The following is a 57,671-nucleotide window of genomic DNA, read 5'->3' as shown; positions in this document are numbered from 1 at the left end:
CTGCTTTAAATACCCAATCATCAATATCTGATGAGATTGAACAAAATACATTAGAGTCGGATAAAGTAACTTCTAATCTTGTTGAATCTGATGATTCTCAATCTGTAGAGCCAGAAACCGAAGAACAAATAATTGAGATTGAAAATGAGGTAAAAGCAGAGCCTGAAAAAGAGATAGAAACGGAAATAGAAGTAACGCCTGCACCAGCAATATCACCACTACCCGCTAAAACCAAAAGTAAATTAGGGTTGTTTATTATTATTTTTGTCATTCTGCTAACTTTAGCTGGGATTGGTGTTGGAGTATGGTATTTCTTATTCTCTCAAGGTAAAAATCCTTTAACGTCTTTAACTCAAAGTAATAGTCAATGTAATGTTGCTAATGTTACAACCGATGATTTATCTTTTATTCAGCAATGTTTACAGAGTAAACCTGATACTGACACCGTAATTGATATCATAAATCAGGCCAAACAAGCTAATAAATGTAATATCGCACAGCGTTTATATGCAAATCAATCTTTATTGAATGCCAAAGTGGCTCTACTTTATGCGAAAGAATACGATATGAAGTTTTATCAAGATAACCAGTGTTTTAAGGCTGATAAAGAAACGGCAATTTATTGGTATGAAACGTCATTAAATAATGATCCAAATAATGAGTTGGCTAAAGAACGGTTAGCAGAATTACAAAAATAATTAAGGTGCAGGTATGAAAAAAACAGTAATTTCAACATTGATTTTCGGATTTAGCCTGACTTGCTTACCTTTGGTTAGTTCGGCTTTAGAACCATTAAAGCAAGCCGGTAAAACAACACTTTATCAGCGAGTCTTGAGTACACCAACTTGTGAGTTGAAAAAAAATATTAATGATGCTACTGGTCAATCAGTACCTGCTTTTTCTCGTTATTATGTGTACGAACGTAAAAACGAAAATAATCAAGAATGGTTAAATGTCGGACCTGATTCATATGGTAAAACTGTTGGTTGGATTAATAATTCCTGTGCTGTTGCTTGGAATATGCAATTGACTTTAGTTTTTACTAATCCTGTTGAACGTGATCCTTTATTATTTTTTAAAGATAAAGCTTCTTTATCAACAATTGTTGATGCTGATAAACCGGAAACATTAATAACACCTATTCGTGATGCATTAAAAGAGAATAAAGTCGCACCACAAGTGGTGGCTCAAGAACCTAAAGAATTTATTGATTTTAAAAGTAATTTTTATTTATTACCTATCTTACAGGGTGAAGAGGTAATGAATGGTCAAGGTTTTTATGAAAGAATTTTAGAGGTTGCTTCGGTTAGTAAACAAGAAACAGTCGTTAAAAATAATAACAAATCTACGAATTCATCTTCTGATGATAACAGTAATCAAGTTGCACCGTTTAAGGCTGCTATTGTATTTGTTATTGATTCAACTATTTCAATGGATCCTTATATTTCTAGGACCAAAGAAGCGGTGGAAAGAGTTTATCAACATATTGAAAAAGAACATTTACAAGATCAAGTTAAATTTGGTTTGATTTCGTTTCGTTCAAGTTTAAAAGTCTCAGATAAATTAGAGTTTGTTAGTAAAGTTTTTGCAGATCCAAATAAAGTAAAAAATAAAGATGATTTTAAAGCGTTGAGTGCTTCACTCAAACAGGCATCAGTATCCACTGCTTATTTTGCCGAAGACTCTTATGCTGGTGTATCGCAAGCATTGAATGATATTAATTGGAATAGTTTTGGCGCTCGATATATGATTTTGATTACTGATGCCAGCGCTATTCCTGGTGATGATAAACTTTCAAGCACCGGTATGGATGCTGCCCAATTGCGACTTGAAGCACAACATAAAGGGGTTGCAATTTATGCCTTACATTTAAAAACAAAAAGTGGTGAAAAGGATCATCAAGTTGCCGCAGCTCAATATTCTGACTTAACTTATAACGATTTTATTCATAAATCATTATATTATCCAGTAAATGCTGGTGATGTTAATGAGTTTGGAAAGAAAGTAGATTCATTAGCACAAGCTTTATCAGAGCAAGTTAAATTAGCTTATAAAGGTGAATCATCAGTTGGTAATGCGCTTAATGCTAAAGATGATGATAACTCTAATATGCTAAAAGATGCTTTACTATTGAGTAAGGCGATGCAATTAGCTTATCTAGGTGATACTAAAGGAACTAAAGCGCCAACTGTTTTCAAAGCATGGATTGCTGATAAAGATTTTATTAAACCGACAATTCCAACTGCGGAACCGCGAATTTTGTTAACTAAATCACAATTAAGTGATTTGAGTGATATTGTGACTAAGATTGCTAATGCAGCTAATGATGGATTAATTTCAGCCGATGATATGTTTTCACAATTACGTTCTGTTGCTGCGGCAATGGGACAAGATCCAAATAAATTAAAATCAGACTCAGTCACTAAGATTGCTGATTTAGGTTTACTTGGTGAATATTTAGATAATATTCCCTATAAAAGTGATGTAACAGGTCTTGACCAAGAAACATGGAAAAGTATGAGTGGAATTGAACAAGAAAAGTTTATTCGTAATCTAAATAGCAAAGTCCGTTATTATCAAAAATGTAATGCTGATGTTGATCGTTGGATTTCACTATCTGAAGGTAGTGATCCACGTGAAAATGTCTATCCTGTACCATTAGAAATGTTGCCATAAAATGTTAACTATTCATAACTTGGTAATTTCTAGGCCGATAGGCAAATCTTTTTTTAAAGTTTGCCTACCAGAACTTTCGGTTCAAGCCGGTCAGGTTGTTGTCATTAAAGGTGATAGTGGCTGTGGTAAGAGTACTTTACTCGAAATGATCGGTATGATCTTACAGCCTGATGAAATCAGCCATTATCATCTTATGATTGATAATCAAAATTACGATATTGCTGATGTGATTCAACGCAATGATGTGAATGAATTAGCGACTATACGAGCAAAATATTTGGGATTTATGTTACAAACAGGTGGATTATTACCGTTTTTAAATATTAAAGATAATATTTTATTATCAGCGAAGTTATTACAAAAAAATATTGATACTACCAGATTTGATTACTTAATTGATAAATTGAATATTGGTCATTTGTTAAATAAATATCCTAAACAGTTATCAATAGGTGAAAGACAACGAGCATCTTTCATACGCTCGATTATTCATAAACCTGCGTTACTGTTAGCCGACGAACCAACTTCTGCACTTGATCCTTATAATGCTAATTTACTATTTGATTTAATTATAGAGCAAGCTCAACAAGATAATATTGCCGCGATGATTGTCACTCATGATTGGCAACGCATTGAAAGTAAAGGGTTGTTCACGTTATCGGCAAAATTAACTTCAACCCAGTCATCAGAATTTCTACCGTTATAGAGTAAGGTATAAGAGATGGATAAAGTAACAGCAAAATGGGGATTCATTACTCGATTATCATTGGCAGATTTATGCTATGACAAGAAAGTATCATTTTGTATAATTGCCGCGGTAATATCGGTTATTACCCCTTTGTTACTATTGTTTAGTTTAAAATATGGAGTTGTTGCTCAACTGCGCCATCAGTTACTTAATGATCCACAAAATTTAGAGATAAAAATTGTCGGTAATTTACAACTTAATCAGCAAATGTTTGATTGGATTGCAAAGCAACCTGAAACGGCGTTTGTTATTCCGCTTACTCGTTCTTTGAATACTCAAGCTGATTTGCTTAATGATTCAAGTCATTTTGTTAATAATGCTGAAATTATTCCAACCGCAAAAGGTGATCCAATAACTCAAGATATGCCTTTGATTGATAAAAAAGACCAAATTTTATTGAGTTCTTTAGCTGCTGAGAAAATGCAAATAAAAATTGGTAATCGAATAAAGATGGTCATCACCAGACAACTAGATGGTAAATTGGAAAAAGGGATAACTGAATTAGAGGTTATTGGCATTATTCCTGAAGTTTATTATAGTCGAGCTGCTGGTTTTATCAGTTTAGACCTTTTGATTGAAATGGAACATTTCTATGATGGTTATCAAAGTGAAACTTTTCCAACAGGAACTGGTTTAGTTAATTTTACCTATCCGGATTCATTTGCAAGAGCCCGAATTTATGCTGATTCACTTGATGATGTTGCTCCTTTAGCATTTAAATTACGTGAAAAAAATATAGAGACGAGAACTCAGGCTAGTGCGATTGAAAATATGCAAGCCATTGACCGAGTATTAGGTTTTATTTTTAGTGTGATTGCTATTACGGCAATTTTTGGTTGTATATTATCTTTTAGTGGTTCATTTTTATCTAATATAGAGCGAAAACGTAAAGATATTGCTTTCATGAGGCTTATAGGATTTAAATCTAAGCAAGTTATGTTCTATTTACTGATGCAGGCAATGACGTTAAGCTGCTTAGCTTTTATCGTATCATGTTTGCTATTTTTATTAGGAAATTGTGCATTTAATCTCGTTTTAGGTAAAAATTTAGTTTCACAACCAATTGTTAGTCAATTACAATTTTATCATTTTATTATCGCATTTATATTAACACTATTGATATCATTCATTGTTGTTGCGATAGGAGGACGAGGTGCCATTAGTATTCAACCAGCAGAAAGCCTACGTGAAGCGTAAGTTTAATCCTATTTTTTGGGTAATTGCTTTCAGTTTTATTCCTAGTATTGGATATGCTCAGCCTTGGGATAGTAAATTTTATAATCCTAAACCTGACAATGATGATGTTATTCTACCTATGCCATGTGAAGGTAGTCTGGTAATGAAAAAAGTCTTTACACCAACACGTAAACCATTAGATGATATTAAAATTATTTTAGGTAATAACCAAAAAGAACTTGGTTTCGCTGAGTATGCAACACCTAATTATATCTCAGGTAGTTTTTCTGATGGAGGTGCCGAAAGATATTATCTTATTGGCAAATATGAAATTACCGCTCTTCAATATCAATCTGTTATGAATGATAATTGCCCAACAGCTAAAACGAATCTTGCTTTTCCTATTACTGACATCAGTTGGTTTGATGCCGTGGCTTTTACGGATAAATATAATCGTTGGTTAATTGAACAAACAAAAAATAGATCAAATGATGTTCCAAAAGGTTATTTTCGTTTACCAACGAATACTGAATGGGAATACGCTGCAAGAGGTGGTGCTAAAGTTACTGAGTCAGAATTTCGTGAATCAAAATTTCCTATGGGGAATAGTTTAGAAAATTATGCTTGGTTTTCTGGTGCAAAATCAGCCAATGGTAAATTACAACTTATTGGTCGGTTAGAAGCCAATCCGCTTGGTCTTTATGATATTTTGGGTAATGCGAGTGAAATGATGTTTGATTCATTTAGAATGAATAAACTTGATCGTTATCATGGTCAGCAAGGAGGTATTACTGTTCGTGGAGGAAGTTATTTAACGCCTGAAGCATCAATAACTACTTCGTTAAAAATAGAAAAACCTTACTATGATGTTCAAAGTGCTTATAAAAGCAAAGATGTCGGATTTCGTTTAGTTTATACAACTGAAGTTATACAGTCGAATGAGCTAGTAAAAGAACTCGACAAAGAATGGAATGAACTGGGTAACCAAGCGGGTCTTTCAAAAGATGATAATGTGGTTAGTGAGTTAGAAAAAATTACCAAGCAAGTTGATGATGAAAAAACTAAAAAAGAATTAAATCAACTTAATGCTCTTTTACGTAGTGCCAATCAAGCTCGTGATGAACAAAGAGATCGCTCTATTCAATCAGCATTACAATTGGGTGCTTTTTTATGTGCTAATGTTTCCGATTTAAATGCTAAATTTGAATATAATAATAATTTATATGAAACAATGATTAATGAGGTATGTGATCCAAATGAAATAGAGACATTGAATGAAGATAATATGTGTTCCAAAGTGAAACTAAATGATTTAAATAATGTCCTAAATGAGTCTAAAAATGCACGTGATTTTATATTAAAATACTATTCAGATACTATTGTAAATACTGCAACAAATTATGATAAGGATATTATTAATAATCAATCTAAACCTACGCAATTTATACTTGAAAATAGTGGTAAAGCTAATATGAGCGATTACTTAAAACTCTATTTCAAACATATTAATAAATATATTGAATCAGGGAAGATCGACCGAACAAATTGGCTTGAGACGTGTAATGAAATAAAAGGAAAGTAATAATGAATAAATTAATAGTAACAATAACTTTGTGTATCTCCTTGATTCTATCAGGTTGTCAAGCATCAGGTGGTGCAAGTTCAAAAGATGTTGATCCAGCTTTAAGCAAAAGTAATAGCGCCAAATTTTTTAGTAAATCAGCATGGCAGTCTTGTGCTATAGGTGCCGGAATCGGTGGTATTGGTTGTGTTTTATTGGGTGGTAAAACCGGGGCATGCCTTGCTTCAGCCGCTGTTGGTTGTGGGGTAATGATGGGGGCCAATTATTATCTTGATACTAAACGAGCTGAATATGCTGATGCTGAAATGCGACTTGATGTTTATATTCAAGATGTTCAGCAAAATACCTATGAAGTCCAAGCTATAACTGAAAGTGCGAGAGCTGTTTTAGATAAAAACTTGGCAACATTAAAATCGTTAAATAAACAAATTAATTCTCAATCAGTCACTAAAACACAGGCCCAAAAAGATCTGACTCAAATAGACGCTAACATTGCTTATTTGAAAGATAAATTATCACGCATGAAAAAAGTTGAAAATGATTGGGTTTCAATTTCTTCACAAGAACGACAATCAGGTGTAAATGTGTCAAAACTTGATAAAGAAATTAATCAGTTACATAAACAAATTGCGGTACTTGAAAAACAAATTAATCTTGTTACTCAACAACGTTCAGCTGTAAGGGTAAGCTAATTATGAAAAAGATATCTATTATATTTTTACTTAGTCCATTGTTACTTATAACGGGGTGTTCGACAACGCCAGAACAATGTGACCCAACTAATACTAACATTGGTATTATGGATAAAATTAGTTGCAATTATTCAGGTAACTATCAAGCTCGTATTGATAAAAAAGAACAGATATTAGCGGACGAAAAACGAGCTAATGCACAGTTCCGAGAAATTTATGCAACCATTGAGAAACAGAAAAACTCAACGTCACTGAGTGTAAAACAAAAACAAGCTCAGTTGCAAAAATTAAAAACTGAATTAACCAAGCTCACCAAAGAAGTCAAAGATAAAGCAAAAAATCGTGATGATTTACAAGCACAAGTTAATGATATTGAGCAACAGTTGAAGAAAGTTAACAATTCCAATTCATCTGAACTTGAAAAACAAGTTGAATTAGATAAGTTAAATAAAAAACTTCAACAGTTACAAAAAGCTTTAAATTTAGGTAAATAATTTAGCCATGCAACGTATAACAAGAGTTATATTTGATCAGAGTGAATCGGATAAGATTTCTTTGTTAAAAGAATATAATTCTTTGTTAGTATTGCTAAAGGATAATTTAACTGAGCGAACATTTTCAATTTTAGCCCAGCCAAAGTTAATTAATAATAATCAATATATTGGTTGGTATAGTAATTTAGAAGGGCAACCTATTTTACTCAATGATATTGAAAATGAAGAACATAAAAAACAGATAGAAAAAACGCTGAATACACGAATTAATGACCTTGAACTCGTAATCAAATCAATGTCATTGACAAGAGAGGAACAAGCTTTAATATCTGCATGGTTACCGAGAATAAAAAACTCAGGAAATACCATTTATGTAATTAATGATGAACCTGTTATTGTTAATTCATTTAAAGCTCCGATTTTACCTGAACCTACCGCAATACCACCAACATCAAAATCATTTTGGCGTTGGTGGTATTTCTTATTGCTTGTACTGTTTTTAATTATATTAATTGGTCTTGTTTGGTACTTTTTTTGTCCTTATGGCAAAGAAAAAGTATCAGATACGCTACCAATAATTTCGCAAAATACTGAAAAAAAAGAAGTTGAATCAACTCCTGTAGTTGAACAACCCAATGCTTTAGAACCAAAAACAGAACCTGTAACGGAAGTTAAGAATTGTATAACTAAAGAAGAATTAACTAACAATAAGTCTGCTTCTAAAATGGTGATGATATTTGATAATTCAGCCTCAATGACTTTAACCTTGATGGAATCACAAGAAAGCATCGATAAATATTTAAAAAGTGATTTCTATTCGATGACAGAAAAAGAAGCCGAAGCTTATGAAAGAAAAATGACCAGATTACCTAATCGTTTATCAAGTAGTAAAGAAGTGGCATTAACCAGTATTGATAAAATACAACAAAATATAGATGTTTCACTTGTAACGCTAACAAGTTGTCCGGCTGCACAAACTACATCATTCTATTCTTATGAAGATAGAGAAAAATTAAAAAGTAAAATTAAACGGTTGCAGCCATTAGAATATAATAGTGCCACACCATTATATAGCGGTGTTAAACAGGCCAGTAAAATGCTTGATGGCATTAATCGTGATGATTATATATTAATTATTAGTGATGGTGAGGATAATTGTACTAAAAGTAATATATGTACTCTTGCTAATGAAATAGCTACAGAACAACCTCGTTTAAAAATTAATATTGTTGATATTGCTGGACAGCATAAAATAGATTGTGTAGCAAAAAGCACTGGCGGTAATGTTTATATAGCTCAAAATCCAACCGAGCTTATCAATCAAATGAGTAATGCCGTTTCAGATATGAATATTAGTAAACCTATTTGTAAATAAAATATATTAGTTAACCAATGGGCTTTTATACTAATTTTTTAGTAATAAGGAATAAGTTTAGAGATGCAAAGAATAACTCGTATTGCTTTTGATCATAATAATGTAGACAAGATGCAGTCACTGGAACAGTATAATTCTTTACTTTCGATACTTAAACCTCATTTGACAGCAAGAACATTTTCAATTTTTGCTTCACCAAAATTAATAGAAAATAACCAATATATTGCTTGGTATACAAACCTTGAAGGTCAACCTATATCACTTAATGATATAAATGACGCCTCGCAAAAAGCAGTAATTGAAGATGCTTTACATACTCGAATCAATGATATTGAAACAACTGTAAAATTAATTCCTTTAAATAATCAACAAAGAAATTTAGTTTCTTCATGGTTAGCAAGAATTAAAAGTCCAAATAATCAAATTTATGTGATCAATAATGAACCAGTTATTATTGATACTTTTGAGCCAATTGTATTTCCTGAACCTCCTATTGTTGCGCCAAAAGGTTTTTGGCGATGGTGGTATACCTTAATATTGGTTTTATTTTTATTATTAATTTTAGGTTTGTTATGGTTCTTTTTTAATCCTTTTAAAAAGACTAGCAAGGTGGAACCAATCGTCGAACCAGCGATTACACAACCAATTGAACCGAAAAAAACTGAACTAACCGTTGAATTTGCAAAACAACCAGAACTTGTCATTAAACCTAAACCTGAATTGAAACCAGAACCACAGGTTTCAGAGCCACAACCTGTAGTTGTACCTGACCCAACACCAGAGTCGGTTAGCAAATCAGAACCTAAACCAGCGCCAAAAGTAAAAAATCCACCAAATTGTATTACTAAGGAAGAATTGGTAAAAAATTCTAATCCATCCAAAATGGCGTTGATCTTTGATAATTCTTTATCAATGACGGTAACATTAGCAGAGCCTCCTTCACAAGTTCAGCAATATTTTAATTATCTAACCCATGGCTACCCTAGCTATATGCCTGCATCAGAAAGAATTGCGTATGAAAAACGGATGTCTCGACTACCGACTCGTTTATCAACCAGTAAAAAAGTGGCATTGACTAGTATCGATAAAATTCAACAAAATATTAATATAGCATTAGTGGCATTAAATAGTTGTCCTGCAGCTGATACAACGCCATTTTATAATTATTCGGGCAGAGGCGCTTTAAAAAGTAAAATTAATCGATTAACACCAAGTGCAGCTGGTGGCGGAGGTACACCGCTTTATAGCGGGTTACAAAAAGCCAGCCAGATGCTTGATGGTGTAAAACGAGATGATTATATCCTTATAATTAGTGATGGTGATGATAATTGCTCAAGGAATAATATTTGCACACTAGCTAATTATATTGCAGCTCAGAAACCTCGACTAAAGATAAATATCGTTGATATAGCGGGTGAACATAAAATAGATTGTGTAGCTAATGCTACTCGAGGTAAAGTTTATATTGCACAAAGTCCTAAAGATATGATTAGACAGATGAATAAAGCGGTATCTGATTTAAAAATTAATCGTCCTGTTTGCCAGTAAACAGATAAATAAAATTGATAATGCCGAATGATTTGAACTAGATTTTAATCAATAGTTATCTTTAATAAAAATAACTATTAAAAATGGTAAAAAAACCAGACAGGATGTCTGGTTTTTTATTGATTAAATAATTGTTATTAGAAGTCTAAGTTAGCTGCTTTTAATGCATTTTCCTCAATAAATAGTCGGCGAGGTTCGACTTCATCGCCCATCAATGTGGTAAACAATTGATCTGCTTCAATTGCATCTTTAATGGTTACTTGCAACATACGACGACTGGTTGGATCCATGGTTGTTTCCCATAGTTGTTCGGGGTTCATTTCTCCTAAACCTTTATAACGTTGGATAGTTAATCCACGGCGAGATTCTCGAATTAACCAATCAACAGCCTCTTCGAATGAGCTTACTGGTTGTTTTCGTTCGCCTCGTTGTATAAATGCACTTTCCTCCAGTAAATCTTTCAATTGTGAGCCTAAATGGCAAATATTTCGGTATTCATTACTATGAATAAATACTTGATCTAAAGCATAACTGGTATCAACTCCATGTGTTCTTACTTTGATTACAGGTATATATAACTCTGCTTTTTCATTGTAATCGGCACTATAATGGTAGCTACTGCCATGTTGTTCTTTATTTGATAATTTTTCAACAATTGATTTTGCCCACTGTTCAGCTTTTTGTTGGTCTTTTAAAATATCTTCATCTAATACTTCTTGATAGACTAATTCTGATAGCAACGCTCGAGGATAGCGACGTTCCATTTTAGTAATTAGTTTTTCAACTTTTTGGTATTCAGCAATTAATTTTTCTAAAGCTTCACCGGCTAAAGCTGGGGCATGATCATTAACATGTAGTGATGCATCTTCCAAAGCTAGAGCAATTTGGAATTGAGTCATTGCATCATCATCTTTAATATATTGTTCTTGTTTGCCTTTTTTAACTTTATAAAGTGGTGGTTGTGCGATATAAACATAACCTCGTTCAATAATTTCAGGCATCTGACGGTAGAAGAAGGTTAACAATAAAGTTCTAATATGTGAACCATCCACATCCGCATCGGTCATGATGATAATGCTGTGATAACGCATTTTATCTGGATTATATTCATCACGACCAATACCACAACCTAAAGCAGTAATTAAAGTTGCAACTTCTTGAGACGAAAGCATTTTGTCAAAACGGGCTTTTTCAACATTAAGGATTTTACCTTTTAACGGTAAAATTGCTTGATTTCTACGGTTACGTCCCTGTTTTGCAGAACCACCCGCAGAGTCCCCTTCCACTAAGTAAAGTTCTGATAATGCAGGATCTTTTTCCTGACAGTCAGCTAGTTTACCAGGTAAGCCACCTAAATCTAATGCACCCTTACGGCGTGTCATTTCGCGCGCTTTTCGTGCTGCTTCGCGAGCTCTAGCGGCATCAATAATTTTGCCAACCACAATTTTGGCATCCGATGGATTTTCCAGTAAATACTCAGCTAATTTTTCACCCATCACTGATTCAACTGCTGATTTTACTTCAGACGAAACCAATTTATCTTTGGTTTGTGATGAAAATTTAGGATCTGGCACTTTTACTGATACTACTGCAATTAGTCCTTCACGTGCATCATCACCAGTGGCACTGATTTTAGCTTTTTTGCTATATCCTTCAGCTTCCATGTAGTTATTTAATGTACGCGTCATCGCTCCACGGAAGCCAGCCAAGTGGGTACCGCCATCACGTTGAGGAATATTATTGGTAAAACAATAGATATTTTCTTGATAGCCGTCGTTCCATTGTAAAGCAACTTCGACACCAATATTGTCTTTCTCAGTACTAAAATAAAAAATCTTTGGATGGATTGGATTTTTATTTTTATTTAAATATTCAACAAAAGCTTGAATACCACCTTCATAATGGTAGTGTTCACTTTTACCCGTTCGTTCATCTGTAAGTTTTATTGAAACACCAGAATTTAAAAATGATAATTCACGTAATCTTTTAGCTAAATGATCGTAGACAAACTCAATATTAGAAAAAGTTTCTGGGCTTGGCCAGAAGCGAACATAAGTACCAGATTCAGTTGTTTCACCAATAACTTTAAGTGGTTCTTCTGGCACGCCTAAATGATAAGTCTGTTTATGGATTTTACCTTCACGGTAAATAACTAATTCTAATTTATCCGATAATGCATTTACAACCGAGACACCAACACCATGCAAGCCACCAGATACTTTATATGAATTATCATCAAATTTACCACCAGCATGTAAAACGGTCATAATAACTTCTGCTGCAGAAATACCTTCTTCTTCATGGATGCCGGTAGGAATTCCTCGGCCATCATCTCGTACTGAAACAGAATTATCTGGATGAATAGTAACTTCGATATGGTGACAATAACCCGCTAATGCTTCATCAATGGCATTATCTACCACTTCAAAAACCATATGATGAAGGCCTGTACCATCATCAGTATCACCAATATACATTCCTGGACGTTTTCGAACCGCATCAAGTCCTTTAAGTACTTTAATGCTTGAAGAATCATAAGAGTTAGACATGGATTTCTCGACTTGTTTAATTATTTATATCATTCTATATATTTAAGAAATTATACCAGATTTTATGTGAAAAATCTTATCATTTTCATCGATCATATGGGTAATTTGTTCTTGATTAACCGCAGTAATAAAAACTTGAGATTTAGCTGATTTTAACCGCTTAGCTAATAGATTACGTTTATTTTGATCCAGTTCAGAAGTAAAGTCATCTATTAAATAAATACAAGATAGCCCAGTTTTCTCTGAAAAATATTCACCTTGTGATAAACGTAATGCACACATGAGTAATTTTAATTGTCCACGAGATAGCAAATCTTCTACTGGAATGTTATCTATACGTAATTTTATATCGGCTTTATGTGGGCCTAATGAAGTGTAATTAATGAATTTATCTCTCTCAAATTGTTTATATAAAATATCAGAATAATTCATCCCATATTCCCAACCTTGATAATATTGGCAATTTAGTTGGTACTCAGGTAAAAAATTCCGACAAGTTTCTATAATTTGCGGAAATATATTTTGACTATAATCTGCTCTAATTTGACTGATTTTTTCGGCAATTGGTATTAGTTCTTTATCCCAAGGTAATAATTGATTATAGTTAGAAGATTGTTTTAATAACGCATTTCTTTGTTTAAATAATCGTTTTAAATTGTTCCATAGTGATACAAATTCTGGGTAATGGTGAAAACATCCCCAGTCTATAAACGCTCGACGATATTTGGGACCACCAGTAAGTAAATCAAATCCTTCTGGAGTAATAAGTTGAATAGGTAATAGCTTAGCTAAGTCAGTTAATCGAAATCCCTCATCACCATCGATTTTTATCGTATTATCATTATTTCGTGTTTTTGATAATCCTATTGTGCGAATTTGTTGAGATGACTCTATTTGGCTAAATAAAACTAACTCAGGCTTTTCATGTTGTATGATTCTATTCGATTGAATATGTCTAAATGCTCGGCCATGGCCAAGCATATAAATAGCCTCAAGTAGACTGGTTTTTCCACTACCATTATCACCAACTATATAATTGAAATGATTTGATAATGATAATTCAGCATAATCAATGTTTCGAAAATTGTGGATTTTGATTTGTGAAAGAGTCATGTTGGTAAAATTTCCGGCCGAAGCCGGAAGTTTGATAGATAGTTACTATAAGCGCATTGGCATAACAACATAAGTAGCTGATTGATTATTGATATCTTCAATTTGCACACTAGATGTTGCATCTGTTAATAATAATTGTACGCTATCACATTTTAGTGTGTTTAATATATCTAATAAATAAGTCACATTAAAGCCAATTTCAAGCTCTTGTGATTCATATTTTACATCAATCACCTCTTCCGCTTCTTCTTGTTCAGGATTATTTGCTGTGATTTTTATTTGGTTGTTATGTACATATAATCTTATACCACGGAATTTTTCGTTTGAAAGAATTGCCACTCGTGATAATGCATTTCTAAGCTCTTCGCATGATACTTCAAGTGGTTTGTCCGGATTACGAGGCATCACTCGTTTATAATCAGGAAATCTTCCATCAATAAGTTTTGAAGTAAAGGTAAAATCACCAAGATTAACACGTAAATTATTATTGCCAATCTGCATATTTACTAACTCATCATTGTCACTAACCAGTTTAGCTAGTTCTATTACCCCTTTTCTAGGTAAAATAACTGAACAAGATTCCGCGATATTTTGACCTACGGGTTGAGCACACACAGCTAAACGATGACCATCTGTCGCAACGGTTTTTAATAATCCATCTTCGATCTCAAATAACATACCATTTAAATAATATCTTACATCTTGATTCGCCATTGAAAATTGGACTGCATCAATAAGTCGTTTGATTGTCTTTTGTGGTATGGATAGATCAACATCACTTTGCCAATTTTCTAAATTAGGAAAATCTGTCGCAGGTAATGTGGCTAGGGAAAATTTGCTACGTCCAGACTGAATAATTAATCGGTTATCGTCAACGCTTATCGAAATTTGGGCATTACTTGGTAGATTTCGGCAAATATCGAGGAACTTTCTTGCGGGAACAGTTGTTGCCCCTGGCTCACAAGGTTCGGTTAAAGGAAGATGAGATATCATCTCAATCTCTAAATCGGTTCCGGTCATTGATAATGTATTATCAATAACTTGTAATAATAAATTACCTAAAATAGGTAAAGTAGGGCGACTGCTTAACGGTGCGCTAACAAGCTGTAAGGGCTTAATAAGTTTTTCACGATCTATAATAAATTTCATAGTGTTAATTCTTTTTTAAGTTGATAATGTTCTAATTAAATTGGAATAATCCTCTTTAATATCATTGCTTTCTTCTTTCAATTCTGCAATTTTTCGGCAAGCATGTAATACAGTTGTGTGATCCCTACCGCCGAAACCATCTCCAATCTCTGGAAGGCTCTTATTCGTCAACTCTTTTGCTAAAGCCATAGCGACCTGTCTTGGTCTTGCAACTGAACGAGAGCGACGTTTTGATAATAAATCAGAAACTTTGATTTTATAATATTCAGCAACCGTTTTTTGAATATTTTCAATAGTAATCAATTTTTCTTGCAAGGCAAGTAAATCTTTCAAAGCATCTTTTACAAAATCAATAGTGATAGATTTACCTGTAAAATTGGCATTGGCTATCACACGATTCAATGCTCCTTCTAATTCACGCACGTTGGAACGCAAACGTTTAGCAATGAAAAATGCTACCTCTTCAGGTAGTTTTATATTATTTTCTTCCGCTTTTTTCATTAGAATCGCAACTCGAGTTTCAAGCTCAGGTGGCTCGATAGCAATGGTTAACCCCCAACCAAATCTCGATTTTAAACGATCCTCAACACCATTAATTTCTTTAGGATAACGATCAGAAGTTAAGATTATTTGTTGATTACCTTCCAATAATGAGTTGAAGGTATGAAAAAATTCTTCTTGAGATCGTTCTTTATTAGCAAAAAATTGGATATCATCAATAAGTAGTGCGTCAACCGAACGATAATAATTTTTGAATTCTTCAATAGCATTATTTTGTAGTGCTTTTACCATATCTTGCACAAAGCGTTCTGAGTGCATATAAACCACTTTGGCATTGGCTTTGCCGGCTATAATTTCATTACCAACTGCATGTAATAAATGGGTTTTACCTAACCCAGTTGATCCATATAAAAATAATGGGTTATAAGCTTTTCCTGGGTTTTCAGCGACTTGTTTTGCGGCAGCTACAGCAAGTTGGTTAGATTTACCTTCAACAAAACTATTAAATGTATGTTTATGATTAATTCCTGAATAATATGTGTGGTTACTATTGCTTTCTTTGGTTGTTTTCCAAGCTGGGGCAATATCAGGCTTAGATTGATTAACTTCAGATTTTTTTTCTACTGACAGAGTGGAGCCGACTTCAAGATATAATTTTAAAGAATCATTACCTAAAAGTGTATTTAATAGCTGTGAAATAGTCGTTAAATATTTATTTTTGACCCAATCTAATACAAATCTATTGGGCGCATAAATATAAAGTTTATTCTCAATCATTTCTGCTTGCAACGGGCGAATCCATAAGTTGAACTCTGTTGTTGGAAGGGCCTCTTGTAATTGAGAAAGACAATCTTGCCAAATTGCAGTAGGCACGGCTACTCCTTTAACTAGGATACTAACAATATTGCGATAATTATAATCTTTTTTGTGGATAATTTATAGCTTAAAAACAAGATATAATTTATTAATTAACAAAGGGTATAAATAAAAAACCCAGCTTGAAGCTGGGTTTTAACAGATATCATTAATCAACAATTATTATTTTGTTTGATCAATTACTTGAACTTCTTGAACGTTACGTGCTTTAACTTCAATTTCAACACGACGATCTGGTGCTAAACATGCTTTTAAGTCAGCGCCACGAAGTGCATTACATTTAGTACCAGTAACTGGTTGTGATTTACCCATACCACGTGAAGTGATAATTTCAGCTGGTACACCTTTTTGTACTAAGTAGTTTAATACAGTGCGAGCACGACGTTCTGATAGTTTTTGGTTGTAGTTATCAGAACCAATACGGTCAGTGTGACCAATTACTACGATAGCACTTTCAGATGGGTTAATTTTAACAAGAGTTGCTAATAAGTTATCAAGTGCTTGGCGACCTTCTGCTTTTAAGTCAGCTTTTGCATAAGCAAATAACACATCTTCATTTAACACATAACGGTTTACTTCAGTTTTGATTTCAACTGGAGCTGCAACCGCTGGTGAACCTAAACGATAAGTGATACCTAAGCTAACAGTACCTGCGTCTGGAGATGCATCAGTTTTAGTATGAATATGTTGAACATATTGATACTCTAAACGAGTTGAGAAGTCTTCGTTAAGACGATAATCAAGACCTAATGCGTAAACAGGTGATAAATCTGTTTTTGTACCGCCTTTACCATAAAGATCTTTAGTCAAACCATCATTTTTCCATTTAGCGATAGTTACCATTGCACCTGCACGGCCATAGATATCTAAATCGTCAGAGATGAATGATAATGGATAACTTAATTTACCAGTTAAAGAAACGCCTTGAGCAGAAACTTTACTTTTTCCTAAATCGTATCCTTTACCTGCATAATGAAAAGATCTTTTGTATTTAGCTGAACCTAACCAATCATAACCTAATTCAAATGCTAAATATGGATTAGCTTGGAAACCTAAGAATGCACCACCTGCAACATTACTTCTATTAGAAGTTTTGATATCGAATGCATCACTAATACGAACTTTTTTTGCATCTAATTTATAAAGTTCTGACCAACCTAATTTAGCACCTGTATAAAAAGTGTTGTCTTCATATGCTGCATTAGCGGCAGTAGCGGTTAAACTTGCAACTGCAATTGCTAGAGCTAGAGTCGTTTTTTTCATTTTTTGCCTCAACTTATTTGTTATAGACGTTGTTTAATTTGATTTTATTGTTTAAATTTACTTCTTATAAATAGATATTACTAATAATTATGTTACACATAATCTAGCTTTAATTATAGCACATAAATTGCGCAAAGCTAGATAGAATAATCCTACATTTTAAAAATTAAATAACTTTAATTGGCATTAACCAATTTTATTAACTGTAATATATAAATCATTTATAGAGTTAGATAAAGTATTGGCCATAATGTAAAAATCCGCTTCAAGTCGTTTATCAAACTCATCAGAACCAATATCTTCATTTTCGTCCATTATAATAGAATCAAATTTTACTTTTTTCAATGTAAAGTCTGGCTTTATAATAAAATTGATACCACGTTCATCAATAATTTTAAGTTTGGTTACCCATTTACCAGAATCTAAATGAACTAACATTTCGTCGCTAGTAATATCTTGGTTTTTACAGTTAATAATTCCATTACCTTCCAGTGGATCTTTTAATTCAGCTTCATCACCTAGTATAAAAGGAGGGAAATTTAACTTTTCTTTAACCCAAGTAGTCATTATCTTTTCAAGTGGTTTCTCAATTGATAATGGGGTTAATGCTAAAGATCCAAGCTCTTTACGTAAAATTGCTAAAATATCTTCAGCTAGTTTAAAACTACTACAATCAATAATAATTCTTCTATTTTCAGTATCGATCCATAACCAATAATGGTTATATTTACTAAATGCTCTAGGCATTAAATCGATCATCACTTCATCTTTTAATGTCGCTTTCTCATTTTTACTGAGTTTTCGACTTAATGCTTTCTCTTGTTTATCAATTTTATCAATTAGTGCTTGTTTAATTACCGGCGCTGGTAATATTTTAGTTTCTTTTTTAATCCGTAACAGTAAATGTCCTTGCATATCTATAATGAAATCATCTAAGTTATTATCATTATAAGGCGAAACCCATCCCATCTTAGTGGTATCTAAATTACCGCACGGCGAAAATGAAGCCGATTTAAGCGCTTGTTCAATAGTTTGTTTATCAAGTAAATTGTCATTATTAAGTTGGTAAATAATTGCGTTTTTAAACCAAAGCATAGTGTTATATTTCCAAAAATTTGCTTTATGAAGTTTATTTTATCATAACGATTTATAATAAAATTTCATAGACGATGATATATTATCGCCTTAGTAATAAGATTTGATAAGAAATTCTTTAAAATTTATAAGATACACCCATATAAATAGATGTTACCGTACTATCATCAACCATTGGGCTATCGGCTGCATCGCCTGTTAGTTTATCAATATGGACTCCACCAAAGGTTGCAATATTATCTGTTAACGAATATTGAGCCGCAATTTCAAAGTAAGGTGTAAAAGAGCTATCAGCATTGAAATAACCTAAGCCTGAACGTGCAGATTCTTTGTGCGAAATCCCATAATAATAGTCATTATGTTTATTATTTGCCCAATTTATACCGATAGTTGGTGCAACAATCAAATTATTTTCAATATAAGGCACAGTATAATCAGCATTAACTAAAATACTATTACTATTATCAAGGATATCAGCGCCAATACTACTAGAAAAAATTCCCCAATTGGTATTAAGTGAATATTCAATATCAGCAAGTAGGGTTGAGTGGCGGCTATCAAGCTGTTTTAGTTTATGATTATCAGAATCGTGAGGTTTAAATTCATTAGCTAAATAGCGAGCGCCAAAGGATAGACTTTGATTATCATCATTGAGTGCATAAACTCCAGCAGAAAGATCATCAATAAAAAACGAGCCATTGTCATAATCAATGTGTGGTATAGGATAGTAGTTTGAACTATAACTTTTATATGGTGAAGTTGACCAACCTAGACCGATTCCCAATGAGTTAGATTCTGCTGATACAATTTGCGTATATCCTAGAGAACACATTGATAATAGCGAAATTATACAGCTTATTCTTTTCATTTTAATACCTATTCATAGTGATATGGTTTAAGAGAGCTATTGTGATTCCTTTATCTCAAGTCTGTCGTCACAAAATCTATACAGTAATTGTACATTGTTACAATCACTTTTCTCCGATAATAATGCCACATTTTGTCATATTTGAATATGGATTAGTGAGATAAATTATGAGTAAACCAACTAAAGAAATGATTAACAGTCGCCCTGACGACGCAGTATTATTAGCTGATGAAGCAAAATATTGCTCATTTGGTGATACCGTGCATTACGTTGAACCACCGAAGATTTTTGATGGCTGTGAAGGTAGCTACATGTATGATAAAGAAGGTAAAGCCTTTCTTGATTTACAAATGTGGTACTCAGCTTGTAACTTTGGTTATGCCAATGAGCGTCTAAATAACGTACTTAAAAAACAAATCGATACTTTACCGCAATGTGCAAGTCAGTATCTTCATCCAACTAAAATTGAATTAGCAAAAACTATTGCTCAAGGTATGGAAAAACGATTTGGTTACCAAGGCCGTGTGCATTTTAATGTTGGTGGTTCACAATGTATTGAAGATTCATTAAAAGTAGTGCGTAATGCTACCGGCGGTAAATCACTAATGTTTGCTTTCCAAGGTGGTTACCATGGTCGTACTTTGGGGGCATCTTCAATTACCTCAAGTTATCGTTATCGTCGCCGTTATGGTCATTTTGGTGATCGTGCTATGTTTGTTCCTTTCCCATATCCATTCCGTCGCCCTAAAGGAATGACTTCAGAAGAATATGGTGAACATTTAGTCGCTGAATTTGCTCGTTTATTCGAAACAGAATATCACGGAGTTTGGGATCCAAAAGTTGGACAAGCTGAATATGCTGCTTTCTATGCCGAACCTTTACAAGCAACAGGTGGTTATATTGTTCCTCCTCGTAACTACTTTAAAGGTCTGAAAAAAGTTTTAGATCAATATGGTATTTTATTAGTTGTTGATGAAATTCAGATGGGCTTTTATCGTACTGGTAAACTATGGTCAATCGAACACTTTGATGTTAAACCTGATGTAGTTGTGTTCGCTAAAGCATTAACTAATGGTTTAAATCCACTTGGAGGATTATGGGCTCGAGAAGAGTTAATTAATCCTGAAGTATTCCCAGTTGGTTCAACACATTCAACTTTTGCTTCAAATCCATTAGGTACTGCGGTTGGTTTAGAAGTATTAAAAATGACTTCAGAAACCGATTACGAAAAAATGGTGATGGAAAGTGGTGCATACTTCCTTGAAGGATTAAAAACACTTGAGAAGAAACATAAAGAAATTGGTGAGGTTGATGGCTTAGGTCTTGCACTACGTGCTGAGATTTGTACCGAAGACGGATTTACCGCTAACAAAGCATTAGTTGATAAAATGGTTGATATTGGTATGTCAGGGGATCTTGATTGGAAAGGTAATAAAATGGGCTTGGTGCTTGATATTGGTGGTTATTACAAAAATGTTATCACTTTTGCTCCTTCTTTACACATTACTCGTCAAGAAATCGATCAAGGTATTGAATTACTTGACCAATTAATTACTCGAGCTAAAAAAGAACTTTAAGTCTTAAAGCAAAATAATCCCGCTAATATGTGTTAGCGGGATTCTAGTTATACCCGATCCTTTATAGAAAGTTATGCGATATATCAATCAACTAGAACCAAATGAACTAATCAATAATTTTATTTCTCATCCACCACAGGAATTTACGAGCTGGATGAGTGAAGATGGTGTACCTGCTTTTTCTGCTAAGTTTGATTTGCTCACAACTGCCGATGATGATTTTAAACATAAAGTTCATAAATTACCTTTTTATCGGAAATGGCGACATTGGTTACAACCAAGAACATGTTTTGTCGGAACGACAGTTTCTGAATACAGCTTGTTAACTGATAAAGTGAATGCGCAGCAATTAGCTGATAATGTTAAAACGGCGTATGCAAAGAAATATCCTTTTACTATTGTGAAAGATTTACCTTCTGACTCGCCTTTACTTAGTAAGCAGGATAATCAATATTCTAAACAGGTTATTGGTTCATTAAAAGATAATGGTTTTATTGAGGTTGAAGGACAAGCTTTAGCGTGGGTTCCAATCGATTTCGAATCGATAAATGACTTTTTGGCAAAATTATCATATAGCCGTCGTAAGAATTTAAGAAGAAAACTGAAATCTCGTGAAAAATTAGAGATTAACATTTTACAAACTGGTGATGACAGTTTTTTTGATGACGCCAATCTTAATTTATATTATCAGCTTTATCTTAATGTATATGAACAAAGTGAAGTCCATTTTGATTTATTAACCAAACCATTTTTTATCCAATTACTGCAAAGTAAAGCAGCAAATGGGCGTATTTTCACTTATCACTATGATGGCCAATTAATTGGTTATAACATCTGTTTTGTGGTGAATAATGTTCTAATTGATAAGTATATTGGTATGGTTTATCCGCAGGCACGGGAATTGAATCTCTATTTTGTTAGCTGGTTTGTTAATCTTGAATATGCGTTACAACAGAAACTAAGTAGTTATGTCGCCGGTTGGACAGATCCCGAAGTTAAAGCTTCGTTAGGTGCTAGTTTTACTTTAACCAAACATCTAGTTTATATTCGAAATCCTCTGTTAAGAGTAATTTTACGTAAATTAATAGGCCATTTTGAAACCGATAAGGAGAAAGTAGCATGACATTGCCGGTTATCCTTAATTTTGATCAAAGCGTAGGTGAAATTAATGACGCTAAAACGATTGATTTCACGCAGTGGCAAGATGTAATTCGTTTTGGTTGTAATGAAAAAAATTTCCAAAAATTTAAAATGCAATTACAACAAGCATTACCAGAAAACTATGGCACAGTATTGATGGGGAGCGGTGATTATCATCATATTTCGTTATTACTAATTGAGCAACTTGCTAAGCAATATTCAGCAGATAATCCAATTGAAGTGATTATTTTTGATAATCATCCAGACAATATGCGTTATCTGTTTGGTGTTCACTGTGGCTCATGGGTAAGCTATGTAGCAAGTTTACCATTCGTGAGTCACGTCCATGTGTTAGGCATAACCTCTAATGATATTGGCTTATGGCATTTTTGGGAAAATAGATGGTCACCGTTATTTCATAAAAAATTGACTTATTGGAGCTTAGATGTCAATGTTTCTTGGGCGAAAAGAATTGGTTTAAATCATGCTTTTCGTCATTTTGATTCGCCTGATGATTTGATTACCCAGTTTTTATCTGAGCAATATCGTAATACTAAGCCAATATATTTATCGATAGATAAAGACGTATTAAGTGAAGAGGTTATTCATACTAATTGGGATCAAGGAAAACTGCAAACCTATCACTTACTAGATACTATTTCCTCAATTAAACCACGAATTATTGGTAGTGATATCACTGGTGAATTATCAATATGGCAACCGAAAAGCTGGTTTAAACGATTACTTAGTTCATTAGATAAACAACCAGAAATATCATTAGAAAACCTAAATGGTTGGCAACAAGAACAACATCAACTCAATTTAACATTATTAAATGCTTTAAAAGCCTAGTATTGTTACTCTGTTATTCTTCAATGAAATATAGCTAGGCTTGATTTTTGATTTAGATTTGATTAATAACTATTATGAATGTTTTTATTAGTTAGTTTACTTTCCGCCAATGCCAGAAACATAATTCCTGAAACAATCAATATTGTTCCAATTAACTTAAATAATGTTATTGGTTCATTAAATAACCAAACTGATGCGATCATTACCGTGACGACCTCGAAATGAGACGCCGCAAAAGCAGGTCCGACAGGCGCTTTTTTTAATAAAGTCATCCAAGTGAAGAAAGTAAAAATATAACCTGCAATTGATACATAGATCCAATGGCCAGAAAAAACCCTAATAATCCATTCAACACTCATCGCAAGAGGTTGTGCATGCTCAGCCGCCAATTTAAAGCTGCACTGGGCAATGGTATCAAACATTAATAATACGGTAAAACCAATCAAATAAAACTTAGCCATATTAAGACATCCCCACAAAAATAACACCAGCAGTTATTAATAACATGCCAATAATGCGATAAAGGGTGAGTAATTCTTTGAAAAGAATTCGACCGACTAACATGATAGTAATAATATTGAATGAAGCGAGTAACACGCCTTGAGAAAGTGGCACTAAGGTTAAAAAGGCTAGCCACAATAAAAATTCGGCAATGTAAGAGGCTATTCCTACCCAAATCCAATGATTTTTAGCCAAATCCAACCAATAGTACCAACCATCTCGATTGGTCGGTGATATTGCGGCATATTTAAAGGCAACTTGTCCTAAAGTATCAAAACAGATATTACTAACCCAAAGAAAAATAACTAAAGATGACATTATGTTTAATTTCCTTCTGCAAGATTATTAAAAAATGAAGCACATTCTTTAATCACTTCTCGGCGTTGGCTATCAATAGTAATTAAATGGTAACTATCATTTAATACAATTAACTGTTTTGGACCAGAGACGTGTTTTTCAACTAATTTTGCATTTGTTTCAATATTGGCAATGTCATCATTACCTGAATGCATAATTAAACACGGCGAGGTAACTTTAGGTAACTCCTGACGCATATGTTTAGCCAATAACTGCATTTCAGCTAAAGCAGGGAAAGGGTTACCTGCCAATCCAGCAGATGCTGCATCACCACTTAACATACTTTCAGATACAACGGCTCGAATCCGTTCATCCTTAAGGCCATAAGGTGGTTTTTCAATAAAAGATACTTTTTGAAAAATACCAAGTTTTTTGAAATAGACTAATAAAAAGAAGAATTTTTTAGCCCAAAATGGCATGCTCCAGCCATCATAAGAAAATGTAGGCGCTAAAACACCAACACCTTTCACTTGATTGGGACGATCGGCAGCTAATTTTAACGCTAATAATGCGCCCATAGATAAACCTGCGACAAACAGATTATCAACATGTTGAGCTAAATAATCCGCACCATCTTGAACACTTTTATACCAATCTTGCCAAGTTGTTTTACATAGATCTGCTTCTGTACCACAGTGACCAGCTAATTGTATTGCATACACAGTAAATCCAGCTTTATGTAAACCATTGGCTAAAATACGCATTTCATTTGGTGTACCAGTTAAACCGTGAATTAATAGCACGCCATTTTTATTACCAGGTAAAAAATAAGATAAATCTTCAATTGTACTCATTATTATTCCTTTATTTTACCGCCATGACTGGAATTAGTGTTTGTTGCATCTGTTTTAATGCTTCGGTTACATCAGCAAAGCTCTCAATAGCACTGTGCTTAATATTGTTTTTTTCACAGTAATTAATCAACTTATCTTTGGCGAAAACCAGATCTACATGATGAGAAACGCAAAAATCAGAAGTACCATCACCAACATATAGTATCTGAGGGAAATGTTGCTGTTGTTTAACATGATTGCATTTGCAGTTACCACTTTGTTTAATACAATCCTTATTGGCAAATGGGAACTCCAGACGCCAACTTCGTCGATTATTATGCATTAACTTATTGGCATAAATAGGTAGATGCTCAATACCATGACGTTTTAAGACAAATTGGATAGCATAATCTAAGCCGTCACTAACTACATGAACTGGAATATGATTTTTTTCGGTGTAATTAATAAATGCTTTAAAATTATCATCAATTTCAATTTTTGCTAATGCTTGATTGAGTTCATCCAGACTAGCATCCATTAATGCAATCTGTTTACTCATACATTCTTGAGAGCCGATTTTGCCGCTAAGCCACAATTCCTCAAGTTCATCACAACCATCTTGACCAAATTGACTAAGTAAAGTATCAGTAACATCTTTAACACTAATTGTGCCATCAAAATCACATAAAATAATAGGGTTTTGGTGGTGAGTATAAGATGGCTGAAAAAGATGATTAGTAATTGATGAAAAAGTATTCATAGTTAACGTAAAAATTGCTTAGTTATAGATATTGGCGCCAATTCTCTCATATAGCGGTCGTAAACTTTGTAGGCTCTTTGTATATCTTTTGTAACGAGGCTGCATTTACCTGTATAATAAGGTATTTTGAAGTACACATTATACGGTAAAGAGAACCGAAAATGAGTGAACGTATATTAATCATCGAAGATGATGAAAGATTAGCCAATTTAATCCAAGTTTATCTAATACGTCAAGGGTATATGGTTGATTGGCATAATAGTGGTGCCGGTGCCGAAGAAAAAATACAACAGATCAACCCCGATCTAGTTATTTTAGATGTCATGCTACCAGAAAAATCTGGATTCGATATATGTCGAGATATACGTTCGTGGTTTACAAACTATATTTTGATTATGACCGCGAGTGAAGACAACATTGATGAAATTGTCGGTTTAGAGTTAGGTGCAGATGATTATTTAGCTAAACCTGTAGAACCGCGGTTATTACTTGCTCGTATTCGTGCATTGTTACGGCGAAAACAGATCGAAACCGATAAAGAAAGCTATAAGGAACTAATAACTTCGTTTAACAATAATAGTCTGGTCTTTGATAATTTAGTTATTGATGGTGAAAATCGAAGAGTGTTATTAGATGGGCAAGATATCGATTTGACTACGGCAGAATTTGATTTACTTTGGTTATTAGCAAATAACGCCGGTAAGATTTTATCGCGAGACGATATATTTTCTCAAGTAAGAGGTATTGATTTTGACGGTAGCGATCGTTCTATTGACGCGCGCATTTCTCGATTACGGCGCAAATTACTAGATGATCCTGACAACTCATCACGGATTAAAACCGTGCGCGGAAAAGGCTATCTATTTATGCGTGAAGGGGAAAACCATTGAAACAATTATTAGCTAAACCGCTATTCTTCAATCGCCGCATCGTCTTTTACCTTGTTATTTTGCTTTCGTTACAATGTATTATTGCTTATGGTGCATTATTGGTATTTGACTCATTACCTTCATCATTAACTGATATGCCCGATGATCATATTGTTTTTCGTGAATCTCAACGCGGAACAGTCAACTTAATTCGTAAACACATTGATGAAAATAAGCAACGTCCATTGCAAGATGTAGTGAATGAATTGCAGCCTTCATTTGGTTATCCAATAAAAATACTACCAGCAAATACTATCTTATCTTATTCGGTTAAAAAAGAGTTAGAAAAACTCGGTTTTGCTTATGATGGTGATGACGAGGTTGTCTATATTGATTTAAAGGATGGACATCTATTGCAACTAGGTCCGATTTTAATGCGCGATATATTAGAATCGAATACCATGTCGTTGAGTGTATTTCTTATTATTTGGGCATTGTTTAGTGCCATTATCTTTTTTATTTTAATCTATTTTGCTTTTAGTGCTGTTTGGAAAGATCTGGTTAATATTCGTCAAACCGCAGAGCAATTGGGGCAGGGAAATTTAAAAGCGCGTACTGAAAATGTGAAAGGTTGGTTATTTAAACCGTTAGCTAATGTACTAAATAATATGGGGACTCACATTGAACATTTAGTTAGTACCAATCAAACGATTTCGCATGCAATGGCTCATGAACTTCGCACGCCACTTGCACGGATGCGATTTGAGTTAAGTATGCTTGAAGAGTCTACTGATGAGCATGAAAAAGCATTACTGCAAAAAGGGATGAGCGATGATATTGACGAACTTGAAACGCTAATTAATGCCAGCTTGAATTATTTCAAAATGCAGCAGAGTAACATCGAATTAAATCTTACTAATGTATCGTTGAAAGAATGGGGCGAAAAAGTTTGTCAATCATTAGCACTATTTAAACCAGAAGGGTTTGAGCTAGTTTGTAATAGTCAAGATGTAGAAGCCAAAATTGATACTAATTTGGCTGAAACTATTGTCAAAAATTTACTACTCAATGCGTTTAAATATGCTGCACATAAAGCTGTGTTGAATATCACGAAACAGGATCATCGAGTGATTTTAGAGATTGATGATGATGGCACAGGTATTCCTTTTGATGCGCGTGAAAAAATTTTTATGCCTTTTGCTCGACTTGATACTAGCCGCACACGTTCAACTGGCGGATATGGGTTAGGGCTTGCTTATGTAAAATTAATGGCTGAATTCCACGACGGTAAAGCCTTTGTGGTGACGAGTCCATTAGGGGGCGCTAGATTTGTGGTTTCGATAAAATCAGGTGATGAATAATCAAGCCAGATTTAATAAAATTTAATCAAAAACTATTAAGAAAGATATAGATTTAAATAACAATATTTTTTAGATAACTTAAAACTCTTGTTTTAACGTTTCGAAAAAACAAAAAATTTGTTATATTCTTTGGTCAAATGATAAAAGAGAAAAATCTCATTTCTAAATTGGTCATGAGTAAACATATATAATTAGAGGTTTTTTTATGAGCGGTGTATTACCGACAGAGAACGAAACTCGTCCAACTAACTTTATTCGTCAAATTATTGATGCAGATCTTGCGGCTGGAAAATATAAAACAACCCATACCCGTTTTCCACCTGAACCTAATGGCTATCTACATATTGGTCATGCAAAATCTATCTGTTTAAATTTCGGAATTGCGCAAGATTATCAGGGTAAATGTAATTTACGCTTTGATGATACCAATCCTGCCAAAGAAGATATCGAATACGTTGAATCTATAAAAGAAGATGTTCGTTGGTTAGGATTCCAGTGGGATGGTGAAATTTGTTACTCATCTGACTATTTTGACCGTTTATATGAATATGCAATAGAACTGATTAATAAAGGTCTTGCTTATGTTGATGAGTTGTCTGCTGATGAAATCCGCGAATATCGTGGAACATTAACACAAGCAGGTAAAAATAGCCCTTATCGTGATCGAAGCATTGAAGAAAACCTAGCATTATTCATCCAAATGAAAGAAGGTAAATTTGCAGAAGGTAAAGCTTGTTTAAGAGCAAAAATCGATATGGCATCACCATTTATTGTTATGCGTGATCCCGTGTTATATCGTATAAAATTTGCTGAGCACCACCAAACAGGCAATAAATGGTGTATTTATCCAATGTATGATTTTACACATTGTATCTCGGATGCTATTGAAAATATAACCCATTCACTTTGTACACTTGAGTTTCAAGATAATCGTCGTTTGTACGATTGGGTTTTAGATAATATTACTATTGAAGCAAGACCGCATCAGTATGAGTTTTCAAGATTAAATCTTGAATATGCGATTACTTCTAAACGAAAATTAACCCAGTTAGTTTCTGAACAAATTGTTGACGGGTGGAATGATCCTCGGATGCCTACCGTATCTGGTCTGCGTCGCCGTGGTTATACACCGGCATCAATTCGTGAATTTTGTCGTCGAATTGGTGTAACTAAACAAGAAAATACCGTTGAAATGAGTACACTTGAGTTCTGTATTCGTGAAGATCTCAATGAAAATGCGCCACGAGCAATGGCGGTACTGGATCCTGTTAAAGTTGTCATTGAAAACTTTTCGGAAACACTAGATGAAGTACTTAGCATGCCAAATCACCCTAATCGCCCAGAATTAGGTCATCGAGAAGTGACATTCACGCGTGAAATTTATATAGATCGAGCTGATTTTAGGGAAGAAGCAAATAAAAATTATAAGCGTTTAGTGTTAGGTAAAGAAGTTCGTTTGCGTAATGCTTATGTGATACGAGCAGAGCGTGTTGAAAAAGATGCGGACGGTAATATTCAAACTATTTATTGTAGTTATGATCCTGCTACCTTAAATAAGAATCCTGAAGATGGACGTAAAGTTAAAGGTGTTATTCACTGGGTGTCAGCTAAATTTGCTAAGCCAGCTGAAATTCGTCTTTATGATCGGCTATTTAATACTCCAAATCCAGGTAGTGCAGAGGACTTTTTATCAACTATCAATCCAAATTCATTGATTATTAAACATGGGTTTGTTGAGCCTAGTTTGCAAAAAGCCAAAGCAGAACAAGCTTATCAATTTGAACGTGAAGGTTATTTTTGTCTTGATAGTAAATATGCCACTGAAGATAATTTAGTATTTAATCGAACAGTGGGATTAAGAGACAGTTGGAACGAAGCTTAATCATAATCAATACGCCAACTCTGGTTGGCGTATTAATCTACTCTACTTTATATTTTTATTGATATCATCGTCAGAAGGTTAGTTTGTCTTACTTTTGCCGTATGAATATAATCCTTATAATAATGATTACTAACTGATTGTAATTAAAAAATTTCTTAATTTAATAATAAACATTAAAGATTTATTTTAAAAAATTGTAGTGTTTTAAATAATCATAAAAAGCCGAATTGAGCGTTAAAAAACCCCTTTCCTCAAAATTCTTTGATTACATTATATTATGATTTTTAAGATAGCCTCTTTGGTCAGTTTATTTTATAATGTTGTTCTATTTTTTTCCTATTTTGGCTTAAAAAGAGTACTCTTAGCATGAAAATTTTAGCTGGTTCTTCTGCTCTATCTGCATTTCGTATTAATAAAATTTTATCCTCTTGTCGTGAACAATCTATCCCTATAACAAATATTGAAGCCCAATACATTCACTTTATTGATTTAAGTGCTGAATTAACTGTTCAACAACAATTAACCTTAGATAAGTTGTTACAATATGGCCCTAAAAGTGCACAAATAGATGTCGAAGATAAAACCAGTAAAATACTCTTTTTAGTTACCCCACGCGAAGGCACCATTTCACCATGGTCATCAAAGGCAACCGATATAGCCCATAATTGTGGACTATCACAAATCCATCGAATAGAACGAGGTATTGCTTATTATGTGCAAGCTAGTTCTCCGTTAACTGATTGTCAAAAAAATGCTTTTCTGGGCTTGATACATGACCGAATGATGGAGACCGTTTTAAGCAGTTTTGAGCAAGCTGAACAATTATTTAGGGCTGATCAACCCAAACCAGTAACAATTATTGATTTGTTAGGACAAGGTCGTCAAGCATTAGAGGAAGCTAATCTAAAATTAGGTTTGGCTTTAGCACCAGATGAAATTGACTATTTAGTTGAGAATTTTCAGAAATTAAACCGTAATCCGACTGACATTGAGCTTTATATGTTTGGTCAAGCAAACTCTGAACATTGTCGTCATAAAATATTTAATGCTGATTGGATTATTGATGGTGTAAAACAACCAAAATCATTATTTAAAATGATCAAAAATACTTTTGAACATACGCCAGATTATGTGTCATCCGCTTATAAGGATAATGCCGCGGTTATGGATGGTTCGAAAGTTGGACGATTCTTTGCTGATTATGATAGTCGAAGCTATGATTATCATCAGGAATATGCTGATATTTTAATGAAGGTGGAAACCCATAATCACCCAACGGCAATATCTCCTTGGCCGGGGGCGGCAACCGGTAGTGGCGGTGAGATACGAGATGAAGGAGCGACAGGAAAAGGAGCTAAACCAAAAGCAGGATTAGTAGGTTTTTCTGTTTCGAACTTACGAATTCCCAATTTTGAACAACCTTGGGAACAAGATTTTGGTAAACCCGATCGAATTGTTAGTGCGTTTGACATTATGATGGATGGGCCCTTAGGTGGTGCGGCATTTAATAATGAATTTGGTCGTCCAGCTTTACTTGGTTATTTTCGTACTTATGAAGAGAAAGTAAACAGTTATAATGGTGATGAAGTCAGAGGTTACCACAAACCGATTATGTTAGCTGGTGGTATGGGCAATATTCGTCGTGAACATATTCAAAAAGGTGAATTTCCTATCGGCTCCAAATTAATTGTCTTGGGTGGGCCTGCCATGAATATTGGTCTAGGTGGTGGTGCTGCCTCATCTATGACATCAGGACAATCAGATGCTGATCTTGATTTTGCTTCAGTTCAACGTGATAACCCAGAAATGGAGCGTCGTTGCCAAGAGGTAATCGATCGTTGTTGGCAACTTGGTGATAAAAACCCAATTTTATTTATTCATGATGTTGGTGCTGGTGGTTTGTCCAATGCTATGCCGGAATTGGTTAGCGATGGTGGCTGTGGTGGTCAGTTTGAATTACGCAAAATACTAAGTGATGAACCCGGAATGTCACCGTTAGAAATTTGGTGTAATGAATCACAAGAGCGCTATGTACTGGCTATTCACCCAGAAAGCTTAGAATTGTTTGATGAACTTTGTAAGCGTGAACGTACACCTTATGCAGTAATTGGTGAAGCTACAATTAATAAAGCGGTCGTGTTACATGATGAACATTTTAATAATAATCCAATAGATTTACCATTAGACGTGCTATTGGGTAAAACGCCAAAAATGTTACGAGATGTTAAATCTAGCCAAGCAGAAGGTGATCATTTTTCAACATCCGATATCAATTTATATGATGTGGTAAAACGAGTATTACATTTGCCAGTTGTGGCGGAAAAAACTTTCTTAATTACCATTGGTGACCGTTCGGTAACAGGTATGGTGGCTCGTGATCAGATGGTTGGACCTTGGCAAGTGCCGGTTGCCGATTGCGCGGTGACAACAGCAAGTTTAGACAGTTATTACGGTGAGGCCATGTCAATGGGGGAACGAGCTCCTGTTGCCCTGCTTAATTTTGCAGCATCAGCTAGATTAGCGGTTGGTGAAGCAATTACCAATATTGCTGCGACAAATATTGGCGACATTAAACATATTAAGCTTTCAGCTAACTGGATGGCTGCCGCTGGTCATCCTGGTGAAGATGCTGGTCTTTATCAAGCCGTTAAAGCCATTGGTGAAGAGTTATGTCCAGCTTTAGGATTAGCCATTCCGGTTGGTAAAGACTCCATGTCAATGAAAACAACATGGCAACAAGATGGTGAGCAAAAAACGGTAACTTCGCCGTTATCATTGGTAATTTCCGCATTTGCTCGAGTTGAAGATGTGCGTAAAACAGTTACCCCCCAACTTTGTACAGATGAGGATAATCTATTACTATTTATTGATTTATCTAAAGGTCATCAAGCATTAGGGGCAACAGCATTAGCACAAGTTTATCGTCATCTAGGACAAAGAACAGCTGATGTTCATGATGCTAAAGAATTAGCCGCTTTTTATCAGGCCATCCAAAGTTTAGTTGCGCAAAATACCTTACTTGCTTACCACGACCGTTCTGATGGTGGTTTATTGGTAACCTTAGCAGAAATGGCATTTGCAGGACATTGTGGTATAGATGTTGATATTAATTCACTTGGTAGCGATGTGATTGCCTCACTGTTTAATGAAGAACTCGGTGCGGTTATTCAAATTCGTAATGGTGATTTAGAAAAAGTCATGACATGCTTTAAGCAGCTTAGATTATCTCAGGCGATTCATACATTAGGAACAGCTAAAACAGGACAGCAATTTATTATTCGTAATAATAGCGCCGTTGTGTATAGCGAATCGCGATTGACATTAAGAACATGGTGGGCAGAAACCACTTGGCAAATGCAACGCTTACGTGATAATCCACAATGTGCAGATCAAGAACACCAAGCTAAGCAAAATGATGATGATCCAGGCTTAAATGTTCATCTTACTTTTGATATTGAGCAAGATATTGCTGCACCTTACATAGTCAAAGGCGTGAAGCCTAAAGTTGCAGTTTTACGTGAACAAGGTGTCAATTCACATGTTGAAATGGCAGCAGCATTTGCTCGAGCTGGTTTTGAGTCAATTGATGTTCATATGACTGATTTATTATCAGGTCAAGTGACTTTGAATCAATTTAATACGTTAGTTGCTTGTGGTGGTTTTTCTTATGGCGATGTATTAGGGGCAGGTGAAGGTTGGGCTAAGTCTATTTTATTTAATGAACAAGTCCGTCATGAATTTGAGCAATTCTTCCATCGCAATGATACTTTATCGTTAGGTGTTTGTAATGGCTGCCAGATGATGTCGAATTTAAAAGAACTGATACCAGGTGCTGAGTTATGGCCTCGCTTTGTTCGTAATATATCGGAACGTTTTGAGGCGCGTTTTAGTTTAGTTCAAATTCAATCTAGTCCGTCATTACTATTTACCGATATGGCAGGTTCGCATATGCCGATTGCGGTTTCACATGGTGAAGGTCAAGTTGAAACCTATGATTTAGCGCATTTAACTGATTTAGAAAACTCAGGTTTGGTTGCCGCACGTTATATTAACCACTTTGGTCAAGTGACAGAGCAGTACCCGGCAAATCCAAATGGTTCACCAAATGGTATTACCGCGGTAACCTCAAGTGATGGTCGAGCAACGATTATGATGCCACACCCAGAGCGAGTATTTAGAACGGTAACCAATTCGTGGCATCCTGATAATTGGGGAGAAGATAGTCCGTGGATGCGAATTTTCCGTAATGCTCGTAAGCAACTTGGTTAGTAAAAAAATCGCCGACAATAGTCGGCGATTTATAAACATAATTTTAGCTTTAACCGTTTACTTTTTTCTACTCTTTAACGGCTGTGCTAAATCATTATTCATTCTTCGCAATAATTGCTCAGTCGTTTCAAAGTTAATACAGGCATCAGTAACGGATACACCATATTTGAAATTTTCTTTTGGTTGTTCAGATGATTGATTACCTTCAAATAAATTACTCTCTATCATTACTCCAATAATCGAGTTATTGCCTTGCTTAATTTGCTCAATAATCGAGTCTGCAACGATAGGTTGATTACGGTAATCTTTATTGGAATTAGCATGACTACAATCTATCATTAAGTTAGGGACTAATTTAGCCTTATCCATTTGCTGTTCACATAAAGCGACATTTTCAGCATCATAATTAGGTGCTTTTCCGCCTCTAAGGATCACATGACCATGTGGATTACCTAAAGTTTGTAATACTGTAACTTGTCCTTTTTGGTTAATTCCAACAAATCGATGTGCCATTGAAGCTGATTTCATTGCATTAATTGCTACGTCTAAACTACCATCTGTGCCATTTTTGAAACCAACAGGCATTGATAGTCCAGAAGCCATTTCTCGGTGGGTTTGTGATTCAGTTGTTCTCGCTCCAATAGCTGACCAGCTGATTAAATCACCAATGTATTGCGGAGTGTTTGGATCTAACGCTTCTGTCGCAATTGGTAATCCAATCTTAGTGATATCAAGTAACAACTTACGTGCTTTTTTTAAGCCATGTTCAATATCAAATGAGCTATCCATATGCGGGTCATTAATCATACCTTTCCAACCAACAGTGGTTCTTGGTTTTTCAAAATAAACTCGCATAACAATAAATAAGTTATCTTTCACTTCATCAGAAAGTTTTTTTAATTTATGTGCATATTCAATAGCTGCATCAGGATCATGAATAGAACAGGGACCACAAACTATAAGTAATCGGTGATCTCGACGTTCTAAAATATCAACAATGGTTTGTCGGGATGAAGCAATTTGATTTTCTAATTCAGATGATAATGGATAAAGGTTTTTTATTTCTTCGGGCGTGATTAACATATGCTCATCTCTGATTCGAACATTATTTAGTGTATCTTTTAACATTTGGTTTTCCTTGTTAAAATCATTCATATTTTTATATGTAAAATATTAATTACATAAACAAGCAATATGTAAACACAAAATTACGGAATAGTAAATCAAAAATTAACTTATTGTTAGATTAATTAATGTTTTGTAAGCTAATATTTACAGGTATTAATAATTTAACTTGAGTGGATGTAAATAAATATGTACGGATGCGGTGAGAGAATTGCATGCATCCGTATATTGAATATAGCCGGTTATGTGAAAAAATGAGAATTTAAATAGATGATATTGCTTCTAATATCAATTGTTTATCAACAACATCAATGACTTCAACTGCACCTATTTTAGTTGGCAAGACCAATCTAATTTGTCCTGAAAGAACTTTTTTATCTCGTAGCATATGTGGAATATAAGATTCAATTGTCATTCGTTCCGGTCTTTTAACTGGTAGTTTAGCTTTAATTAATAGATTTTTTATTCGTTCAATATCTTTATCAGTCAATTTACCAAGCAATTTAGCTGTTTGTGCCGCCATTAACATACCAACACTAACTGCTTCACCATGTAACCAATTACCATAGCCGAGTTCCGCTTCAATAGCATGGCCATAAGTATGACCAAGATTCAAAATAGCACGCATGTCTTGTTCTGTTTCATCGGCGGCAACGACTTGTGCTTTTAGTTTACAGCAGTGATAAATACAATAACTTAAGGCATCTACATCTAAATTAAGTAGATCATCGATATGCGTTTCTAACCAATTAAAAAACTCAGAATCCATAATGATGCCATATTTAATTACTTCGGCTAAACCTGCTGAAAGCTCTCGTGGTGGTAGAGTTTTAAGACAATTAATATCAATAACGACAGCTTGTGGCTGATAAAATGCACCAATCATGTTTTTACCAAGAGGATGATTGATGGCTGTTTTTCCTCCAACGGATGAATCAACTTGTGATAATAACGTTGTCGGTACTTGTATAAATTTAATTCCTCGTTGATAAGCAGAAGCAGCAAAACCAGCAACATCACCAATAACACCGCCACCTAGCGCTATAAGGATGCTATTTCGAGTATGATTATTAGCAAGTAGAGCGGTTAGAATTTGATTCCATGTTTCCATGGTTTTATATTGTTCGCCATCAGGGACTATAACAAAATCTGTTTTTATCCCATGAGCCTCAAGCATATCTATCAAATGCTGTAAATAAAGCGGGGCAATCGTGTCATTCGTGGCAATAAGTACTCGCTGGCCGCTGTGTAGTTTGAAATGTTCGAATTGACTAAGTAAGTTTTCACCAATAGTAATAGGATAACTGCGATTTTCTAATGCTACATCTAGGATCTTTTGCATAATTATTTCCAAACAAGTTTATGCCAATTTAATATTGCATGTTAACGATAAAAAAGTGGCAGCGCAACTTAGAATCATTTAAACTTACTGCCAATTTTTATCTGTAATGTTGAATTTATATGTCCTTATCTTTCGTATTAGCACAAAAAAATTGGCGTGTAGGTGATATTGAAGGTAATACTCAGAAAATCATTGAATTGATGCAAAGCCATTCATCTCATGATCTTATTATTTTCTCTGAACTTGCAATTTGTGGTTATCCTCCAGAAGATTTAATTTATCGTGATGACTTTAAAAATCGTTGCCAACAAGCGTTATCGGCCATCAAACAAGCTAGTAAACAATGTGGAGTAATTGTTGGTCATCCTCATTGGCAAGATGGTTTGATATATAACTCATTGTCACTATTTCTCGATGGACAGCAATTAGCGTGTTATCACAAACAGCAATTACCTAATTATGATGTATTTGATGAAAAACGCTATTTTACTGCCGGTGAGCAAACTTGTGTGGTCGATTTTAAAGGTAAAAAAGTTGGCTTATTAATCTGTGAAGATCTTTGGCAATGTGAACCCATTGATCGAATTGCAGCAAACTGTGCCGACTTGGTTATTTCGATTAATGCTTCACCGTACGCCTATGAAAAACCGCAGTATCGCCAGGAACTTATTAAACAACATGCAGTAAGAACCGCATTACCAATTGTGTATGTGAATCAAATTGGTGGCCAAGATGAGCTTGTTTTTGATGGTGGTTCGTTTGTCTGTAGCGAAAAGGGTGATATCGTCCAGCGATTAAATTCGTTTGAAGAGCAAATATCTATTTTTCAGCTCAATGATAATTATAAACCAATACCTAGCCTTAATGACGATCCATTAGCGGCTGTTTATGATGCGTTAGTACTTGCAACGCGTGATTATATTACTAAAAATGGTTTTCAAGGTGCGGTATTAGGGTTATCAGGTGGCATTGATTCAGCGTTAACTTTAGCTATTGCCGTTGATGCATTAGGTAAAGATAAAGTACAGGCTGTTATGATGCCATTTCGCTATACAGCTGATATTAGTATCGCTGATGCAAAAGAAGAGGCGGAAATATTGGGGGTTGAGTTTGATATTATTTCAATTGAACCGATGTTTGATTCCTTCATGAGCTCTTTAACACCGATGTTTTTAGGTACGGAAAAAGATACTACCGAAGAAAACTTACAAGCACGTTGTCGAGGTGTTATTTTAATGGCTTTGTCAAATAAACGTCGTAGACTCGTACTAACAACAGGTAATAAAAGTGAAATGTCTGTAGGATATGCAACACTTTATGGCGATATGGCCGGTGGATTTGATGTACTTAAAGATGTACCTAAAACTATGGTATTTGCATTATCTAAATATCGGAATAGTCGCTCTTATGTTATTCCAGAACGTGTGATTACTCGTCCTCCATCAGCTGAGCTAGCCCCAGATCAAAAAGATGAAGACAGCTTACCACCTTATGATATTTTAGATGGAATATTAAAGGGGTATGTAGAACAGGATTTTTCGATTGAACAACTAGTTGCACAAGGTTATGATGAAGTAACAATAAGACGTGTTATTAAATTAGTTGATATTAACGAATATAAAAGGCGACAATCAGCAGTAGGTCCGAAAATTACTGCTCGTAACTTTGGCAAAGGCAGACGCTATCCAATTACTTCTGCTTTTGGATTTAAGAATTGGTAATCTCGAATTAAGGGTAAATAGAGATATGAAAAAAATTGAAGCAATTATCAAACCTTTTAAATTAGATGATATTCGAGAAGCACTTGCTGATCAAGGTATTACAGGTATGACCGTGACTGAAGTGAAAGGTTTTGGTCGTCAAAAAGGACATACTGAACTTTATCGTGGTGCAGAATATATGGTCGATTTTTTACCTAAGGTAAAAATTGAACTTGTGGTACCCGATGATATTTTAGAAACCTGCATTGAAACTATTATGAAAACAGCGCAAACAGGTAAAATTGGTGATGGTAAAATATTCGTTTATAACGTTGAGCAGGTGATCCGTATTCGCACTGGCGAGATGGATGAGTTGGCTATTTAATTAGCATCATATCAGCATAAATATCAGGGCGTTCTTGCTTAATTAGATTATTAGTAATAACGCCTTGAATTGAACAAATCAGAAGGTGCATATTATCGCCTTTTTCAAGTAATAATAACTTTTCAGTTGTATTAGGTGCAGGAATTGTTTTTACACCAACAACAGAGCCGGTATTTTTATGCCAAACTTGAATATCGTCATTAATGCTTCGAATTTTTGGATTAGCAATATATAGCAGGTTATCTTCCATATTTTTCCATTCTAAAAAATCTAAGCTATCACGGATTTGGTTTATATCATTTTCGATAATAAAACCCCAAAAATAATATTTCCCCATTTTTTTTAAATCCATAGCACTATCATAGTAACCAATTAGCTTAAGATTTTTATATATGATTGGATTTTGAAAATAGACGAAGTTTTTTGTCGTATCACTACGGTTTTCAACAGGAATATAAGCTTGATTTTGATTAAAAATTTTGACGTTAGTGTGATCTTTTAGCTCATCTTTGTGTTCATATACATGTTTAAAAAAATCAGGATTACAAGATGTTAATGCATCAATCAAAGCTAATTTGTCGGCTGATGCGGTTGATGTAAAAAACATAAACAGTAATATAAAAACGTTTTTAAACATGTTGATTCATCTTGAAAAAAATATCTACCATTAAATTAACTACTATTGATTGTATAATTATTACAACATAATAACAATGTAAAAACAGCTTTTCTTTTTTAAAGAAATATTAAGAGATGCTGCAAATTTGAACGATTAAAAAAGCCATAATTTTTTAGAACAAAAAAATATAATTAATCAAGCATAAATATTATTAATGTTCATTTATGGAAGACAGATCCCATATTTATCAATTTATAATAAATAATTATTTAAATATCAAGGTAATTGCTATAGTTTAACATAAAAATAACTCACTAAAATTACTTAAACGAGTAAGTTAAAAAGGAACTTATTATGCGTAGAAAATTAGCGGAAAAAATAAAACAAGAGTTTTCTGGCTTTAAAGACGTTTCGATAAGATCGTTTTTTGGCGGATTTAGTCTTAATAGTGAGTCAACTATGTTCGGGTGGGTTGATCAAAAAAATGTTTATTTAAGAGCTCATCCTAATTATCGATCACTTTTTATTGAACTAGGAATGCAGCCTCTTAATTTGGTTTTTGAAGGTTCAAATAAATTACTTGATTATTATAAAGTCGGTGACAACCTACTGACAGACCGTAAGCAGTTACATGATATTGTAAAAATAGTCATTGAGCATGCTAAACAAGATCAAAGCGAAAAATTAGCAAAAACTCAAAATCGTTTAAAAGCGTTACCTAATATGACAATATCATTAGAAAAACTAATGATAAGTGTTGATATTACCGATATTCAGAGTTTTAAAAGAAAGGGTTACTTGGAAACTTATTACCGAATTAAACATAAGAATCCGAAATTATCACTTAATATTTTATTTGGATTATATGGCGCATTATCTGGCCAACATGTAGCATTATTATCTCAAGATTTGAAAAAAGAAATAGAGTTAGCTTATCAGGAGTTTTTGCAAACCAAGCAAAATATCGATTAATTGTCGTTTTATCCTTTAAGTTAAATACCATCATTAAATTTATTGGTTTAATGATGGTATTAAATTAATTCGCTAGCTATTAGCTTATTATGACGGCTTTCTACGAGTTGTTCTTTTGAAAGGTCTTGGCGTAGGTAGATCGGTGAGTAATGCTTGAGGATCATATTGACTAACCGGAATAGCGTGATCAATTGCTTTTTCAATAGCTGGTAGGTTTTGAGAGTAACGTTCACAAGCTAATGAAATTGAATAACCTTCAGCTCCTGCACGGCCGGTTCGACCAATTCGATGTCGATAATCATCACAATCATCAGGTAAATCATAATTAAAAACGTGGGTTACATTTGGAATATGTAAACCTCGTGCAGCAACATCGGTTGCGACTAATATATCAAGATCACCTTGAGTGAATTTATCAAGAATAGATAAACGTTTTTTTTGTGCTATATCACCTGTCAATAAGCCGACACGATGACCATCAGCCACTAAATGGCGCCAAATTTTCTCACAAGCAACTTTAGTATTTGCAAATATAATACAGCGGTCAGGCCATTCTTCTTCAATTAAAGTTTGTAGTAAAGCTAATTTATCCTCATTTGATGGGAAAAATAGTTCTTCTTTAATCCTATGACCAATTTTTTGTTCTGGTTCAACTTCAATATATTGTGGTTCATTCATATATTCAAAAGCAAGTTCACGAACATTATGGGTTAAAGTTGCTGAAAATAACATAGTGAGGCGTTTTTCAGGTGATGTCATATGTTTAAATATCCAACGAATATCACGGATAAAACCTAAATCAAACATACGATCTGCTTCATCAAGAACGGCGACCTGAATTGCTTCTAAGTTAATATAATCTTGTTTTGCATAATCAATTAGTCGACCAGTGGTAGCAATTAATATATCAATACCAGCAGACAACATTTTTAATTGTTTATCATAGCCATCACCACCATAAGCTAATCCTAATTTAATACCAGTTTCTTCTGAAAGAGGTAGCGCATCATGATAAATTTGTACTACTAATTCACGCGTTGGCGCAATAATGATAGCTCGTGGTTGATTCGGCTTATGATCGGGTAATGGATCATTATTCAATAAATGATTAAATGTTGAAGCCAAAAACGCAATCGTTTTACCCGTACCAGTTTGTCCTTGTCCTGCAATGTCAATTCCTTTTGAGGTTAATGGTAATGTTTGTTCTTGAATTGGGGTGCAATAAACGAAACCTTTTTTCTCCAATGCTTTTATAACTAATGGATGCAGGGGAAATTGATTGAAAGTTGTTTTTGTAAGATATGATTGAATCATTATTGTTTAAAATATAATTATCAGAATTTGGCAATTGTAACATACTAAATACAACAACTTCACTAATAATTATATCCTATTATAATAATTACTAGCAGTAGATATGAAAATATCCTAATATAATTTCAGATAAATTCCTTAGGAGATAATTAAATGAGTCATAGCATTGTTTCACTTTCTGAAGCTACATTTGATAAAACAATTAATGAATCAACAAAGCCTGTATTAGTTGATTTTTGGGCTGAATGGTGTGGACCTTGTAAAATGGTTGCCCCTATTTTAGAGGAAATCGCTCAAGAATATGGTGATAAAATTATTATTGCTAAATTAAACGTAGAACAAAATCCGAGTATAGCACCAAAATTTGGTATTCGTGGTATTCCAACATTGTTAATTTTTAAAAATGGTGAAGTAGTTGCTACTCAAGTAGGTGCCTTATCAAAAGCACAACTTAAAGCATTTATCGACCCACAACTTTAATTTGTCCAATGAATATTAGTAATAAGCGTTTATAATGACGCTTATTATTTTTATTTCTATAAAATATAATCAAAAATATAGACATCCCTATAATTTTAGTGTAAATTGCTTGAAATCTTACAGAAACCCCTTTCAGCAATCCATTGTTTTTCTTGATAAAGTGGTGTAAATTCAATATCCAATCGCGTAATTATCATCAAAAGCTAAGTAATAATTAACTTTACACATTGCTAGAAAGAGAAATTTTTATAAGTAAATGAAAGAAATATACAACAAAAGCAGTAATTGCAAACATATCAATTTTATCCTCAAGAATTTTTAAAACTATGAATTTAACTGAATTAAAAAACACTTCTGTCGCCGAGCTTGTAGCTCTTGGTGAGAAAAAAATGGGGCTTGAAAATCTAGCCCGTCTTAGAAAACAAGATATTATCTTTGCAATCTTAAAACAGCACGCTAAAAGTGGTGAAGATATTTTTGGCGACGGTGTTCTCGAGATTTTGCAAGATGGCTTTGGCTTTTTGCGTTCTGCTGATAGTTCTTATTTAGCAGGGCCTGATGATATATATGTTTCACCAAGTCAAATTAGGCGCTTTAATTTACGAACAGGTGATACTATAGCCGGTAAAATTAGACCGCCAAAAGAAGGTGAGCGTTATTTTGCTTTATTAAAAGTAAATGAAGTTAACCACGATAAACCCGAAGACGCTCGCAATAAGATCCTTTTTGAAAACTTAACTCCTCTACACCCTAACTCTCGCTTACGTATGGAACGAGGCAATGGCTCAACCGAAGATATTACCGCAAGAGTACTTGATTTAGCCTCTCCAATTGGTAAAGGTCAACGTGGTTTGATTGTTGCGCCACCTAAAGCGGGTAAAACCATGTTACTACAAAACATTGCGCAAAGTTTAGCGGTTAATCACCCTGAGTGTGAATTAGTTGTTTTAATGATCGATGAGCGACCAGAAGAAGTGACTGAAATGCAACGCCTAGTTAAAGGTGAAGTTGTTGCTTCTACGTTTGATGAACCAGCAGCAAGACATGTTCAAGTTGCCGAAATGGTAATTGAACGTGCAAAACGTTTGGTCGAGCACAAAAAAGATGTCATTATTTTATTAGACTCAATTACTCGTTTAGCGCGTGCATACAATACTGTTATCCCATCATCAGGCAAAGTATTAACAGGTGGTGTTGATGCTAATGCCTTACATCGCCCTAAGCGCTTTTTTGGTGCGGCTCGTAATGTGGAAGAAGGTGGTAGTTTAACAATTATAGCGACTGCTCTAATTGATACCGGTTCTAAAATGGATGAAGTTATTTACGAAGAGTTTAAAGGTACTGGTAATATGGAAGTACATTTATCGCGTAAAATTGCTGAACGTCGCGTATTTCCTGCTATTGACTTTAACCGTTCAGGTACTCGTAAAGAAGATTTAATGACTTCTCCTGACGAATTACAAAAAATGTGGATTTTACGTAAAATTCTCAATCCAATGGGCGAAATTGACGCAATGGAATTCTTAATCGACAAACTTGCCATGACTAAAACTAATGACGAGTTTTTTGAAATGATGAAACGCTCATAATTTGCTTTGTTTAAAGCAATTTAATTAAAGTTATGAAAAAAAGCCGTATTAAGTATTGATACGGCTTTTTTTATGGCAGAATGTAATCTAATTGCGACTAAATAATTGTGTTAGCGCAGTAATATCAAATCTTGTAAGGTTATAAAGATTAAATCAAGTAAAGTAGAGGAGCCAAATTATGTCTAAACAACAAATCGGTGTCATCGGAATGGCCGTTATGGGGCGAAACCTAGCACTGAATATTGAAAGTCGCGGATTTTCAGTATCAATTTACAATCGCTCTAGAGATAAAACAGAAGAGGTTATAGCTGAACATTCTGATAAACGATTGGTTCCTTATTATTCTATTGAAGATTTTGTTAATTCTTTGGAAAAACCTCGCCGTATCCTAATTATGGTGCAAGCAGGTAAAGGTACTGATGCTGTCATTGATGAACTCAGACCCTTGTTAGATAAAGGTGATATTATTATTGATGGTGGTAATGCTTATTTTGAGGATACAATTCGTCGTAATAAAATGTTATCCGATGAAGGCTTTAATTTTATTGGGACAGGTGTCTCTGGTGGAGAAGAAGGCGCATTAAAAGGGCCATCAATTATGCCTGGCGGTCAAAAAGAAGCTTATGAACTTGTTGCACCAATTTTAGAAAAAATTGCTGCAAAAGCAAATGGGGAACCTTGTGTAGCTTATATAGGTCCTGATGGAGCCGGACATTATGTTAAAATGGCTCACAACGGCATTGAATATGGTGATATGCAATTAATCGCTGAAAGCTATAGTGTCTTAAAACATGTAGGTGGATTAACTAATGATGAACTTTCTGACGTTTTTTCTAATTGGAATAAAGGTGAGTTAGATAGTTATTTAACCGAAATTACGGCAGATATTTTTAAACATAAAGATGAAAATGGCGATTATTTGGTTGATAAGATTCTGGATGCGGCAGGTAATAAAGGTACTGGCAAATGGACAAGCCAAAGCGCATTAGATTTAGGAGAACCATTATCTTTAATTACTGAATCGGTATTTGCACGTTATATTTCAGCGATTAAGGATCAACGTGTTGCTGCGTCAAAAGTACTAAAAGGGCCTAGTAAAGAGGCATTTACAGGAGATAAGCAAGTATTAATTGAAAAAGTTCGTAAAGCGCTTTATATGGGGAAAATTATCTCTTATGCACAAGGGTTTGCGCAATTAAAAGCTGCATCAGAACATTATAATTGGCAATTAAATTATGGTGAAATCGCTAAGATTTTTAGAGCAGGTTGTATTATTCGGGCACAATTTTTACAAAAAATTACTGATGCTTATAATGAAAATAATAATATTGATAACTTACTTTTAGCGCCATATTTTTCTAAAACCGTTGAAGCTTATCAACAATCATTGCGTGATGTAATTTGTTTAGCTGTTTCGCATGGTATCGCTGTTCCTACACTGTCGGCTGCAATCGCATATTATGATAGTTATCGTTCAGCAGTATTACCGGCTAATTTGATTCAAGCTCAACGAGATTATTTTGGTGCGCACACTTATAAACGAATCGATAAAGAAGGTGTATTCCATACTGATTGGTTAAATATTGAATCTTAATTCTGATTAATATCTATACTTGTTCTTACATAAGAGTGCAAAATTAATTTGTACTCTTATAATTTTATTTACCTTTTATATCCTATTTATTCAAATTTTTTTAATGCTATTCACCGGAAGACTTGTGATTATTGGGTTTTCTTTGTCAAGTAAATTATTTTTTTAAAAAGCTAGAAAAACACAATATATGGTGTATAATTCAAACATATTTACTATATATAGTATTTTCTAAAGCGATGTGAAAATCCGAGTTTATATCAAAATGCCTCATATTTTAATAAAAAATCAATAGTTTTGAATAAATCCATTAACTATTAAGGTCGATAAAAACTCACGCTAAGCGCTAACTATTAATGAATATTGAGGAGTATATATGCCCGTAGTAATCAAACGTGACGGTTGTCAGACTGCATTTAATGAGACTCGTATTAAGGATGCTATTATAAGAGCAGCTGTTGCGGCTAATGTTAATGATCCAGATTATTGTGCAGCGGTGGCTCGCGTAGTAACTAATCAAATGATGGATCGTGAAAGTGTCGATATTAATGAAATTCAAAATGTTGTTGAAAATCAACTAATGTCAGGCCCTTATAAAAAATTAGCGAGAACCTATATTGAATATCGACATGATCGTGATCGTGCTCGTGAAGAGCGTAGCCGTTTAAATCAAGATATTCGTGGGCTAATAGAACAAAGTAATGTCGCTATTTTGAACGAAAATGCGAATAAAGATAGTAAAGTCATTCCTACTCAACGCGATTTATTAGCAGGTATTGTTGCTCGACATTATGCGAAACAATATTTATTACCAAAGGATATTTCGCGCGCGCATGATAGCGGTGAAATACATTATCATGACCTTGATTATGCACCATTTTTCCCAATGTTTAACTGTATGTTAATTGATTTAGATGGCATGTTAACTAATGGCTTTAAAATGGGTAATGCTGAAATTGAACCGCCAAAATCTATCGCAACAGCAACAGCTGTAACAGCTCAAATTATTGCGCAAGTTGCTAGTCATATTTATGGTGGTACCACCATAAATCGTATTGATGAAATTTTAGCAAAATTTGTCACTATTAGTTATCAAAAACATAAGCAAGTTGCTGAGGAATGGAATATTCCAAATCCTGAGGCTTATGCAGAAAGTCGTACCCAAAAAGAGTGTTATGATGCATTTCAATCTTTAGAATATGAAGTAAATACTTTGCATACTGCTAATGGACAAACCCCATTTGTTACTTTTGGTTTTGGTTTAGGAACAAGTTGGGAATCGCGGTTAATTCAAGAATCAATTTTAAAAGTGAGAATAAAAGGGTTAGGTAAAAATCATAAAACGGCGGTATTCCCTAAATTAGTGTTTGCCATTAAAGATGGTATTAATCACAAACAAGGTGATGCTAATTATGATATTAAACAGTTAGCATTAGAGTGTGCAAGTAAACGTATGTATCCAGATATTTTAAATTACGATAAAGTCGTTGAAGTAACTGGATCATTTAAAACACCAATGGGATGCCGTAGTTTTTTGGGTGTTTATGAAGAAGATGGTCAACAAATTCATGATGGCCGGAATAATTTAGGTGTTATTAGTCTTAACTTACCTCGTATCGCCATTGAAGCTAAAGGTGATGAAGCTCGTTTCTGGGAAATTTTAGACAAACGTTTAGCTCTTTGTAAAAAGGCATTGATGACTCGTATTGCTCGTCTTGATGGTGTCAAAGCTCGTGTTGCTCCGATTTTATATATGGAAGGTGCTTGTGGTGTTCGCTTAAAAGAAGATGACAGTGTTTCTGAAATCTTCAAAAATGGCCGTGCATCAATCTCTTTAGGTTATATTGGTCTGCATGAAACTTTAAATGCACTTTATGGTAACCAAACTCATCCATTCGATAGCGAAACCTTACGTAATAAAGGTGTAGCAATTGTTGAACATTTAGCTAAAGCGGTTGAGCAATGGAAAAAAGAGACTGGTTATGGATTTAGTTTATATAGTACACCGAGTGAAAACTTATGCGACCGATTCTGCCGTTTAGATACTTCTGAATTTGGTATTATTCCTGGAGTAACAGATAAAGGTTATTATACTAACAGTTTCCACCTTGATGTTGAGAAAAAAGTGAATCCATATGAAAAAATCGAATTTGAAAAACCTTATCCAGCAGTAGCAAGCGGTGGTTTTATTTGTTATGGCGAATACCCTAACATGATTAATAATGTTAAAGCATTAGAAGATGTGTGGGACTACAGCTATACGCGTGTACCTTATTATGGTACCAATACGCCAATTGACGAATGTTATGAATGTGGTTATACCGGTGAATTTTCATGTACTAGCAAAGGTTTTGTTTGTCCTAGCTGTGGTAATCATGATTCAGCTAAAGTTTCTGTGACTCGTCGTGTTTGTGGATATTTAGGCAGTCCCGATGCTCGTCCATTTAATGCGGGTAAACAAGAAGAAGTCAAACGCCGAGTTAAACATTTAGACAATGGGCAAATAGGCTAATAAATTATTTTATCATTATGAATTATCATCGTTATTATCCTGTTGATGTTGTTAATGGCGAAGGGACTCGTTGTGCACTTTTTGTTGCCGGCTGCGTACACCAATGTCCTGGCTGTTATAACAAAAGCACATGGGGAATAAACTCTGGTAAGCCATTTACACAATCACTTGAAGATCAAATTATTAAAGATTTACAAGATACTGAAATAAAACGCCAAGGATTATCGCTTTCTGGTGGTGATCCTTTGCACCCACAAAATGTCCCTGCCATTTTAAAACTGGTAAAACGAGTAAAAAATGAGTGTGATAATAAAGATATTTGGTTATGGACAGGCTATAAGCTTGATGAATTAACCGATGCTCAACAAGCTGTAGTTCCCTATATAGATGTTTTGATTGATGGAAAATTTGTGCAAGAACTGGCTGATCCCAAACTTTTATGGCGAGGCAGCAGTAATCAAATTATCCATCGATTTAAGTAAAATTATTGTGATTTATGCAAATTTAACAGATAAGAAATTGCTTCTCGATAATTGATTTCAAGGTTTTCACTACTTGATGATGTAATATGTAAGTCAGTAATCTTGCCATTATCAATCCCATAAACCCAACCATGTAAATTAACTTTTTTGCCTCTTTGCCATGCTGATTGAATAACGGTTGAATGTCCTAGATTATAAACTTGTTCAATAACATTAAGCTCGCATAAGATATCTAAACGAATATCGGCGGGAAACTCGCCAATTAAAGAACTATAACGGAACCATAAGTCACGAATATGTAATAACCAATTGTTAATTAGACCTAGATCGGGGTTTTCGACTGCAGCTTTAATTCCACCACAACCTAAGTGTCCACAAATGATAATATCTTCTATCTCAAGTACATCAACGGCATATTGCACGACAGATAAACAGTTAAGATCGGTATGGATAACCAAATTACCAACATTACGGTGAACAAATAATTCTCCGGGTTTTAATTTAATCAATTTTTCAGCTGGTACTCGACTATCAGAACAGCCAATCCATAAAAATTTTGGGTTTTGAGCAATGGCAAGCTGTTTAAAAAAATCAGGATCTTCTTGTTCTATTTTTTCTGACCATTCGTGATTAAAGCGAATAAGATCGCTAACATCAAACATAATGTCTATTCCTTGTTAGTAATATTTGCTAATTTTGTATTAGCTAAATTGTTTTTATATGCTGAATTTTACTTTTCATTATTAACTTTCGCCATATTGGCGTAGTAAGAATTTTAGCTTTAATAATTTTGCTATATAATTTAAAGCGTAAAGGCATTGTTTTTTGATAATAATGTTTATTAGGTTTTGCTACGCCACTATTTAATATTTTGCTAAGAATTTCTGCGCTATCAAGAGCATAACTGATACCCTCTAGTGAGCTAGCACTAATAAAGCCCGCAGCTTCACCAATTAAAAAGATATTTTCATTACCAGTATAAAAATCTCGGAATCGATTTGGATAAACAACAAGACACTTTTCGGTTTTTAATGGTTCGCCAAAAATAAAACCTTGTTGAGCTAATTTTTCTTTTAATAACTCGAAATGTTGATTGGCTGTCTTTTTAGGGAAGGCGCCACCAAAAATGAAATGTTTATTTTTGGAGATGCTCCATGCATAACAATTTGTGGTTTTATTATCAAAAATACAAGAATAAAAAGGAATTTTATGGTTGTCTGTAAACCATTGTTGGATAGCAACATATTGTCTAATGGAATGATTAGGATAGCGCATACGTCTCACAACTGAATTTGCGCCATCAGCTCCAACTACGTATCTAGCGGTAATCTTATGTTCAATTTTACTTTCATCAATATAAGTGACTTGATATCCATCAATGACTCTTCTGATTTCTTTGCATAGCGTATTATGTAACACATTAACACTATTTGGTATAAGCGACTTTAACCATAGGTCGAATTTATGTCGATCAAAACTGACATAACTGCGTTGATAATTACGGATCAGTTTAGTTTGCAGATCGATGGTTTTTACGCTGAAAATTTGCGGATCAGTTAATATATCCAATGGTAAATTTAGCTTTTGTCTTACAAACGCTTTTTGTGCATCATTAGCCAATAAGCCACCACATGGTTTTTGAAAACCTTCATCACCAGCTTGATGTTTTTTATCTAATGCAATGATCTTAAAAGATGGGCTAAGTAACCGAGCGAGCGTGCTACCAGCAGGTCCAAGTCCAATGATGGCAATATCGTAATCCATATTCTTGTGTTGTCTATTTTATTTGGTTGAAAGTTAACCATTTTACCACATTCGATAAAAAGGCAGTTAATAGTAAAATCGAAGATTTAGTCGATTTTACTAAAAAATTTTGAGGAAAGGGGTTTTTTAGTCGATTTTAATTAATTGTGATCAGTTAATTTGCTACCGTCTGTAAAAATTCCTTATTTAATTCATCAAATGGTAAAGTTCGACTAATCACAACTAAGCGAGATATTTTTTCGGAAGCTTGTTGCCATGGAGAACCGTAATCAAAACCGACAATTTTATGGACTCCTTGAACAATGAGCCTTTGGTTATTGTCTTTTATTGCAAGTATTCCTTTATAGCGCAGCATATCATTACCGTATTTTTCAACTAGATTTTCCATAAATGAGCCAATCTTTTTAAGATCAAGTTCTCCAGCTTCAAAAAGATAGGAACAGATATCATCATTCCAGGATGAGGTTTGATATGGAATTGTTTTAAAATTAGTTTCTAACTGTTTGGACGGATTAACAATAAAAAAACCTTTATTAAGAACTAATTCCTCATCTAAATCAAAAGCATGGATATCTAACCATTGTGATTTTGCAATTTTACCATTAATCGCTTGATAGATAGTTGCTTTACTATTAATTTTTTGAAGGCGATTTAGAATTTCAATTTGTTGTTGTTCTGTGATGCAGTCGGTTTTAGATAAAATAATACGATCGGCAAAACCAATTTGAGAAACAGCAACTCGATGTTCATTTAAATGTTGCAAAATATGTTGAGAATCAACAATCGTAATAATTGCATCAAGTCTAATGGTTTCTCTAATTAGCTCATCAATAAAAAAAGTTTGAATAATAGGTGCCGGGTCGGCAAGCCCAGTGGTTTCAATAATAAGTCTATCAAATTGCAATTTACCAGCTTGTCTTTCTGCGTGCAATTGATGGAGAGCTTTGGTCAATTCTCCTTGCACAGTACAACAAATGCAACCATTGGTCATTTCAACAATTTGAATATCCTGATTCGGTGTAAGTAAGTTGCTATCAAGATTTACTGGACCAAATTCATTTTCAATAATCATTATTTTTTCATTGTGATTATTTTCAAGCAGGTAATTGATGAGTGTTGTTTTTCCTGAGCCGAGAAAACCAGTTAATAAGGTGACGGGTAATAAGGAAGTACTAATATCTTGTGTCATAAACTATTCCTTTCTATTTAACAACACTTAAAGCCACCTTTACCACTATAACGAGCATCTTGTCGTTCTTTAAAAAACTCTTCATAAGTCATTGGCGTTTGTTCTGGATGAGTTAGTTTCATATGTTGTACATACGTATCGTAATCGGGAATCCCAACCATTAGTTTGGCTGCTTGACCTAAATATTTTCCAGCTTTAGCGATTGAGTCAAACATATTTATCTCTTTTATTAAACAAAGCAGTTAAAATTATTTTATTTTTAAACAGTTGATATTTTCAAAGATATCAATCTCACTATAAATGTCGATGTGAAGTGAGTCAATCTCTGATTAATAATAATTTTAATCTAATTTATTAAATAAAATTTAGGAAAAATAAAAGAGGTATATCAAATAATTGAAATTGTGTTGGGTTGTTTTAGTGAAGATAAATTAGTCATTATATTTTGGTAAAATTCATTTATCTATTGATAAATAACTTCTATAATAACGACCATTTAAAATGAATAAGAGTTAACAATGGAAAAGTTTCACGTTACTGGCCCTACTTCTTTAAATGGGGAAGTTGTCATTTCTGGCGCTAAAAATGCTGCGCTACCTATTTTATTTGCTGCAATTTTGGCTGAAAAACCAGTTGAGTTGCAAAATGTTCCCAAATTAAAAGATATCGATACAACACTTGAATTGCTTGCGCAATTAGGCGTGAAATACCAACGTAACGGTTCTATTCATCTTGATGCTGGCCAAATTGACAATTATTGTGCACCTTATGAACTCGTCAAAACCATGCGTGCATCAATTTGGGCTTTAGGTCCACTGGTTGCTCGATTTGGGCAAGGGCAAGTTTCATTACCGGGTGGATGTGCAATAGGTGCAAGACCTGTAGATTTGCATATTACAGGTTTACAACAGTTAGGTGCGACAATCACTCTAGATGAAGGATATGTTAAAGCATCAGTTAATGGTCGTTTAAAAGGTGCTCACATAGTTATGGATAAGGTGAGTGTTGGAGCGACAGTAACAATTATGTGCGCAGCAACCTTAGCTGAAGGTAAAACTATAATAGAAAATGCAGCTTGTGAGCCTGAAATTGTTGATACTGCAAAATTCTTAAATATGCTGGGCGCTAAAATTACCGGTGTTGGCACGATGCGTATTGAAATTGAAGGTGTCACTAGTCTGGGTGGTGGCGTACACGAGGTTGTTTCTGATCGTATTGAAACAGGAACATTTTTGGTTGCAGCTGCTATTTCAAGAGGTAAAATAACTTGTCGTAAAACTGATCCAAATTTATTAGATGCTGTGCTATCAAAATTGAAGGAAGCTGGTGCTAATATTGAAACAGGTGAAGATTGGATCTGTTTAGATATGCAAGGCAAACGAGCAAAAGCTGTAAATATTCATACTGCACCACATCCAGGGTTCCCAACGGATATGCAAGCCCAGTTTTCATTATTAAACATGGTGGCAGAAGGAACTGGAATTATCAAAGAAACGATTTTTGAAAATCGCTTTATGCATGTGCCAGAGCTTATTCGTATGGGAGCTCATGGCGAAATCGAAGGTAATACATTAATTACTCATGGTGTCGAAAAACTTAGTGGTACTCAAGTTATGGCGACTGATTTACGAGCTTCAGCAAGTTTAGTTTTAGCCGGATGTATTGCTGAAGGTTCGACAGTTGTTGATCGTATTTACCATATTGATCGTGGTTATGATAATATTGAAGAGAAGCTTAGAAAATTGGGCGCTAATATCGAACGAGTAAAATAGTTTTATTTTTTGACGCTGTTTAAACACAGCTATTAGATAAAAAGGAGTGTAATATGACAAAGCAAGCATTAGTTTTTTTATCGAATGGCTGTGAGGAAACCGAAGCTGTTACAACTATTGACCTATTAACTCGAGCCGGAATAAATGTTACTTACGCTAGTATCACAGAAGATAGACAAGTTGAATGCTCTCGTGGAGTAACAATCTTAGCCCAAAAAGTATTTTCAGAAGTTAATAATATTGATTTTGATGTAATTATTTTACCTGGTGGATTAAAAGGAGCGGAAAACTTTCGTGATTCCCAGCAATTAATTAAAAAATTAAAACAAGCACATCAAGCTGGCAATATAATTGCTGCTATTTGTGCAACACCAGCAATGGTTTTGCAACATCACAATTTATTCCCAAATGCTTATATGACTGGTTATCCAACGACAAAAGATACAATTAAAAATTGGAAATCGGATAGAGCTTATTTTGATGCTCAATATAAACTTATCACCAGTCAAGGTCCTGGCACGTCTATGGATTTTGCCTTAAAAATAATTGAAGTTCTGTTAGATAAAAAGGCTGCGGCTGAAGTAGCTGCACAATTGGTTCTACCACAAGGGATAGCATCCTACCAATAAATAGGTAACAAATGTCAAAATCACATTTGTACGAAAAGTTAATTAAAAGGGCAACACTAAGTGCTGTTTTAATTTCTGTTTTCCTAATTATTATAAAATTACTTACGTGCTGGTTTACTGGCTCGATGAGTTTGTTTGCCTCTCTTTTAGATTCAAGTATTGATTTACTTGCATCTGGACTTAACTTTTTCTTAGTTCGTTATGCATTAAAACCGGCTGATGATGATCACACTTTTGGGCACGGAAAAGCAGAATCGTTAGCTGCATTAGCACAAAGCACCTTTATTATTGGTTCTGCAACTATTTTGTTAATTTCAAGTATTAAATCTATTATTCATCCTGTAGCAATAGCCTCACCTCTATTAGGTATTGCCGTATCTGTGATTTCAGTTATTGTGACAGGCGTATTAGTTCTATATCAAAAATATGTAATAAAACAGACTAAAAGTAAAGCAATTGAAGCTGATATGTTGCACTATTCTTCTGATATGTTTATGAATATTGCGGTTATTGTAGCTCTATTTTTAAGTTGGTATGGTATTACTTATGCTGATGCCTGTTTTGCCTTTTTTATTGCGTTATATATTTTTTATAATGCTTATAAAATAGCCTATAGTGCAATTCAAGACTTGTTAGATAAAGCTTTGTCAGAAAGTGATAACCAAAAAATTTGTGAAATTGTTCGTTCATACTCAAATGTACATGGTTTTCATGATTTGAAAACTCGACAAGCTGGTCCGTTAAAATTTATACAGTTACATCTTGAATTAGACGATGATATGCCTTTAATCAAAGCGCATGCAGTCGCCGATGCGATTGAGAAACATATTGCTCAAGAATTTGCGCCTGCAACTGTGATTATTCATCAAGATCCTGTTTCTGTTGTTCCCTTAGAAATGAATAAGTAGAGAAACTAATCAAAATAGCTTCTAAACTTTTATTGTTAGTTAATTATTATGACCTTATAATAACCGAAGGTTTATATATTGGAGTTATTTTGTATGATAAAAAAAATAGGTATTTTAACCAGTGGTGGTGATGCGCCAGGGATGAATGCAGCTATTCGAGGTGTTGTGAGAACAGCCTTAACTGAAGGATTAGATGTTTTTGGCATTTATGATGGTTATTTAGGTCTGTGTGAAGATCGAATCGTTCAGTTAGATCGTTCTAGCGTTTCAGATATTATTACTCGTGGCGGTACATTCTTAGGATCAGCTAGATTTCCTGAATTTAAAGACCAAGAAGTTAGAAAAAAAGCGATCGCTAATTTAAAGAAACATCAAATCGATGCATTAGTTGTAATTGGCGGTGATGGTTCTTATATGGGGGCGATGCGTTTAACTGAAGAAGGTTTTCCTTGTATTGGTTTACCTGGCACCATTGATAACGATATTCGTGGAACTGACTATACTATTGGTTATTTTACTGCTTTAGGCACCGCTGTAGAATCTATCGATAGATTAAGAGACACCTGTTCTTCGCATCATCGAATCTCTGTGATTGAAATCATGGGCCGTGATTGCGGTGATTTGACAATAAATGCAGCAGTTGCTGGTGGGTGTGAGTTTATGATTATCCCTGAAGTTTCTTATACTAAAGAAGACTTAATTGAAGAGATAAAATTAGGTTTTGCTAAAGGTAAAAAACATGCGATAGTTACTGTGACTGAAAATATGTGTGATGTTAACCAATTAGCGGCAGATATTGAAGCGGCTGTTCATCATGAAACTCGAGCAACAGTTTTAGGACATGTACAACGTGGTGGCTCTCCAGTGCCTTATGACCGAATTTTAGGTTCACGTATGGGTGCTTATGCTGTTGAATTACTTATTAAAGGTCATGCAGGCCGTAGTGTCGGTATTCAAAACGGTAAGCTCGTCCATCATGATATTATTGATGCGATTAATAATATGAAAAGACCATTTGACATGGATCTTTACAACACTGCAAAACGTTTATTCTAAAAATTGCTCCATTGATAATCGAATAATAAGATGTGAATAATTGATAAGGCTAAGCTTTTAAATAAATATATCAATTATTCACATTATTGATTTTATAAAGATTGTTTACTCAATAAATATTCAAAGTATTCTTCTGCTCATATTTAATCAATTTCGATACAAATTTGAGGTTTTTATGACACTACAATATAAGCAAGATAATGACCGTTTTTATGTTTGTAATGATAATAATCAAGAAATAGCAGAAATGACATTTACTCGAATTGGGCATGATAAGGCAACGATTAATCATACTTTTACTGATCCTGCTTATCGAGGTCACGGTATTGCAGATAAGTTGCTTGAACTTGTTGTGAAAACATTACAGCAAGAAAAGCGTGAAATTATACCTTTATGTTCGTTTGCTAAAAATAAATTGAATAACTAAATAAAGTCCATTTTATATATAGACCTCTTGTAATTTTCTCCAGCTTTTGTCAAGAAATATTTTATTGTTTTTCTATAATAATCCTAGTTTTTCTTAGCAGATTTTGTGCTAATGTATGCTAAATTTTCTTTGTTATATTTTGCTTATTAAAATGACAACAGTCAAACCCCAAAAAATCCATTCTATTCATGTATTGCGTGGCGTAGCTATCATCATGATCGTCTTTAGTCATTGCTTAGGCGTATTTAAAAATAGCAATTTAATTGCTAATAGTTATTTATTTTCTTTTTTGAATCTATTTGCTTTTAACTTCACCACCTTTTTTGTACTAATTGCGGGTTTTTTATTTCAACATTTGACCTACAAATATAAAGTAAGAGAATATTATTTATCTAAATTCAAAACGGTAGTATGTCCATATATATCGGTATCGATCTTCTGTTTTCTCTATTTTCACTATCAGTCTTTATCCAGTTTACCTTTTTTTTCATTTACTGAACCGAGTGCGGTTGGTTCTATTGTTAGAATGATGTTGACAGGAACGCAACTGTTACCATTGTGGTTTATGCCGATGATTATCATGATTTTTGCAATCAGTCCTTTATTATATTCGTGGTCTCAAAAAAGTCTGATTATTATTGGTTTGATTTCAATGTTCTGGATAGTTATGTTTACTAAACCTGATTATACAAAACCGTTATTAAATTTATTGCATTATGGACCGGTTTATTTAACCGGTATGATGATAAAACAGAATTATGAAAAAATTATGCAACTAGTTAAAGATAATCTATTGTTAGTGATTTTCTTTTTTGGTTTATGTTTTTGTATCCCATTTGCTTATCGTTATGTTGACCATTTAGGTGTTGAAAAACTTTATTATGATACATTACAAAAAATTATTTTGTTTATTTTAGCGCTTTACTTTTTAGATGGTTTAAATCGTAAAAATGAACATGGAAGAACATATAAGTTTTTTTCATATATGGCTAATATCAGTTTTCCTATTTACTTTCTTCATGAAATTATCGTATTACTTTTGGAACAACAAGTGGTTAATTCACCAATAGCGGATGTTATTAAAACCGATAACGGGCAATTAGCTTCACTTGGTGCAATTAGCTTTTTAATAACTACATTAACGATAAGTATCATTGTTGCAAATCTAATAAAGTTAATATTTAAAGATAAAGCAAAATATTTAATTGGTGGTAATCGTTAAAATAAAATTGTTATTAAAAGAGGAAAAAGATAGATATTTTTATTTTTTGGATGTTGAAAAGTGTGATTTATAGCAAAATATTGTTTTTTTTATGTTTATAATGCTGGTTGGATATATATTGCAAATATACCAATATGAGTGTTGAACAAATAAAAGACAAACAGAATCATAATTACTATTTTTCACTTGCCAAAAAAAAAGAAGTGCCTATAATGCGCATCCACTGACACGGCGTCAGCGACAAGCAGACAAAGGTCGTGTTAGTGAACAAGGTCAAAAATTTTAAAAAAAGATCTTGACGAATAAAAAGGTGTAGCGTAGTATACGCAGCCCTTGAGACAGCAAACTGAAGCAAGAAATTGTGAAGTAAATTAAAACGCTGTCAGCTCTTTAAAAAGAAGAAACAGACAATCTGTGTGGGCACTTACGAGACGAAAAATTAAAAGTCTACGGACTGAAAAAAATTAAGTCTTGATAAGTGACACTGAAGATTCATTTGAATTATGTCAGAGACAGTTATTGAGCATCAAACTTTAAATTGAAGAGT

General features: G+C 34.0%; 49 protein-coding genes (1 of these 49 running past the window's edge). 30 read left to right on the top strand and 19 right to left on the bottom strand.

The window, feature by feature from the left end; translation table 11 throughout:
- From H3T83_RS06195 to H3T83_RS06155, 9 genes are all read left to right on the top strand, one after another.
- Positions 1 to 698 carry the 3' portion of a hypothetical protein gene (locus H3T83_RS06195; RefSeq protein WP_198215365.1) on the top strand. The gene continues 343 nt to the left of window position 1, outside the view, so 698 of the gene's 1,041 nt are visible here — the last part of the coding sequence; the start codon falls outside the window, past its left edge; its stop codon occupies positions 696 to 698.
- 13 nt (positions 699 to 711) lie between these two features.
- A complete protein-coding gene (locus H3T83_RS06190) occupies positions 712 to 2,676 on the top strand; it encodes a vWA domain-containing protein (RefSeq protein WP_198215364.1) in 1,965 nt (654 codons plus the stop codon).
- A gap of 1 nt (position 2,677) precedes the next feature.
- Positions 2,678 to 3,382, top strand: a complete 705-nt coding sequence (locus H3T83_RS06185) for an ABC transporter ATP-binding protein (RefSeq protein ID WP_198215363.1) — start codon at positions 2,678 to 2,680, stop codon at positions 3,380 to 3,382.
- A 15-nt stretch (positions 3,383 to 3,397) separates the two neighbouring features.
- On the top strand, positions 3,398 to 4,621 hold the full coding sequence (locus tag H3T83_RS06180) for an ABC transporter permease (RefSeq protein WP_198215362.1): 1,224 nt from the start codon (positions 3,398 to 3,400) through the stop codon (positions 4,619 to 4,621).
- Positions 4,578 to 6,182 carry an SUMF1/EgtB/PvdO family nonheme iron enzyme gene (locus tag H3T83_RS06175; RefSeq protein ID WP_198215361.1) on the top strand — a complete coding sequence of 535 codons (1,605 nt, stop codon included), beginning with the start codon at positions 4,578 to 4,580 and terminating at the stop codon, positions 6,180 to 6,182. The genes H3T83_RS06180 and H3T83_RS06175 overlap by 44 nt, the downstream gene beginning before the upstream one ends.
- A gap of 2 nt (positions 6,183 to 6,184) precedes the next feature.
- The gene (locus tag H3T83_RS06170) at positions 6,185 to 6,874 is read left to right on the top strand and encodes a hypothetical protein (RefSeq protein WP_034901913.1); all 690 of its coding nucleotides are present in this window, start codon (positions 6,185 to 6,187) and stop codon (positions 6,872 to 6,874) included.
- A gap of 2 nt (positions 6,875 to 6,876) precedes the next feature.
- The gene (locus tag H3T83_RS06165; protein WP_198215360.1) at positions 6,877 to 7,368 is read left to right on the top strand and encodes a hypothetical protein; all 492 of its coding nucleotides are present in this window, start codon (positions 6,877 to 6,879) and stop codon (positions 7,366 to 7,368) included.
- Between the two features lie 7 nt (positions 7,369 to 7,375).
- Positions 7,376 to 8,743, top strand: coding sequence for a VWA domain-containing protein (locus tag H3T83_RS06160; RefSeq protein ID WP_198215359.1), 1,368 nt, complete (start codon positions 7,376 to 7,378; stop codon positions 8,741 to 8,743).
- Positions 8,744 to 8,806: 63 nt separating this feature from the next.
- Positions 8,807 to 10,291, top strand: a complete 1,485-nt coding sequence (locus H3T83_RS06155; protein WP_198215358.1) for a VWA domain-containing protein — start codon at positions 8,807 to 8,809, stop codon at positions 10,289 to 10,291.
- A gap of 137 nt (positions 10,292 to 10,428) precedes the next feature.
- Here H3T83_RS06155 and gyrB read toward each other — a convergent pair whose 3' ends face one another.
- From gyrB to H3T83_RS06120, 7 genes are all read right to left on the bottom strand, one after another.
- The gene (gene gyrB / locus H3T83_RS06150; RefSeq protein WP_034901905.1) at positions 10,429 to 12,840 is read right to left on the bottom strand and encodes a DNA topoisomerase (ATP-hydrolyzing) subunit B; all 2,412 of its coding nucleotides are present in this window, start codon (positions 12,838 to 12,840) and stop codon (positions 10,429 to 10,431) included.
- A 42-nt stretch (positions 12,841 to 12,882) separates the two neighbouring features.
- Positions 12,883 to 13,953, bottom strand: coding sequence for a DNA replication/repair protein RecF (recF, locus tag H3T83_RS06145; RefSeq protein WP_065577837.1), 1,071 nt, complete (start codon positions 13,951 to 13,953; stop codon positions 12,883 to 12,885).
- Positions 13,954 to 13,998: 45 nt separating this feature from the next.
- On the bottom strand, positions 13,999 to 15,102 hold the full coding sequence (gene dnaN / locus H3T83_RS06140; protein ID WP_034901901.1) for a DNA polymerase III subunit beta: 1,104 nt from the start codon (positions 15,100 to 15,102) through the stop codon (positions 13,999 to 14,001).
- A 15-nt stretch (positions 15,103 to 15,117) separates the two neighbouring features.
- Positions 15,118 to 16,476, bottom strand: a complete 1,359-nt coding sequence (gene dnaA / locus H3T83_RS06135; RefSeq protein ID WP_065577836.1) for a chromosomal replication initiator protein DnaA — start codon at positions 16,474 to 16,476, stop codon at positions 15,118 to 15,120.
- 165 nt (positions 16,477 to 16,641) lie between these two features.
- Complete coding sequence (gene ompA / locus H3T83_RS06130) at positions 16,642 to 17,742, bottom strand: porin OmpA (RefSeq protein WP_086364956.1); 1,101 nt, start codon at positions 17,740 to 17,742, stop codon at positions 16,642 to 16,644.
- A 186-nt stretch (positions 17,743 to 17,928) separates the two neighbouring features.
- Positions 17,929 to 18,837, bottom strand: coding sequence for a recombination-associated protein RdgC (locus tag H3T83_RS06125; protein ID WP_198215357.1), 909 nt, complete (start codon positions 18,835 to 18,837; stop codon positions 17,929 to 17,931).
- Positions 18,838 to 18,955: 118 nt separating this feature from the next.
- Positions 18,956 to 19,705: a MipA/OmpV family protein gene (locus tag H3T83_RS06120; RefSeq protein WP_081298796.1), complete on the bottom strand. Its 750-nt coding sequence runs from the start codon at positions 19,703 to 19,705 to the stop codon at positions 18,956 to 18,958.
- 167 nt (positions 19,706 to 19,872) lie between these two features.
- On the opposite strand from H3T83_RS06120, the gene H3T83_RS06115 reads away from it, so the two are divergent.
- From H3T83_RS06115 to H3T83_RS06105, 3 genes are all read left to right on the top strand, one after another.
- The gene (locus H3T83_RS06115) at positions 19,873 to 21,282 is read left to right on the top strand and encodes an aspartate aminotransferase family protein (protein ID WP_086364958.1); all 1,410 of its coding nucleotides are present in this window, start codon (positions 19,873 to 19,875) and stop codon (positions 21,280 to 21,282) included.
- Between the two features lie 73 nt (positions 21,283 to 21,355).
- Positions 21,356 to 22,405, top strand: coding sequence for a GNAT family N-acetyltransferase (locus H3T83_RS06110; protein ID WP_198215356.1), 1,050 nt, complete (start codon positions 21,356 to 21,358; stop codon positions 22,403 to 22,405).
- A complete protein-coding gene (locus tag H3T83_RS06105) occupies positions 22,402 to 23,274 on the top strand; it encodes an arginase family protein (protein WP_198215355.1) in 873 nt (290 codons plus the stop codon). Before H3T83_RS06110 ends, H3T83_RS06105 begins: the two co-directional genes overlap by 4 nt.
- Before the next feature lie 62 nt (positions 23,275 to 23,336).
- On the opposite strand, the gene H3T83_RS06100 is transcribed toward H3T83_RS06105, so the two are convergent.
- Genes H3T83_RS06100 through H3T83_RS06085 form a run of 4 tightly spaced genes read right to left on the bottom strand, consistent with a single transcriptional unit; the run spans position 23,337 to position 25,665 of the window.
- Positions 23,337 to 23,735, bottom strand: a complete 399-nt coding sequence (locus H3T83_RS06100; protein ID WP_065577831.1) for a multidrug efflux SMR transporter — start codon at positions 23,733 to 23,735, stop codon at positions 23,337 to 23,339.
- Position 23,736: 1 nt separating this feature from the next.
- The gene (locus tag H3T83_RS06095; protein ID WP_034901884.1) at positions 23,737 to 24,093 is read right to left on the bottom strand and encodes an EamA family transporter; all 357 of its coding nucleotides are present in this window, start codon (positions 24,091 to 24,093) and stop codon (positions 23,737 to 23,739) included.
- Positions 24,094 to 24,098: 5 nt separating this feature from the next.
- Positions 24,099 to 24,926, bottom strand: coding sequence for a carboxylesterase (locus H3T83_RS06090; protein WP_065651307.1), 828 nt, complete (start codon positions 24,924 to 24,926; stop codon positions 24,099 to 24,101).
- Between the two features lie 10 nt (positions 24,927 to 24,936).
- A complete protein-coding gene (locus H3T83_RS06085; protein ID WP_198215354.1) occupies positions 24,937 to 25,665 on the bottom strand; it encodes an MtnX-like HAD-IB family phosphatase in 729 nt (242 codons plus the stop codon).
- A gap of 161 nt (positions 25,666 to 25,826) precedes the next feature.
- On the opposite strand from H3T83_RS06085, the gene H3T83_RS06080 reads away from it, so the two are divergent.
- The 4 genes from H3T83_RS06080 to purL all read left to right on the top strand — a co-directional run bounded on the left by H3T83_RS06080 (position 25,827) and on the right by purL (position 34,046).
- Entirely contained in the window at positions 25,827 to 26,555 is a 729-nt protein-coding gene (locus H3T83_RS06080) for a response regulator transcription factor (RefSeq protein WP_034901879.1), read from the top strand.
- Positions 26,552 to 27,895: an ATP-binding protein gene (locus H3T83_RS06075; protein WP_065577829.1), complete on the top strand. Its 1,344-nt coding sequence runs from the start codon at positions 26,552 to 26,554 to the stop codon at positions 27,893 to 27,895. Before H3T83_RS06080 ends, H3T83_RS06075 begins: the two co-directional genes overlap by 4 nt.
- A gap of 205 nt (positions 27,896 to 28,100) precedes the next feature.
- A complete protein-coding gene (gene glnS / locus H3T83_RS06070) occupies positions 28,101 to 29,777 on the top strand; it encodes a glutamine--tRNA ligase (RefSeq protein ID WP_198215353.1) in 1,677 nt (558 codons plus the stop codon).
- Between the two features lie 366 nt (positions 29,778 to 30,143).
- Positions 30,144 to 34,046: a phosphoribosylformylglycinamidine synthase gene (gene purL / locus H3T83_RS06065; RefSeq protein WP_198215352.1), complete on the top strand. Its 3,903-nt coding sequence runs from the start codon at positions 30,144 to 30,146 to the stop codon at positions 34,044 to 34,046.
- A gap of 57 nt (positions 34,047 to 34,103) precedes the next feature.
- On the opposite strand, the gene H3T83_RS06060 is transcribed toward purL, so the two are convergent.
- Positions 34,104 to 35,174: a 3-deoxy-7-phosphoheptulonate synthase gene (locus tag H3T83_RS06060; protein WP_065577826.1), complete on the bottom strand. Its 1,071-nt coding sequence runs from the start codon at positions 35,172 to 35,174 to the stop codon at positions 34,104 to 34,106.
- 259 nt (positions 35,175 to 35,433) lie between these two features.
- Entirely contained in the window at positions 35,434 to 36,513 is a 1,080-nt protein-coding gene (gene aroB, locus H3T83_RS06055; protein ID WP_065577825.1) for a 3-dehydroquinate synthase, read from the bottom strand.
- Between the two features lie 113 nt (positions 36,514 to 36,626).
- Between aroB and H3T83_RS06050 the strand changes: the two genes are divergently transcribed.
- Both H3T83_RS06050 and glnB read left to right on the top strand, forming a co-directional pair.
- The gene (locus H3T83_RS06050; protein ID WP_370528015.1) at positions 36,627 to 38,234 is read left to right on the top strand and encodes an NAD+ synthase; all 1,608 of its coding nucleotides are present in this window, start codon (positions 36,627 to 36,629) and stop codon (positions 38,232 to 38,234) included.
- A 25-nt stretch (positions 38,235 to 38,259) separates the two neighbouring features.
- Positions 38,260 to 38,598 (top strand): nitrogen regulatory protein P-II, encoded by a 339-nt coding sequence (glnB, locus tag H3T83_RS06045; protein ID WP_034903555.1) that lies wholly within the window; start codon positions 38,260 to 38,262, stop codon positions 38,596 to 38,598.
- Here glnB and H3T83_RS06040 read toward each other — a convergent pair.
- Positions 38,591 to 39,235: a hypothetical protein gene (locus tag H3T83_RS06040; protein WP_198215350.1), complete on the bottom strand. Its 645-nt coding sequence runs from the start codon at positions 39,233 to 39,235 to the stop codon at positions 38,591 to 38,593. The genes glnB and H3T83_RS06040 overlap by 8 nt on opposite strands.
- A gap of 336 nt (positions 39,236 to 39,571) precedes the next feature.
- On the opposite strand from H3T83_RS06040, the gene H3T83_RS06035 reads away from it, so the two are divergent.
- Entirely contained in the window at positions 39,572 to 40,189 is a 618-nt protein-coding gene (locus H3T83_RS06035) for a TfoX/Sxy family DNA transformation protein (protein WP_065577822.1), read from the top strand.
- A gap of 87 nt (positions 40,190 to 40,276) precedes the next feature.
- On the opposite strand, the gene rhlB is transcribed toward H3T83_RS06035, so the two are convergent.
- Positions 40,277 to 41,503, bottom strand: a complete 1,227-nt coding sequence (gene rhlB / locus H3T83_RS06030) for an ATP-dependent RNA helicase RhlB (protein WP_065614663.1) — start codon at positions 41,501 to 41,503, stop codon at positions 40,277 to 40,279.
- Positions 41,504 to 41,656: 153 nt separating this feature from the next.
- On the opposite strand from rhlB, the gene trxA reads away from it, so the two are divergent.
- The 5 genes from trxA (at position 41,657) to nrdG (ending at position 48,157) form a co-directional block, all read left to right on the top strand.
- Positions 41,657 to 41,983: a thioredoxin TrxA gene (gene trxA / locus H3T83_RS06025; RefSeq protein WP_034904061.1), complete on the top strand. Its 327-nt coding sequence runs from the start codon at positions 41,657 to 41,659 to the stop codon at positions 41,981 to 41,983.
- A 326-nt stretch (positions 41,984 to 42,309) separates the two neighbouring features.
- Positions 42,310 to 43,572, top strand: coding sequence for a transcription termination factor Rho (gene rho / locus H3T83_RS06020; RefSeq protein WP_065577819.1), 1,263 nt, complete (start codon positions 42,310 to 42,312; stop codon positions 43,570 to 43,572).
- A 178-nt stretch (positions 43,573 to 43,750) separates the two neighbouring features.
- The gene (gene gndA, locus H3T83_RS06015) at positions 43,751 to 45,166 is read left to right on the top strand and encodes an NADP-dependent phosphogluconate dehydrogenase (RefSeq protein WP_198215349.1); all 1,416 of its coding nucleotides are present in this window, start codon (positions 43,751 to 43,753) and stop codon (positions 45,164 to 45,166) included.
- A 373-nt stretch (positions 45,167 to 45,539) separates the two neighbouring features.
- Positions 45,540 to 47,675 (top strand): anaerobic ribonucleoside-triphosphate reductase, encoded by a 2,136-nt coding sequence (gene nrdD, locus H3T83_RS06010; RefSeq protein ID WP_086360296.1) that lies wholly within the window; start codon positions 45,540 to 45,542, stop codon positions 47,673 to 47,675.
- Between the two features lie 17 nt (positions 47,676 to 47,692).
- Positions 47,693 to 48,157: an anaerobic ribonucleoside-triphosphate reductase-activating protein gene (gene nrdG / locus H3T83_RS06005; protein ID WP_065577816.1), complete on the top strand. Its 465-nt coding sequence runs from the start codon at positions 47,693 to 47,695 to the stop codon at positions 48,155 to 48,157.
- 2 nt (positions 48,158 to 48,159) lie between these two features.
- Here nrdG and can read toward each other — a convergent pair whose 3' ends face one another.
- The 4 genes from can to H3T83_RS05985 form a co-directional block, all read right to left on the bottom strand.
- The gene (gene can / locus H3T83_RS06000; protein WP_065577815.1) at positions 48,160 to 48,819 is read right to left on the bottom strand and encodes a carbonate dehydratase; all 660 of its coding nucleotides are present in this window, start codon (positions 48,817 to 48,819) and stop codon (positions 48,160 to 48,162) included.
- Between the two features lie 43 nt (positions 48,820 to 48,862).
- On the bottom strand, positions 48,863 to 49,921 hold the full coding sequence (locus H3T83_RS05995; RefSeq protein WP_198198603.1) for an FAD-binding protein: 1,059 nt from the start codon (positions 49,919 to 49,921) through the stop codon (positions 48,863 to 48,865).
- Between the two features lie 154 nt (positions 49,922 to 50,075).
- Positions 50,076 to 51,110, bottom strand: a complete 1,035-nt coding sequence (locus H3T83_RS05990) for a GTP-binding protein (RefSeq protein ID WP_198192346.1) — start codon at positions 51,108 to 51,110, stop codon at positions 50,076 to 50,078.
- A gap of 17 nt (positions 51,111 to 51,127) precedes the next feature.
- On the bottom strand, positions 51,128 to 51,325 hold the full coding sequence (locus H3T83_RS05985) for a YbdD/YjiX family protein (protein ID WP_034883017.1): 198 nt from the start codon (positions 51,323 to 51,325) through the stop codon (positions 51,128 to 51,130).
- A 303-nt stretch (positions 51,326 to 51,628) separates the two neighbouring features.
- Between H3T83_RS05985 and murA the strand changes: the two genes are divergently transcribed.
- From murA to H3T83_RS05955, 6 genes are all read left to right on the top strand, one after another.
- Entirely contained in the window at positions 51,629 to 52,882 is a 1,254-nt protein-coding gene (gene murA / locus H3T83_RS05980) for a UDP-N-acetylglucosamine 1-carboxyvinyltransferase (protein WP_086359308.1), read from the top strand.
- Between the two features lie 53 nt (positions 52,883 to 52,935).
- Positions 52,936 to 53,511 (top strand): DJ-1 family glyoxalase III, encoded by a 576-nt coding sequence (locus H3T83_RS05975; protein WP_198215348.1) that lies wholly within the window; start codon positions 52,936 to 52,938, stop codon positions 53,509 to 53,511.
- Between the two features lie 11 nt (positions 53,512 to 53,522).
- A complete protein-coding gene (locus tag H3T83_RS05970; RefSeq protein WP_086360291.1) occupies positions 53,523 to 54,419 on the top strand; it encodes a cation diffusion facilitator family transporter in 897 nt (298 codons plus the stop codon).
- A gap of 93 nt (positions 54,420 to 54,512) precedes the next feature.
- Positions 54,513 to 55,475: a 6-phosphofructokinase gene (gene pfkA, locus H3T83_RS05965; protein ID WP_065577808.1), complete on the top strand. Its 963-nt coding sequence runs from the start codon at positions 54,513 to 54,515 to the stop codon at positions 55,473 to 55,475.
- A 175-nt stretch (positions 55,476 to 55,650) separates the two neighbouring features.
- Positions 55,651 to 55,902 (top strand): GNAT family N-acetyltransferase, encoded by a 252-nt coding sequence (locus H3T83_RS05960; RefSeq protein WP_065577807.1) that lies wholly within the window; start codon positions 55,651 to 55,653, stop codon positions 55,900 to 55,902.
- A 151-nt stretch (positions 55,903 to 56,053) separates the two neighbouring features.
- Positions 56,054 to 57,124 (top strand): acyltransferase, encoded by a 1,071-nt coding sequence (locus tag H3T83_RS05955; protein ID WP_198215347.1) that lies wholly within the window; start codon positions 56,054 to 56,056, stop codon positions 57,122 to 57,124.
- Positions 57,125 to 57,671 lie beyond the last annotated feature (547 nt).

The organism is Gilliamella sp. M0320 (genome assembly GCF_016101635.1).
Classification (GTDB): domain Bacteria; phylum Pseudomonadota; class Gammaproteobacteria; order Enterobacterales; family Orbaceae; genus Gilliamella; species Gilliamella apis.
The sequence above is the reverse complement of the archived record's forward strand: the minus strand, read 5'-3'. Positions and strand labels throughout refer to the sequence as shown.

Coding starts and splice junctions, on each gene's coding strand:
- H3T83_RS05995 (WP_198198603.1), bottom strand. CDS start 49,921: ATGGATTACGATATTGCCATCATTGGACTTGGACCTGCTGGTAGCACG.
- H3T83_RS06120 (WP_081298796.1), bottom strand. CDS start 19,705: ATGAAAAGAATAAGCTGTATAATTTCGCTATTATCAATGTGTTCTCTA.
- H3T83_RS06125 (WP_198215357.1), bottom strand. CDS start 18,837: ATGCTTTGGTTTAAAAACGCAATTATTTACCAACTTAATAATGACAAT.
- gndA (WP_198215349.1), top strand. CDS start 43,751: ATGTCTAAACAACAAATCGGTGTCATCGGAATGGCCGTTATGGGGCGA.
- rho (WP_065577819.1), top strand. CDS start 42,310: ATGAATTTAACTGAATTAAAAAACACTTCTGTCGCCGAGCTTGTAGCT.
- can (WP_065577815.1), bottom strand. CDS start 48,819: ATGTTTGATGTTAGCGATCTTATTCGCTTTAATCACGAATGGTCAGAA.
- recF (WP_065577837.1), bottom strand. CDS start 13,953: ATGACTCTTTCACAAATCAAAATCCACAATTTTCGAAACATTGATTAT.
- dnaN (WP_034901901.1), bottom strand. CDS start 15,102: ATGAAATTTATTATAGATCGTGAAAAACTTATTAAGCCCTTACAGCTT.
- glnB (WP_034903555.1), top strand. CDS start 38,260: ATGAAAAAAATTGAAGCAATTATCAAACCTTTTAAATTAGATGATATT.
- H3T83_RS06165 (WP_198215360.1), top strand. CDS start 6,877: ATGAAAAAGATATCTATTATATTTTTACTTAGTCCATTGTTACTTATA.
- H3T83_RS06100 (WP_065577831.1), bottom strand. CDS start 23,735: ATGGCTAAGTTTTATTTGATTGGTTTTACCGTATTATTAATGTTTGAT.
- H3T83_RS06115 (WP_086364958.1), top strand. CDS start 19,873: ATGAGTAAACCAACTAAAGAAATGATTAACAGTCGCCCTGACGACGCA.
- H3T83_RS06185 (WP_198215363.1), top strand. CDS start 2,678: ATGTTAACTATTCATAACTTGGTAATTTCTAGGCCGATAGGCAAATCT.
- H3T83_RS06170 (WP_034901913.1), top strand. CDS start 6,185: ATGAATAAATTAATAGTAACAATAACTTTGTGTATCTCCTTGATTCTA.
- rhlB (WP_065614663.1), bottom strand. CDS start 41,503: ATGATTCAATCATATCTTACAAAAACAACTTTCAATCAATTTCCCCTG.
- murA (WP_086359308.1), top strand. CDS start 51,629: ATGGAAAAGTTTCACGTTACTGGCCCTACTTCTTTAAATGGGGAAGTT.
- purL (WP_198215352.1), top strand. CDS start 30,144: ATGAAAATTTTAGCTGGTTCTTCTGCTCTATCTGCATTTCGTATTAAT.
- gyrB (WP_034901905.1), bottom strand. CDS start 12,840: ATGTCTAACTCTTATGATTCTTCAAGCATTAAAGTACTTAAAGGACTT.
- H3T83_RS06040 (WP_198215350.1), bottom strand. CDS start 39,235: ATGTTTAAAAACGTTTTTATATTACTGTTTATGTTTTTTACATCAACC.
- H3T83_RS06160 (WP_198215359.1), top strand. CDS start 7,376: ATGCAACGTATAACAAGAGTTATATTTGATCAGAGTGAATCGGATAAG.
- pfkA (WP_065577808.1), top strand. CDS start 54,513: ATGATAAAAAAAATAGGTATTTTAACCAGTGGTGGTGATGCGCCAGGG.
- aroB (WP_065577825.1), bottom strand. CDS start 36,513: ATGCAAAAGATCCTAGATGTAGCATTAGAAAATCGCAGTTATCCTATT.
- H3T83_RS06190 (WP_198215364.1), top strand. CDS start 712: ATGAAAAAAACAGTAATTTCAACATTGATTTTCGGATTTAGCCTGACT.
- H3T83_RS06090 (WP_065651307.1), bottom strand. CDS start 24,926: ATGAGTACAATTGAAGATTTATCTTATTTTTTACCTGGTAATAAAAAT.
- H3T83_RS06080 (WP_034901879.1), top strand. CDS start 25,827: ATGAGTGAACGTATATTAATCATCGAAGATGATGAAAGATTAGCCAAT.
- H3T83_RS06035 (WP_065577822.1), top strand. CDS start 39,572: ATGCGTAGAAAATTAGCGGAAAAAATAAAACAAGAGTTTTCTGGCTTT.
- H3T83_RS05960 (WP_065577807.1), top strand. CDS start 55,651: ATGACACTACAATATAAGCAAGATAATGACCGTTTTTATGTTTGTAAT.
- H3T83_RS06180 (WP_198215362.1), top strand. CDS start 3,398: ATGGATAAAGTAACAGCAAAATGGGGATTCATTACTCGATTATCATTG.
- H3T83_RS06095 (WP_034901884.1), bottom strand. CDS start 24,093: ATGTCATCTTTAGTTATTTTTCTTTGGGTTAGTAATATCTGTTTTGAT.
- H3T83_RS05955 (WP_198215347.1), top strand. CDS start 56,054: ATGACAACAGTCAAACCCCAAAAAATCCATTCTATTCATGTATTGCGT.
- H3T83_RS05990 (WP_198192346.1), bottom strand. CDS start 51,110: ATGACACAAGATATTAGTACTTCCTTATTACCCGTCACCTTATTAACT.
- H3T83_RS06110 (WP_198215356.1), top strand. CDS start 21,356: ATGCGATATATCAATCAACTAGAACCAAATGAACTAATCAATAATTTT.
- H3T83_RS05975 (WP_198215348.1), top strand. CDS start 52,936: ATGACAAAGCAAGCATTAGTTTTTTTATCGAATGGCTGTGAGGAAACC.
- trxA (WP_034904061.1), top strand. CDS start 41,657: ATGAGTCATAGCATTGTTTCACTTTCTGAAGCTACATTTGATAAAACA.
- H3T83_RS06105 (WP_198215355.1), top strand. CDS start 22,402: ATGACATTGCCGGTTATCCTTAATTTTGATCAAAGCGTAGGTGAAATT.
- H3T83_RS05970 (WP_086360291.1), top strand. CDS start 53,523: ATGTCAAAATCACATTTGTACGAAAAGTTAATTAAAAGGGCAACACTA.
- H3T83_RS06155 (WP_198215358.1), top strand. CDS start 8,807: ATGCAAAGAATAACTCGTATTGCTTTTGATCATAATAATGTAGACAAG.
- H3T83_RS05985 (WP_034883017.1), bottom strand. CDS start 51,325: ATGTTTGACTCAATCGCTAAAGCTGGAAAATATTTAGGTCAAGCAGCC.
- H3T83_RS06060 (WP_065577826.1), bottom strand. CDS start 35,174: ATGTTAAAAGATACACTAAATAATGTTCGAATCAGAGATGAGCATATG.
- H3T83_RS06085 (WP_198215354.1), bottom strand. CDS start 25,665: ATGAATACTTTTTCATCAATTACTAATCATCTTTTTCAGCCATCTTAT.
- nrdG (WP_065577816.1), top strand. CDS start 47,693: ATGAATTATCATCGTTATTATCCTGTTGATGTTGTTAATGGCGAAGGG.
- ompA (WP_086364956.1), bottom strand. CDS start 17,742: ATGAAAAAAACGACTCTAGCTCTAGCAATTGCAGTTGCAAGTTTAACC.
- nrdD (WP_086360296.1), top strand. CDS start 45,540: ATGCCCGTAGTAATCAAACGTGACGGTTGTCAGACTGCATTTAATGAG.
- glnS (WP_198215353.1), top strand. CDS start 28,101: ATGAGCGGTGTATTACCGACAGAGAACGAAACTCGTCCAACTAACTTT.